We start from the raw sequence: 57,671 nt of genomic DNA, 5'->3' as shown, positions 1-57,671 counted from the left end.
ATTAGCATCTATAAAGAACTTCTGTGGCAATACTTTCTCTCCTATCAATGCGATAAGAATTGACAATAAAAAAAGAAGTATAAATGTTAACTTATTTTTTTGTAGAGTAACTCTCATTTCAATTGATATAAATTTTTATTTTATCCTTTTGGTAAATATATATAACAGCACATAAGTTCCAAAAAAGAATTGTTAAAACATACGTTATAGACGCTCCTATTATTCCAAATTTAGGAATCAAAATTAAATTCAAGGAAAGATTAATTAGCAAAGCAATCAATAGAAAACTACGAAAAACTTTTGGTCTTCCTGTCATATTCAAGTAAGCAGCCGAACTTCCTAAACTTGAAATTAAAATTTGTCCAATAACAAGAATTAATAAAGCTGTTTTCGCTGCAATATATTCTGCTCCAAATATTGGTAAAATGTAATCAGAAAATAAAATAATTATTAAGCCTATTGTTACACTTAACAGAAAAATAAATCGACTCGAATGTCTTAAAACCTTCTTTAACTCGTCTAACTCATTCTTCAAATAAAGTTCAGCTATCTGTGGCGAAAGATTAACATTGATGCTTAAAATTACCATACTCAAAATTGCCATTATTTTTATTCCCAAAGCGTATAAAGCCACATCTGAACTCGAAAAATAGTTTCTCAAAATAATAATATCAATTGTAGAAAATAAATAAACTGCAAAGCTACTTATTCCCATTGGCAAAGAATAATCTATTATTTCGCGATAAGTTATTGATGAATAATTATGTTTTGATTTCGGAATTTTACTCAAAAGGACTAATACAAAAACTGAAGTAATAAGACCTAGAATTACAAAACCTAAAATATAATAAAAGACAATACTTTCCTCTTTTTCACTTCCATATAAAATGATTGCGCCAAAGATAACAGGAAAGAACTTGAATGTATTTCGAAATAATTCAGACCAAACAATTTGGTCAAGAGCTCTCAAAACCTCCGTATTAAAAAGAGTCCAAACATTAAAAAATAAAAACAATATACTATAAGATGTTATTTTATATGAGTTTTCCGAACCAAAAAAAGAATTAATAAAAGTTGAATCAAAAAAAATAAAAAAAATAAGTCCTATTATTAAACAAAAAAGAAAACTTAGAATTGATATTTTATAATACAATTTTTTTAGTTCATAAAATCTTTCTTCGCTTTTCAATCTTCCTGCGAAATATAAAATAGAGATATCTGTGCCGAACAAACAAATACTTCCTGATACGAGTAAAAACATACGAGTAAACTCGTAATCGCCCACCACAGAAGAATCAAAATTTCGATTAAAAAAAATAGTAAAACCAAATAACGTCAATACACCAATTCCTCTTAAAAAAAGTGTGATTAAACCTTGTTTAATTTCCTTGTTTTTGATAATATTTTTGCTCTTTTCAAGCATTTGTAATTTTTGTCTTTTGGTATAGATTATTGTACTTCGCATACAAATATTTGATATAAGACAAAAACAAGTAGAAACCAATCAAAAAAAGTGGTAAAATAACTACCATTTTTTCATATATCTTTTGGTGTATTTTATTGTTAAAAGATGTATTAACAGGATAAATAGTAGATTTATACTCAATTAACTTAGTATTAATATCAACTAATTTTTTCATATAATAATCTTTCATCTCAATTACATTAGATAATTGATCATAACTATTAATATTCAAATCTTTACCAACAACAGAAACACTTCCATTTCCTAAATTTTCTAGAATCTTATTAATTTGTTCAATACTCTTTTCTGCTTGTTGTTTAGCATTAGTTTGATTTTTAATTGCGAAAGCAGACCTTTGTTTATAATATGGTTTAGAATTAATAGTATTTAATAAAAAATCAATGATTTTTTGAGAATTCACCGATGAATTTGTTTTCAACGTGATTAAATGATATTTATAATTCTTTTTAAACTCTTCATTTTTCAAAATTTTAGATAAATCTTGTCCATTTGATGTTAATACTTTAAAAATTTCCAAATTATCCTTATCTGTAAGAATACTATTTATATTTTCTATAGATTCTATTCTTAAATCTACAACATCATTCAAAAAGTCATATTTAGATTTGTTCGAATTTAAGTTCGATTTAAAATTTTCTACTTCTGCATAAAGTAAATCAACACTTTCAAAATTAGGAACAACAACAACTTCTGTTTTAAAATTATTTTTTGATTTTTTATCAAAATAAACCCCAAGAGATATACCTAAAATGAACAAGATAATTACTATTATTTTGTTTCGAATAATAAAGTTGATTAATCGTAGGATTAAAAAACCTATTGATAGAAAAAAACCTTTAATTTTCTTCGCTAAAAAAACCAAATCAATTTCTTGATTATTATTTTCTTGTTGAGTTTCCATAAAATAAATAAGTGTTGTTGTTATAACATTAAAGTTTAGAACGCATTTATTTAACTTTTCTTATATCTCTATCTTCATTTAATTTTTTACTTCATTCAACTAATTTATTCCGTAAATTTGTTCTCATATTTTAATCTAAATTATTTGAACTATGTTCCTCGAAAATACCTTTAATCATAACAAAAAAAGTGGATGGATAGAAGTCATCTGTGGCTCAATGTTTTCTGGTAAAACCGAAGAACTTATACGCCGTCTAAAACGTGCCGAATTTGCCAAACAACGTGTCGAAATCTTCAAACCTACGATAGATACGCGTTATGCGGACCGCGAAGTCGTTTCACACAATCAAAATTCTATTACATCAACGCCAGTTGAGTATTCTTCAGCAATTTTATTATTGGCTGATGATTGCGATGTGGTAGGGATTGATGAAGCACAATTTTTTGATGAAGGAATTGTAGACGTAGCCAATCAATTGGCAAACGAAGGCAAACGCGTTATTGTTGCTGGTTTGGATATGGATTTCAAAGGTCGTCCTTTTGGTCCAATGCCCAATTTAATGGCGACTGCCGAGTATGTAACAAAAGTGCATGCAATCTGCGTTCGTACAGGAAATTTAGCCAATTATTCGCACCGAAAAATTGACAGTGATCGTCTTGTAGAACTTGGCGAAGTACTAGAATATGAACCATTAAGCCGAGTTGCTTTCTGGGAAGAACATAACAAACATAAAGTTGAAAACTTATAATCTAAATCAAATTGCAAGTATCATCAACGGTACTTTGATTGGAAATGGAGACGAAATCATCAATCAAATTTTCTTTGATTCGCGCATGATTGTCAATCCAATTCACGGAATTTTCTTTGCTTTTCACGGAAACCAAAAAGACGGACATTTGTTTTTGCAAGATGCTTATCAAAGAGGAATTCGAAATTTTGTCGTAGAAAAAGCGTTGACAAATTTGCCTCATGCAAATTTTATCGAGGTTGAAAATCCGCTACTTGCTTTGCAAAATTGGGCAAAAATTCATCGCAAACAATTTCATTTTCCTGTGATCGGAATTACCGGTTCCAATGGAAAAACGATTGTCAAAGAGTGGTTGAATCAATTGTTATGGAAAAAATTCTCGATTGTTCGTAGTCCAAAAAGTTACAATTCTCAATTTGGAGCAGCACTTTCTGTTTTGCAAATGGAAGAGAAAAACGATTTGGGTATTTTCGAAGCTGGAATTTCGATGCCAAATGAAATGCAAAATCTCGAAGAAATTATTCAACCAACAATAGGTGTGTTGACAAAAATCGGAGAAGCGCATTTAGAGAATTTTAAAAATCAAGATGAATTGATTCAGGAAAAACTGAAACTATTTTCTCATGTTGATAAATTAGTTTTCAATATCGAAAACGAAAAAGTTCATCAAGCTATTCTTGAAAACGCTCATTTAGCAAAAACAGATAAATATACTTACGGTTACTCCAATTCTGCCACTGTACAGATCAAGCAAATACAAAGTAATCAGACTAATACGCAAATTTCTATTTTACATAATCAACAAGAATTCACCTATTCGATTCCTTTTATCGATGATGCTTCGATTAAAAATAGTTTAATTTGCTTAACGACTTTAATTAGTTTAAATATTGATTATAAACAACTTAAAAACGAATTTAGTCAACTTCTACCAATCGAAATGCGTTTGGAAATTAAAGAAGCGATTAATCATTCAATTTTAATTAATGATACCTTCAATTCTGATCTAAATTCATTAAAAATTGGACTAAATGTGCTAAATCAACAACCGCGCGACAAAAAATCGTTGGTGTTGACGGATATTTTACAAAGTAACTTATCTGACCACGATTTATATCAACAAGCAGCCGATTTAGTCAACCTTTATCATTTTGATGAGATAGTGTTGATCGGAGAAAAAATTTCTCAGTTCAAACATTTATTTGAATCCTATGTTCGTTCATTCAACTCGACTGAAGAATTCTTAGAGCAGTTCAAACATCAACATGTCGACAACGAAGCTATTTTATTAAAAGGTGCTCGTCCGTTCAAATTAGAAAAAATTTCGAATGAATTAGAAACACGTTCCAACGATTCTGTTCTTGAAATTAATTTGCAACACCTGATCGAAAATATAAATGTGTACCGCTCATTGCTAAAATCTACCACAAAATTGATGTGCATGGTGAAAGCGAATAGTTATGGAACAGGAAGTTTTGAGGTAGCAAATACCTTACAAAATAACGGTGTCGATTTCTTAGGCGTGGCGATTGCAGATGAAGGAAAAGAATTGCGCGAGGCTGGAATTACCATTCCAATTATCGTCATGAACCCGGAACAAAGTAGTTACTCTACGGTTATCGATTATCAATTGGAACCAGAGATCTATAGTTTACGTGTTTTGAAATTATTCATTCAGAAACTACAAGAAAAACAAATTTCTTCACCTTATCCAATTCACCTAAAAATGGAAACAGGTATGAATCGTCTTGGTTTTCACGAAGATGATTTCGAAGAATTAATTGCAATTCTAAAAGATAATTCACATGTTTATGTTCGCTCAATTTTCACGCATTTAGCAACTGCCGATATGCCAGAGCAGGAAGATTATGCGAAATATCAATTAGAACGTTTTGATAATAGTTATGCGGCAATTACAACTGCTTTAAACATAAAACCAATCAAACATGCGTTAAATTCTCCTGGAATTGTAGCGTATGGAGAACATCAATATGACATGGTTCGTTTAGGAATCGGAATGTATGGCTACTCTGAATATACCGATTTTATGGAGAAATATTTGAAACCTGTTGTGCGTTTCAAAACGGTAATTTCTCAGATTTCAGAGATTGAAAAAGGCGAAACTGTAAGCTATGGTCGTCGTTTTACAGCGGAGCGTCATACCAAAATTGCAACCTTGCCTGTTGGTTATGCAGACGGAATTCGTCGTTCACTTGGTTACGGAAAAGGAAAAGTAGGTATCAACGGGCATTTGGCTACAATTACCGGAACCATTTGTATGGATATGATGATGGTTGATGTTACCGATATTCCATGTAAAGAAGGTGACGAAGTGACTATTTTTGGAAACTCGCCAACTTTAGCTAACGTTACCGAATGGTTAGGAACAATTCCTTATGAAGTCTTAACTTCGGTTTCCCAACGTATAAAACGCGTTTATTACAAAGAATAATATACTAAAAGAGTTACTGAAAAGTAGCTCTTTTTTTGTAACTTAATCGTATGAAATTTCTTTTGTACATATTTCTCTTTGTCTCATTAACTCCAATATTCTTTTTAGGAATTGTATATGCTCTTGCATTTATTTCATCAACTTTCGGAACAGAAAGTATGGGAAGTTTCATCATTTTAATATCAATAATAGTTCTTTTAATACTTTACTATTCCATCAAAAGTCAAAAATTAAAAAATAACTAAGCATTAAAATCTTTATCTTTATTCCTCAATTTAGATCAATTTATGCGCAGTCTTTTTGCTTTCATTTTCATTATTTCTACCATGACCTTTGCACAAGAAACAAAGAACGATTCAACGCGTCTAAAAGTGGGTGTGGTATTGAGTGGTGGTGGCGCAAAAGGTTATGCACATGTTGGCGCTTTGAAGAAGATTGAAGAAGCAGGTATCAAAATTGATTACATCGGAGGTACAAGTATGGGCGCTATTATCGGTGGATTATATGCGGCTGGATATACGCCTGATGAACTGGAGAAAATTATGCATCAATTAGATATTTCTTCGCTGATTACGCAAAATAAAGATCGTGCAGAAATTCCTTTCTTCGAGAAAGCATACAAAGAAAAATATATCTTAGAATTACCTTTTGATAAGTTCAAATTAACGATTCCTAATGCCATTTCAAAAGGACAAGGTCCACTTGATTTGTTGACTTATTTATTGCGTCCAGTTCATGATATTGATGATTTCAATAAACTTCCGACGCCTTTTGTTTGTATCGGAACCGATCTCGAAACTGGAGAAGAAAAAGTCTTTCGTTCGGGATTTTTACCTCGCGTTATTTTGGCTTCTGGTGCTTATCCAACGATGTTAGATCCTGTCACAATTGATGGTAAAATATATGTTGATGGTGGCGTTGTCAACAATTTCCCTGTGAAAGAAGTGAAAGATATGGGTGCTGATATTATTATCGGTGTTGAGTTGGGTGATGGTTTACAAAAACGAGACGATCTAAATTCTGCTATTGATATTTTGAGTCAAATTATGACGATGAGTATCGTTAAAAAAACAGATGAGCAGAAAAAATTAGTTGATTTATTGATTAAACCAGAGCTAAAAGAATATGCTGTGACAAGTTTTGACGAAGTCGATTCTATTTACAATCGCGGACTTATTGCTTCGGAAAAAGTATATGATCAACTCAAAGAAATTGCAAAAAAACAGCATGCTTCAAACAAAAATCGAAACGAAATTAAACTTGATGATTATGTTTTGGTGAAAGAAATTGAAGTAGAAGGATTGAAGAATTTCAACACAAATTACATCGAAGGTAAGCTAGGGATTCGTACTCCTGAAATTATAAAATATGATGATTTAAAAGCTGGAATTTCAAAATTGTATGCTTCTGGAAACTTCAATAATATCACGTATAAAATCTCAGAAATTAACGATGAAGAGAATTTATTGACGTTAAAAGTTCAAGAAAATAAGACCAAACAATCAATCCGTTTTGGATTACATTACGATGATTTATTCAAAACAGGATTACTTTTAAACTTCACTTCAAAGAATTTATTTGTCAAAAACTCGGTGCTATCTGCTGATGTTGTGGTTGGAGATTATGCGCGATATAACATCAATTTTTTCATTGATAATGGTTATTTACCAAGTATTGGTTTCAACTCTTTTTCGCATTATTTTGACAAAGAAATTGATTTAAGAAACTTCTTTGGCCAGGATAATATTTACAAAAAAGTAAATTATAACTTTAGAGAATACATCAATCAAATTTACATTCAATCCACGATTAAAGAAAAATTTGCGATAGGAATTGGATTAGAGCATCAATACACAAAAGTTTTCACAAATAATTTTATTGCTTCTAATGAAGAATTTCCAGCAAAATCCGAAGGTTATTATTGGAAAGCGTATGGATATATCAAAGCAGATAATCGAAATAATGCAAATTTTGCGCGTAGTGGTTTAAAATTTGATGGAAGCTTTAAGTATTTGTTTGATTCTAATGTAACTGGATTCGAAAATAACTATTTGTTAGAATCGAGTTTAGAGGCAAATTTTCCGTTAAATAATTTCCTAAGTTACAGATTTACTGCTAACTTTGGAACCTTTTTCAACGATAATGTAACAATGCCTCAGAAGTTTTATCTCGGAGGTTATGTTGAACAAGATTTTTTCAATTATACCAAGTTTTATGGGCTTCCTTTTGGCTCTGCGATTGGCGACAATCAATTGCTTTTTGGCTCTCATATCCAAGCTCGAATTTTGAAAAATCATTATGCAAGTCTATTTATGAATATAGCAAATATCACAGATAGATTTGAGCAATTAAGTTTAACAGATTACAAATATCTTGGGTATGGCGTTACCTATGGCTACGATAGTCCTTTAGGACCTTTAAATTTTATTTGGAGTTATTCGCCTTACACAAAAAAAGGATTATTTAATTTAAGTTTAGGTTACTGGTTTTAGAACAATGATAGAATTATTTTACGAAACAGATTTTGAGCTAAAAGATGCTCAAACTTGGATAGATTGGATCGTAGAGAGTATGAAGAATGAAGGAAAAACAATAGAAGATTTAAACTATATTTTCTGTGATGATGAATACTTACTTCAAATTAATCGACAATATTTAGACCACGATTATTACACAGATGTTATCGGTTTCGATAATTCTATTGAAGACGAATTGATGGGTGATATTTTTATTAGCGTCGAACGAATCAAAGATAATGCAGAGCAAAATGGTGTTTCTTTTGAAAACGAATTGGCTCGCGTTGTTATCCATGGGATATTACATTTTGCTGGTTATATGGACAAAGAACCAGATGACAAAGAATTAATGACTGCTAAAGAAAATCAATATTTAGAAACGTTTAGTAGCTATCTAAATCAATAATGTTCCACGTGGAACATTTATTATTTTAACAAGAAAAATAAGTTTACAAATCAAATGATATTTCAATCAGAATATGATGTAATTGTAGTTGGTGGTGGTCACGCAGGTGCAGAAGCAACAGCGGCAGCAGCCAATTTAGGAGCAAAAACGCTTCTTGTTACAATGAACTTACAAACAATCGGACAAATGTCTTGTAATCCTGCTATGGGTGGAATTGCGAAAGGGCAAATTGTTCGCGAGATTGACGCTTTAGGCGGATACTCAGGTATTATTACCGACAAAACTGCGATTCAATTCAAAATGTTGAATCAATCAAAAGGTCCAGCGATGTGGTCGCCACGTGCGCAATCAGACCGTATGCGTTTTGCAGAAGAATGGCGTTTATCTTTAGAGAGAACAGAGAATGTTGACTTCTTTCAAGATATGGTAAAAAATTTAATCATCGAAAATGGTAAAGTTTGCGGAGTAATTACAGCCATGGGAATGAAAATTCGTTCTAAGTCTGTTGTACTTACAAATGGTACTTTTTTGAATGGTTTAATTCATATTGGAGAAAAACAATTTGGAGGTGGACGCATGGGAGAATCTGCTGCTTTCGGAATTACGGAACAATTAGTTGATTTAGGTTTCGAAGCTGGACGAATGAAAACAGGAACTCCTCCACGTGTAGATGGTCGTTCTATCGATTATACGAAAATGGTTGAGCAACCAGGTGATGAAAATCCTTCAAAATTCTCATATACAAATACACAAAAATTAACGAAACAACGTTCTTGTTGGATTACTTATACCAATCAAGAAGTTCATGATTTATTGCGTGAAGGCTTTGATCGTTCTCCAATGTTTAACGGAACAATTAAATCGACAGGACCAAGATATTGTCCATCTATCGAAGATAAAATTAATCGTTTTGCAGACAAAGATCGTCATCAGATTTTTGCTGAACCGGAAGGTTGGCACACGATGGAATTCTACATAAATGGATTCTCAACATCTTTGCCAGATGATATTCAAGCAAGAGCTTTACGTTCTGTTCCTGGTTTTGAAAATGCAAAAATTTTACGTCCAGGTTACGCCATCGAATACGATTATTTTCCACCAACACAGTTAAAACATACGCTAGAAACTAAGTTAATTGATAACTTATATTGCGCTGGTCAAATTAACGGAACAACAGGTTATGAAGAAGCTGCTTCTCAAGGTTTGATGGCGGGTATAAATGCTGTGTTAAAAATTCAAGGAAAAGATCCATTTATCTTAAATCGTAACGAAGCTTATATAGGAGTTTTAATCGACGATTTGATTACAAAAGGTACAGAAGAACCTTATCGTATGTTTACGTCTCGTGCAGAATATCGTATCTTATTGAGACAAGATAATGCGGATGAACGTTTGACAAGAAAAAGTTTTGAACTTGGTTTAGCTTCAGAAGATCGTTTGAGAAGAATGGAAGAAAAATTTGACAAAGCTGAAAAACTTGTTAATTATTTCGAAGAAAATTCCATCAAGCCACAAGAAATAAATGATGTAATTGAAGAGCGCGAAGGAACACCTTTGAAACAACCAAACAAAATGATTTCGGTTATTTCTCGTCCTGAGTTAAAACTTTCTGATTTTACGAAATTAGATCGTGTAAAAGAATTTATTGAAACAAATGAATACGATCAAGAAGAATTAGAACAAACAGAAATTCAGATCAAATACAAAGGTTATATTAAGAAAGAACAACAGAATGCAGATAAATTGCATCGTTTGGAAAATCTAAAAATTCCGGCTGACATCGATTATCATGTCTTTGGTTCGATGTCGATAGAAGCTCGTCAAAAATTAACAAAAATAAAACCTGCAACGGTAGCACAAGCATCAAGAATTAGTGGTGTATCACCAGCAGATATTAGCGTATTATTAATTTACATGGGAAGATAATATGGAAAATGTTCCACGTGAAACATCTCAAGAAAATCCTTCAAAAGAAGGATTTTCTGGTATTAAGAAATTAGATTTAAAAGATTATTTTTTAACAAAAGAAAAGTTCGAAATTTACGAAGATTCAGAAACTGAAGTTTTGTATACTCTCCCCCAACCTATCGAAAATTTGGGAAAGTATTACGAAAGTAAAAATTACATTTCCCATACCGATGGAAAGAAATCTATTTTCGAACGTTTTTATCAAATGGCAAAATCAATCAATCTAAATAATAAATTAGAATTGATTAATAAAATTGGCAATGGTAAAAAGATTCTAGATTATGGTTGCGGCGTTGGAGATTTTTTAGAGCATCTACAAAAAAATGGTTACGATGTTTTGGGAATGGAGCCAAATGATTCGGCAAGACGAATTGCTCAATCAAAAGTAGGAATCGAAAAAGTTACTTCTACAGAATTAGAACAGAATACAGAAAAGTATGATGTGATTACCTTGTGGCATGTTTTAGAACACATTCCTAATCTTAAAGAAATAATTACAGAACTAAAGAAACATTTAACAAAAAGTGGTATCTTAGTAATAGCTGTTCCAAACCACCAATCGTATGATGCTAAATATTATGGTGAACATTGGGCAGCTTATGATGTACCTCGTCATTTATGGCATTTCACAGAAACCAGCATGCGAAAGTTATTTAGCAACTTTGGTATGAAAATTGAATCTATCCACCCGATGAAATTAGATTCATTTTATGTGAGTCTACTATCTGAAAAATATAAAGGTAATAAGTTAGGTTTTATCAATGCACTTAGAATTGGTTTGAAGTCTAATACTCAAGCTAAAAAAACAGGTCAATATTCTTCTTTAATCTATATTATTAAAGCTGAAAATTAAAATAAGCGTTTTTAAAGAATGATTATCTAATCAGATGTATTAGAAGTCGTTTTTTTTCTAAAACTTTATTAAATCTAATTTATAGAAGCCGTTTTTTAAGATTAATAATAGATAAAATAAATAGCTATGAAAAAAAGTATTTTATTATTTGGGATATGCGCTTCAGCATTTTTAACTTCTTGTGCATCTACAACCGTTGCAAAACAAGAAATACAAACAGGTAAAGAAGTGAGAGGTGCATGGACTTTGACAAATGTAGACTACCAAGGTTTAACAACAAACGAGGTACAAGGTAATGTAAAAGTTACTGATGCAGTTGCGAAAGTTTTTGACACAGCAAACCCAGAATGTTATGAAGGTTCTACATGGAACTTAGTTCAAAACAACAAAAAAGGAACATATACATTTAATAACGCTGGCGGAGATTGCCCTTCAGGAACAACAAATATTATTTGGGATTTACAACAAGATGGTTCTACAACTTACTTTATCTTCAAAGATGTTACAGGAATCAAAGCGAAACAAAATACAGCAGGATATAAAATGCGTGTAGATTATGTTGATGCAAATTCGATGAAATTGGTACAAGATATCAATGCAAATGGAAAAATTGCACAAGTGATTTATAACTTCGTACGTTAATCAACAATTTAAAAAACTTAGAAATTATGAAAAAAATAAATACTAAAATAGCTGCAATTGTATTAGGAGGATCATTTATTATGTCTTCTTGTACAGCTGTACAAAATGCAAACAATACACAAAAAGGTGCTGGTATTGGTGCTGTTGCTGGTGGTGTTATTGGAGGAATCTTAGGTAATAATATCGGTAAAGGTGGTAACACTGCTTTAGGTGCTGTAATTGGAGCTGCTGTAGGTGGAGCTGCTGGTGGTGTTATTGGTAACAATATGGATAAACAAGCGCAAAAAATTGAGCAAGTTTTACCAGGTGCAGAAGTCGTAAGAACTGAAGAAGGGATTAACTTAATTTTAGATGAAAACTCTAAAGTTACTTTTGATTATAACAAAGCTTCTTTAACTGCTGTTGCTAAATCTAACTTAGATAAATTAGTAGAAGTTTTCAACGAATATCCTGATACAGATTTATTAATTGTTGGCCATACTGATAACGTAGGTTCTCAAAATTATAACTTACCATTATCTCAAAAACGCGCACAGTCTGTAAAAGATTATTTAGTTTCTAAAGGTATTGCTTCTTCTCGTTTAACATCGAAAGGAAAAGGTTTAGAGGAACCAATTGCTGATAATACAACTGCAGAAGGACGTGCTCAAAACCGTCGTGTAGAGATTGCAATTACTGCAAACGCAAAAATGAAAGCGGACGCTGCTAAAGAAGCAAACGGACAATAATTCATTTCAATATAAAACAAGAAAAGCGTTCAGATTTTGAACGCTTTTTTTATGTTTAATACGTTTACGATTATTTAAAATTAACCACAAACCATTTATTATTAATCTTTTCTAAAGTCACTTGATATGTCTTAGAAGATTGGTCTTTTAAATTTGCATTCACTTCAACTAATGCAACTTTTTCGTCTGCATCTAACACTTTTGCATCATTAATTGTTGCTTGCTCTAAATTCTTAATTGATTCATCAGAAGAAAATTTTTGGAAAGTATTCCATTCACCACTTCTTGTCAACGCAAAAGCACCAGAATAATTTTTCTTTGATAAATTTGTCATAAAACGATTCGAAAGAGATTTTACCATTCCAGCTTCTTTACTTACATGTGCAGGCGTACTTTCAACCAAAAGAGAATCTACAACCTCAGCAGCACCAACTAAATTCAACGGAACTTTTACCGCTTTACGATTCGTTAAATATCGTTCAGAATTCGGAATTCGAACCAAAATATCTAATCGATCACTCTTAATTTTAGAAGCATCTAATGACGAATATTTAATATTAATTGTATTTTTTCTGTACAAATCATCCATAGAATTTGGATCAATTGTAGAACGAAATGTGTACACAATACTACCGGAATTAAACACTTCTATCGTTGCCGTTACAGCTTTATCCAACTGAATTTCCTCTCCTTGCGCATTGTAGAAAAAAGGAGAAATTGAGATTCCACTATCATCTTGTTTTAAACTAAAATCGAAACGTTGTACATTAGAAGTCGGTTCAGCAGGCGTTTCTACAGTTTCAATTGCACCTGATTTTGGAATTCCATTCACCAAAGGAACTTGATTTCTATTCCATGTAAATTTATTTTGTAACGCGACTTTTTCAGCAATATCAAAAACCTCATCTACTGTTTTTCCATCTAACAACGTACGCACAATTCCCCAACGCGATTCATTATCCATTGATTGACTTGTGTTATACTCGAAAATAATCTGTAAAGCTTCCTTAAATTTATCTTGTTGCATAACAGGCAAAGCCTTCGAAATTTTGTCTACCGTTTCACTAAAAGTTTGCGCAGATGTAGAATCAATTTCAATGTTATCATTTTTACAACTGATAATCATTAAAGCGAAAGAAGCAATGATGAATAAACGTTTCATATAGTATAGATTAATACGTTTTGAGTTAAAGTTTTATAAGCAGTAAATATACTAAATACTTGTGTTGATAATGGTATTTTTTTAACAAAAAAAAAGCAAATTCCATTTCTGAAATCTGCTCTATATATAAAACAACTAAAACTTGAAAAAAATTCTAAATAACCATAGGAACTTCGATTAACATCAAGCGAGAATCTTTTGCTACATTAAACGAAAACTCGTTTGTATCTTTAATCTCGATGACATCTCTTCGTCCTAATTTGTTTCCATCAAATTCAACTTCTCCTTCCACAACCATAAAGAAAACACCATTTCCTTCTTTTTGTACTTTGTATGTTTCTTGTTTATCTTCTGTATAATTTCCTAAAAAAATCCATGCATCTTGATGAATCCAAACTCCTTGATCATCTGCATTTGGAGAAAGAACTTGATATAATTCATTTTCTTTTGCTACTTCACGAACAGAAATTTGTTGATAACGAGGCTCAACATTCATTTTATTTGGAATAATCCAAATCTGAAAAAAATGTCCTTCTTGGTTTTCATAAGCATTCATTTCACTATGAAAAACTCCCGTACCAGCGCTCATTACTTGTACATCCCCAGACTCAATTACAGAACCAGTTCCCATTGAATCTTCGTGAGAAATTCCTCCTTTTGTAGGAATTGTAATAATCTCCATATTATCATGAGGATGTTTTCCAAATCCCATTCCTCCGGTAATTATATCATCATTTACGACACGCAAAGCTCCAAAATGAATACGAGCTGGATCGTAATAATTTGCAAAACTGTAAGAATGTTTAGAGTCTAACCACCCATGATTTCCTCCACCTCTTGATTCTGATTTAAATATTTGGTAATTCATAGTAATTTATTTTTATACAAATTTAGGGTGCAAAAAAAACTTATCTATTGACATGTGATAAGTTATCAATTAACACACCTAGAAGATGAATAAAACTTTTTTTAAATTATTAACAAAATGTTAAAAATAATTTATATTTTAGCATTCAGTTAACACATGAGACATATATATGCTATCAATTTCAGGCGAATCAACATTTAATGTTATACTTTGGATTCTACTCCAAATCGTTCTTGTTATTATAGTAGCAGTTATTTTGTATAAAGTTTACAAAAAACTTACAAAATGAAAAAAGGTTCCGAAGTTTCGGAACCTTTTTAGTTTATATCAATTAATCATTACTGATTATTCTTCCAATCAATTATTTTATCACGAATAAACTCTGCTAATTTCACTTTACTTTGATGCGTCCAACCTGCAATATGTGGCGCCAAAACAACATTATCCGCTTGGATTAAATACTGAAATTCTTCTGGTAAATCAGATGCAACTAATTTCTCAAAACTCGATTTTTCAAATTCTAAAACATCTAAAGCTACTCCTAAAATTTTTCCTGTTTTCATTGCTTCAACCAAATCTTTTGTCACAACAGATTTACCACGCGCTGTATTCACAAAATAAAATGTTTTTTTAAAGTTAGAAATAAATTCTGCATTAATCATTTGCATCGTTTCTGGTGTTTGCGGCGTATGTAAACTTACAACATCAGCTTGTTCAAAAATTTCTTCTAACGAAACTTGCTTCGCAAATTCATTTCCTTTATTTGGCAAAATATCATAACAAATCACATTAACTTCAAAACCCTGCAAACGTCTCGCAAAAGCATTTCCCATATTTCCATAACCAATAATTCCAACCGTTTTTCCCTTCAATTCATCACCACGATTTTCTTCACGTTTCCAAATTCCATTACGAACTTCGTTATCAGCTCTGCGCAAATGATGCATCAACATCAACAACATACCAATCGCATGTTCACCAACAGAATCTCGGTTTCCTTCGGGAGAATTGAATAAAACAATGTTATGATCAGCTGCAAACTCTTCGTCAATATTCTCCAAGCCTGCCCCTACTCTACCAATAAACTTTAAATTCGTTGCTTTTGCTAAAAAATCTTTATCAATTGGAAATCTACTCCTTACAATCATTCCATCATATTCATTGATCTTTTGTTCGATGATTTCTTTGGGTGAAGTGTAATCTTCATCAACAATAAACCCTGCTTCACGAAGTCCATTATTTAGACATTCGTGATTAGAATCAATTGCTAAAATTTTATAAGGCGTATTCATTGCAAAAATTTTAATCAAAGTTACAACGAATGCAAGTATTATTATAAAATTGAAGATAAAATTGGTTACAAACAAATCGTTTATAACTACGTTAATAATATTTTAATTTATTGAAAATGTATAATTTATATTGCTAATTAAATAATAATTGAAGTTTAAAAAATGATTTTTAAAGCATTTGGTATGACCTTAACTTTTACTTGAAGTGAATCGGTATTATGAATCTCTCCATCAAGCTGATACGTAATAGGATTGTTATCTAAACTTTCAATCTTGAACTTTTTCACTTTTCGATACTTTGCTTTGTCCAACAAATCAATCTTTTTGGCTAAAACCAGTACAGAAAAATAAAATTGCTCGAAAACATCCAAATCTTCTATCATCAATAAATCCAATTCACCATCAGACAAATCAGCTTTCGGTGTAAAAGAGATTCCATAACCAGCAATGTTAGAATTAGAGCAGAATAGATAATAAAAATTTTTCTCAATAATTACATCATCTATATAAAGACGAAACAATTTCGATTTATAATTCAACAACGTTTTCACAGATGCATCAAAATATCCAGTAATCGTACGCTTTTGATTTTCTTCATATGTTTTTATAACTTCTGCATCAATCCCAAAACCTAAATTGCTAAAAAAATACTTGTCCTCTACTCTGCCAACATCAATCGTATGAACTGCATTTGATTTGATAATTTCAATCGCTTTGTTAGCATCTTTCGGAATATTAAGATTTGTTGCCAAACCATTTCCAGATCCAGCAGAAATTATTCCTAACGGAATATTTTTTTTCACCAAAGCACTCGCCACTTCATTGATTGTCCCATCACCACCGCATGCAACAATAACATCCGAATTTTCTGCAATCGCCTCCTTCACCAATTCTTTTGCATGAAATTGATAAGCTGTTTCTTTCAAAACGATTTCGTCTGAAGAATCAAATTTTGATTGTAAAAAATCGAGCGAAATATCGTGTTTTGCGTTTCCTGAATTAGGATTAACAATGAAAGTGTACTTCATTTTTTGGGAATTGAAATTTATCAAAACACAAAAATAAGAAATCTAAAAGAATCAAGCTATTTAACGTCTTTTTTTGAGGAAAAACTATCAAAAACTTTCTAACTTTGTCATATGAAAATTAAAGAAATTCAAAACGAAATAGTAGACGAATTCTCATTTTTTGATGATTGGGAACAACGCTACGAATATTTGATCGAGTTAGGAAAAAGCTTAAATAATTTACCAGAAGAAGCAAAAACAGATGATAAAATCATAAAAGGTTGTCAATCTTCTGTTTGGTTAGATGCAGAATTGGATGGTAATACAATCGAATTTAAAGCTGATTCTAATGCTATTTTACCAAAAGGAATTGCCGCACTATTGGTGAGAATGTATAATCATCAAACGCCAAAAGATATTTTAGAATCGGATACAGATTTTATCAACGAAATTGGTTTATCAGAATTTTTATCACCAACTCGTGCAAATGGATTATTAGCGATGATAAAACAATTCAAATTTTATGCGATTGCATTTCAATCAAAACAAAATAATAGTTAGACACATCATCTAATCAACCTTATAAAATAATGAACGACTTTTTAGGCCAAGCATTTATTTTTCTATTTTCCGCTGTAATCTGCGTTCCTATTTCCAAAAAATTAGGAATGGGTTCGGTTTTGGGATATTTAATTGCCGGAGTTTTAATTGGACCTTATCTGCTGAAATTTGTTGGCAATGACGGTACAGACATTATGCACGCCACAGAATTTGGTGTAGTTATGATGCTTTTTTTGGTCGGATTAGAACTTGATCCAAAGGAATTCTGGAAGATGAAAAATAAAATCATCAACCTTGGTGGAATGCAAGTTTTGGGAACAATAATTATTGCAACTTTAGTCGGAATATTTGCCTTGAAAATGGATTTTTCTTTGGCTCTTTCTATAGCTTTTGCAATAACCATGTCTTCAACAGCCATTATTATGCAAACACTTAGCGAAAAAGGATTGACCAAAACAAACATAGGTAAATCAACTTTTTCAGTTTTGTTGTTTCAAGATATTATGGTAATTCCAATCTTAGCAATTATTCCACTTTTAGTTGGAGATTCCTTGATTCAGTCCATTGGAGATGATTCTAAAAGTTTGTTAGTTGGTGGACCAGCGTTCATGAAAACCTTGGTTATTCTTGGTGCAATTACATTTATTTATGTGATTGCAAAATACATTATTACACCTTATTTCAAGTATGTTGGACAATTACAAGTTCGAGAAATTTACACCGCTTCTGCCCTACTTTTAGTCATTGGAGTTTCAATTTTGATGCAAAAAGTTGGAATTTCTCCTGCCTTGGGAGCATTTATTGCTGGTGTTGTTTTGGCGAATAACGAATATAAACATCAATTAGAAAGTGACATTGAGCCATTCAAATCATTATTATTAGGAATCTTTTTTATTGCTGTTGGATCAACGATTAACTTCAAATTAATTGCAGATAAACCTTTTATGATTCTTGGATTAACATTTGGAATAATGTTAATAAAATCATTGGTTTTATGGTTTATTGGAATCAAACATAAATTTGATTTTGATCAAAAATGGTTGTTCATTTTGCTTTTATCACAAGTCGGAGAATTTGCTTTCGTTATCTTATCATTGACTCGAAATTTAGATATTCTAAACAAAGAATGGTACGATTTGATGTTAGCTACAACAGCGATAACAATGGTAATAACACCATTACTTTTAGTCTTAAATGAAAAATTAATTCTAAAATATTTTGGTGTAAAAACAAAAGTAAAAACAATCATTGAAAACGATAAAATAAATCCACATTCAGCAGAAGGTGAAATAATTATTGCTGGTTTTGGTGATTTTGGAAACACAATTAGTCGTGTCTTGAAAAGCACTGGAATAAAATCGATTGTTTTGGTTAATGATAGTGAGCGTGTAGAGAAAATGCGCAAGCAGGGTTTTAATGTTTTTTATGGCGATGCAACAAATGTTAACTTACTAAAATCGGCTGGTGCTGAACATGCAAAATATTTTGTAGCTGCTTTGGATCCGCCAGAAATTAATCAAAAATTAGTTTATATTGTTCGTAAAAACTTTCCGAATTTAGAAATTATTGTTCGTGCAAAAAATCGTAGTTATGCGTATAATTATTTGAAAGATGGTATAGACGAAGTTTATCGAGAAAACTTTTTCTCATCTGTTTACGTTGGTAGACAAATCCTTATAAAATATGGTTTTTCACCTGAAGAAGCGTCTAAAATTGGGGAAATTTTCATAAAAAGTGACCGAAAATCGTTGCGTAAAATTGCAAAACATGCCGAAAATTCTGATCAATATTTTGAAGCATCTAAGCAAGAATTTGAAAAGCAAATGAAAATGGTTGCAAAAGAAATTAACAATAGGAATAATGGAGAAAACGAATCATAAAAAACTATTAGTTTTACGTTTTTCTGCTTTGGGGGATGTTACAATGATTGCTCCTGTTTTACAAGAGTTTATTGAACAAAATCCTAACATCGAAGTTTATGTTGCTTCGCGCCCTTTTATGGGAAATATTTTCAAGCAATTTCCTCAAATCAAATTTATTTCGGTTGATTTGAACAAAGACTACAAAAGCTTTTTTAGCTTGTTCAAATTATACAAAGAATTAAAACAATATAATTTTGATTATGTAGCTGATTTTCACAACGTAATCCGATCAAAAGTAATTACAACTCTATTCAAACTTAACGGAACAGAAACGGCTACTTTAGATAAAGGTCGTGAGGAGAAAAAAGCTTTAGTCAATCAAAAAAATCGCGTTTTTAAGCAATTAAAATTAACAACTGAGCGCTATGCTGATGTTTTGCGTCAACTTGGTTTTAATATTGATTTAAAGCATAAAATCGAACCAAAATCGATTAAAGAATCTAAATCAATTGGAATTGCGCCTTTTGCAGCCTTTACAAGTAAAATGTATCCAATCGAAAAGATGAAAATCGTTGCGAAGAAATTAGCTGAAAATGGGTACAAAATTTATTTATTTGGCGGTGGAAAAACTGAAATTGATGAATTAAAAACGTGGGAAAGTTTTAATCCAAACATCAAATCTTTAGCTGGAACAATCTCTTTTGAAGAAGAATTACAAGCAATTGCTAAATTAGAAGTAATGATTTCTATGGATAGCGCAAATATGCATTTAGCTTCGTTGATGGGAACACGCACAATTTCTATTTGGGGTGGAACGCATCCATTTGCTGGATTTTTAGGTTATGGACAATCTATGAATGATGTGATACAAGACGAAACGATGAAAATTCGTCCAACTTCTATCTTTGGAAAAGATCCAAAAAAGTTTCAAAATTATGATTATTTTCAAAATTTGAGTGCCGAAGATGTTTATCAACAAATCGTCAATAAATTAGAAAAATAATACTTTTAAAAGCATCATATCGATGCTTTTCCTATTTTTATAAGAAATTATAATCACATGAAGTATACATTTCTTATTCTTGCCTTATTCTCAAATTTTTTATTTGCTCAAGAACCGAAAGTTATTTTGGTTACGCTGGATGGTGTTCGTTGGAAAGAAGTTTTCCGAGGAGTTGAAAAATCAATTTTAAATGATAAAAAATACAACTCACTTATTGTTCAAACTAATGAAAAATATTGGACAGAAGATTCTATAAAACGTCGCGAATTATTGATGCCATTTACGTGGAAAACGATTAAAGACAAAGGAGTTATTTTAGGAAATCGTGATGAACAAAACTTTGTTAATTTGACCAACAAAAGATTATGGTCTTATCCTGGATACAACGAAATTATTACAGGAAAAGCTGATGATGAGCGAATTAAAAATAACAAAGATATTCCGAATCCTAATGTTTCAGTTTTTGAAATTGCAAATCAACAAAAGAATTTAAACAATAAGGTAATGGCTTTTGGAAGCTGGAGAATGTATACAAATATTTTCAATCAAGAACGTTCTAAATTGTTTGTAAATGCTGGATATCAAGATAGTTTTAATCAAAACAAATCTGAACGAGAATTGCTTATCGAACGTTTTCAATTAGAAACACCAAAACAATGGTGGGCAACTAGATTTGATATTTTTACGCACGAATTTGCGTTAGAAGCGATGAAAAATCAAAAGCCAAAATTACTTTTTATTGGTTATGGAGAAGCTGATGATTACGGACATGATGAAGATTACGATCAATATATTACTTCAATAAATCGCAATGATAGAATGATTGAGGAATTATGGAATTATGTACAAAGCGATCCATTCTATAAAGATCAAACAACTATTATTGTAACAACTGATCACGGACGTGGAAATGGAAGACAATGGCCAGAACATTATGATGAAATTCCTGGATCAGACGAAGGTTTTATTTTGATGATTGGAAATGGGATTAATCCTAAAAAATTCAAACAGAAACAAACTTATCTCAATCAAATTGCCTCTACAATTGCTGATTTGATGAAAGTAAAAACATGGAATTATAAGGATTCTGGGAAGTCGTTATTGAAGTAAGATTTGTCTGCTTTGGATATGCAGTTTAAAACGATAAAATATGCCTTTCAGAGCATTCCTAACTGTAAAATTATTTATTCAAAACTTCACTCTCACAATATCAATAATTTAACCTAAAAAAATATGAACAATCTTTATACAAAATCGGGAGGTCTTATAATAGGCTCTATTAGAATGTCAAGTTTACTTGCTCAAATAAATATTTATGAAGATAAGTTAATAATAAATTATTTGTTTTTCTTTAAAATAATCCTTTTAAAAAAAGATATTATAGATATAATTCCATCTAACGATTTTTTTGAAAAAGGAATTAAAATTCTTCATAAAAATCCTAAATATGATTCAAAAATAATTTTCAGAGTTTCTAATCCTGATAAATTGATAGAAGAAATAAAAAAAACAGGTTTTATGAATTGTAATTAATGCTAAAATACATATTTTATTACATCATTATCAACCTTATTTTGTACTTAATTATTTATTTTATTTTTCATGATATCAATAATCAATTAGATTATTTTTATAAAGTAGAAATAAAAAAACTCCCATCAAAAAATTTGATGGGAGTTTATATTTCTAACTTGTTTGTTCTTGATTAATGAGCTGATTCTCTATTTTTTGATCGATTTCTTTAAAGAATCCGAAACCTTTTAAGATAATGATTAATCCAAAGACTAAAAGACAAATACCAACTCCTTTTCGCACCATAAATACTTTTTGATCGGTAAAACGTTTCTGTAGCTTCCCTGCCAAAAATATTTTACCCAAATCTATTACAAAATAGGTCGTCAAAACAACGCCCATATACAGCATAAAATCGCTTGGATTTGGATATTGAATCATAATTGAAGAAACAATTACAAACCAAAAAACAATGACACCGATATTCAACAAATTCATAATAAATCCATTGATAAACGTTCTCAAATAATTGTTGCTTACAAATCCCGCTTCGCCTTCTATATGTAGCTTTGGTTTAGAGAAATACATGAAAATTCCGTAAATCAACACAAAGAAACCTGCAATGATATAAATGCGGTAAAACTTTGGATGATTGGTCACATAATCTGTAAAATCTTTACTTCCATAATAGGCTGCTGCAATACATAAAATATCAGCTGCAATAACCCCTAAATCTAGGACTACAGCGGTTTTCCAACTTCTACGCAAACTGGTTTCAATAAGTAAGAAAAATACAGGTCCAATAAGAATTGTACTTAACAAAAAACCTATTAGTATGGCCGAAAATATTATTTCCATAACATAATTAAGGTCTGCAAGATAAGTCTAAAATATGAAACTTAAGCATCAACTAATTCAAAATCTAATTGCTTCTTGATTAAATCAGCATTTAAAACTTTGATTCTAACCGGACTTCCTAACTGATATTTAACACGTGTGCGTTTACCTATTAAAGCATGATTTTTTTCGTCAAAAACAAAATGATCACCTTTCATAGCACGAGAACGAATCAAACCTTCGCAACGCGTTTCTGGGATTTCAACAAAGATTCCATAATCTTGTACACCTGTAATAAAAGCATCAAAAGTTTCGCCAACAAATTGCTCCATGTATTTTACTTGCATATATTTTATTGACTCTCTTTCTGCTTCTGCAGCAATTTTTTCGCGAGAAGAACAATGTTTTGCTTTATCTTCGTAAACAGCTGCTGCAGGAGATTTTTTATCATCTAAATAATCTTGCAACAATCGGTGCGCCATCATATCTGGATAACGACGAATTGGCGATGTAAAATGCGTGTAATAATCGAACGCTAAACCGTAATGTCCTATATTCTCTGTTGTATATTTTGCTTTCGCCATTGTTCGCATTGCCAAAGTTTCAACCATATTTTCTTCTGGTTTTCCTTTCACTTCTGCTAACAACTTATTCATAGAATTGATAGTTGTTTTACGATCTCCAATCTCTAATTCATACCCAAATTGACGAATAAAATTTTTTAAGTCTAATAGTTTATCTGGATTTGGATCATCGTGAACTCGATAAATATAAGTGTTCGCATTCTCTTTTCCATGTTTATCTAAACTAATGAATTCTGAAACTTTTTTGTTACATAATAACATGAATTCTTCAATCAATTTATTCGAATCTTTCGAAATTTTGAAGAAAATTCCTTGTGGATTATGCGCTTGATCTAAATCGAATTTTACTTCAACTTTATCAAAATTAACCGCTCCATATTTCATACGTTTTTGGCGCATTGTTTTGGCTAAACGATCTAAAGTCAAGATTTCATCTTTAAAATCGCCATCTTTTCCTTCGATAATTTCTTGTGCTTCTTCATATGTAAAACGTCTATCCGAATGTGTAACAGTACGACCAAACCATGTTTTTACAATCTTCGCATTATCATCCATTTCGAAAACTCCCGAAAACGTATATTTATCTTCGTTTGGACGCAAAGAACACGCAACATTCGACAACACTTCTGGCAACATTGGCACTACTCTATCCACCAAATAAACAGAAGTTGCACGCTTATATGCTTCTTGCTCGATCAACGAACCTGGACGAACATAATGTGTAACATCGGCAATGTGAACACCAATTTCCCAGTTTCCATTCTCTAATTTTCGTATTGATAAAGCATCATCAAAATCTTTTGCATCTTTCGGGTCGATTGTAAATGTCGTTACATTTCGCATATCTCTACGACGAGCAGCTTCAGCTTCATCTATCGAAGTATCCAACTGATTTGCTTCTTCTTCAACTTCCTCTGGAAATTGAGCTGGCAAATCATATTCTAACAAAATTGCATGAATTTCTACATCCGTATCGTCTGGACTACCCAAAACTTGCGTGATTTCACCAAATGGTGAATTAGAACCTTCTGGCCAATTTGTTAATCGAACCACAACTTTTTCTCCTGGTTGAGCATTTTTAATTTTCTCTTTCGGAATAAAGAAATCGTGGTTACCATTTTGCATCGTTACAAAACCAAAATTTCCGTTCTTTCCTAACTCGAAAATACCTGTAAATTCAGTTTTATTACGCTCGATAATTTCTACAATTTCTCCTTCTGCTCTCGATTGATTGGCATGTTTTTTTGGATAAACATATACGCGAACCGTATCGCCCATTAAGGCATTTCGCGTTTTTCCTTTTTGTACAAAGACATCTTGTTCAAGACCATCAATCATAATATAAGCGCTTCCCGAAGAAGTCAAATCCGCAATCCCAACCATATAATCATTGGTTGCATTGATTTTGTATTTTCCTCTTTCTACTTCAGAAATCTTTTTGTCAGCTAATAAAACATTCAAATTCTTAATCAATAATTCTGTATCAATTCGATTTGTTAGGTTTAAAGCTGCTGCAATTTGTTTATAATTTAAAGGTTTATTCGGATTTTGAAATAAAACTTCGATGATAGACTTCGTAAACTTTGTTATGTTTTTGTCTTTTTTCGCCTTTGTATTTTTAAAATTTCTTCTTGGCATAATTTGTTTTCTGTCAAATCTCTTCTTTTTTTTTCGAGATTTATTTTAAAATAGTTAATAAATAAACATCTTAATTATTTGATTATCAAATCATTTTTAATAACTATTGATAAGATGTTAATAAACAACATAACCACTGCAAAGGTAATATATCCTTTTTCTAAAATAACAATTTACAGCCAATTCTATGTTACGGAAAGGATAAGATTACTTGTAACGTTTTGATTTATTGCGAAAATTGAGCCAAAAAAGCTATTTTTGCATTGATAATTAATTGAATGAAAACTAAACCATTATATCAAACTTACTTGATTAACCTTGATAGAGCTACGGATCGGCTTGAATTGATGCAAAAAGAATTCGAAAAATGTGAGATTACTTACGAAAGAATTTCTGCTGTAGATGCCAAAACTTTGGATTCGTCAACCTATAAAATAAAAAATAAATATGACCGCGATTTAGTTCCTGGAGAAATTGGTTGTTATTTGAGTCATGTGAAAACGCTAGAAACTTTTTTGGCTTCTGAAAATGATTTTGCTTTGATTATAGAAGATGATGCAATTTTGGTTGATGATTTTAAATCTGCTGTAGAACATGCTCTTTCTAATTATGAAGAACTTTCTAACAAGCATAAATGGGATGTTTTGAAGCTATTTAACGGAAAAAGAAAACATATAAAAATTGCTGATGTGAATAATAAATACATTATTGGTGCTTGTGGAACGAGTATTCCAATCACAACAATTGCAGCCATTTGGACAAGAAAGGCCGCAGAAAAATTTTTGAATAAAATTAAAACGCCACTACCTATGATTCAACGTCCAATTGATTGTGATTTGCAGCATGCTTGGGAATTTGATTTAAGAATTTACAACCTTCTTCCATCGCTTGTTAAACCAGCTCCAGTAGAAACGCAAATTCAGATTAATCGCAGTTTAAGAAAGTCTAAATTTCCAAAACAAATTCAATACGAATTGAATCGATTATTTCCTAAATATTTCTATTTGATTAATCATCATGGTTTCAAAAAATTCTATGATAGTTTTATTGTGAAGAAAAATGAAAGAATTTCTTAATCAACAATTATTACACTTATTAAGTTACTGAATTAAAATAAATTAACAACCTTTATCAACAGTTATAAACATTGTTAATTTCGATATAAAATACAAAAAAAGCAGTTTCAAGACTTTGAAACTGCTTTTTCATTTATAATAATTCGATGCTTTCTTCTTTTAATTTTTCTTTTACTTTTCCGTCCCAAATACTCGCTTGTACTTCGCCAATATGTCGAGATTTCAACATAAACATACACATACGAGATTGTCCAATTCCACCTCCAATTGATTCTGTTAACTGATCATCTAACAACATCGAGTGAAATAATAAATTTTTACGATCCGAAAAATCTCTAATTTCTAATTGTTTGGTCAAAGCTTCTTTATCTACACGAATTCCCATCGAGGATAACTCGAAAGCAGATTCTAAAACAGGGTTCCAAACTAAAATATCACCATTAAGACCTCTAAAACCAGCACTGTTTTCTGTACTCCAATCGTCATAATCAGCGGCACGTGCATCGTGTAATTCTCCATTACTCAATTCTCCTCCAATTCCGTAAATAAAAACAGCTCCAAATTCTTTACAAATTGCATTTTCACGTTGTTTCGGCGTAAATGTTGGATACTTTTGTAGTAAATCTTCAGAAGAAATAAATGTAATTTGTTCTGGTAAAACAGCTTTCAATTGTGGATATTTCGCCTCTACATTTTGCTCCGTTTTTTTAATAACTTTATAAATCGATTTTACTGTCGAAAAAAGATAATCCAATTGACGATCTTGTGGAACAATTACTTTTTCCCAATCCCATTGATCCACATAAATAGAGTGAATTGGCGAATAATCTTCGTCTGGACGCAAAGCGCGCATGTCTGTTATAATTCCTTCGCCTGGCTCAATTTCTAATTCTTTCAAACGAATACGTTTCCATTTTGCCAAAGAATGTACAACTACCGCATTTTTATCATTCAAAGATTTTATAGGGAATTTTACAGGTCTTTCGATACTATTCAAATCATCATTAATACCTGTTCCGTCCAAAACTACCAATGGTCCAGAAACTGGAATAATGTTTAATTCTTTTTGTAATCCTTTCGAAAATTCTTCTTTTACAAAAGAGATTGCTTGTTCTCTACGTAATAATGCTCTGCTCATCTTTTTAATCTTTAAATGATTTGTTTTTTTAACTGATGTAAAAGTAGAACAGCTAAAATCAATAAATATACTATTGACTTAAATTGGTTTAAAAATATTTAATTTTAAATATAAAATATTATTTATACTTAACTATTTAAACTTTATAATAGTTTTAAATTTAATTTTTAAAATAAAAATCGGTCAACTCTAACGAATTGACCGATTTTATATCTTATAATAGATGTATAAAATTATCCGTTGTATGAACAAGCAATTTTATCTACGCGTCCTTGGTGACGACCACCTTCAAATTCTGTTGCTAAAAATGTATTCACAATTTCTTCTGCATAGTCATACGCAATAAAGCGTGCAGGTAATGTTAACACATTTGCGTTATTGTGTTGACGAGCTAACTTGGCAATATCCGTCATCCAACATAATGCAGCACGAATTCCTTGGTGTTTATTTGCAGTCATTGTAACGCCTTGCGCACTACCACAAATCAAAATTCCGAAATCTGCTTTTCCATCTTCTACAGCTTGTGCCGTTGGGTGTGCAAAATCAGGGTAATCAACACTCGCTGTTGAGAACGTACCAAAATCCTCAACCTCAAATCCTTGACTTGTTAAAAAGGGTACTAATTTCTCCTTATAATCGAACCCAGCATGGTCCGCTCCGATTGCAATTTTCATTTAATTAACAGGTGTTTTTGTTGTTTTTGTTTAAATAATTGTAAATCAAATGTTAAGTAAAAGTAACAACTTGTTAAAAGATGATTGAATAAAACTAATAACTTTTCGAGAGAAAAATTTGGAAATCTGATTCAAAAAATCAATTAGAAATAAATCAATACAAGTCAAGTAAAAGTTTTCATTTTGGCATAAAAGATTTACACACCGTTATGAATAGTTTTCACAAAACTTCTTTTTAACAAAAGTTGTTTATCAACCAAAATGATAAATTGTTGATAGAATATCTAACTCTTTCATTACAAAACAAAATTACAAATAATAGCTTGTTAATTGCTATTAAATAAAATTTATCTCACTTTAGTTATCCACATATTAACAGTGCTAATAATAGTAACATATTTTTCTTTTTTTAAAATTTAAAAATTAATTAAACTATATATATTATTATGAATTGTTAATAGTTGAAAATTGTATTGAATGATTTTAAGTCTCAAAATGAAAGTTTGATTACTTTTGTGTAGTTCAAAATTTCAAATCAAAATATGAAAACAATCAACGACTACAATTTCGAAAACAAGAAAGCATTGATTCGTGTTGACTTCAATGTTCCGCAAGACGAAAATTTAAATGTGACAGATGATACACGTATTAGAGCTGCAAAACCAACGATCGACAAAATATTGAAAGATGGTGGCGCTGTTGTATTAATGAGTCATTTGGGACGTCCTAAAGGCGAATTCAATGATAAATATTCATTAAAACATATTGCATCAAAAGTTTCAGAAATTCTTGGTGTTGATGTGATCGTTGCGAATGATGTTATTGGCGATGATGCGAAACAAAAAGTTAGTAATCTAAAACCAGGCCAAGTTTTATTATTGGAGAATGTTCGTTTCCATAATGAGGAAGAAGCTGGAGATAAAGACTTTGCAAAATCATTGGCTCAATTTGGAGATATTTATGTGAATGACGCTTTCGGAACAGCACACCGCGCACATGCTTCGACTGCAATTATTGCTGAATTTTTCCCGGGAAATAAATGTTTTGGTTTGTTAATGGAACAAGAATTAACAGCTATTAACAAAGTGTTATCAGACGGAGAAAAACCTGTAACAGCGGTACTTGGAGGAGCTAAAGTATCTTCTAAAATTACGATTATCAACAATATTTTACCCGTTATTGATAACTTGATTATTGGTGGTGGAATGACGTATACATTTGTAAAAGCAAATGGCGGAAATATTGGAAATTCGTTGGTAGAAGATGATAAATTAGATTTAGCGAAAGAAATTTTGGCTGAATGTGAAAAACATAATGTAAAAGTTTATTTACCAGTTGACAATGTAATCGCTGATAATTTCAGTAACGATGCAAATACACAAACAGTTCCTTCAGATGAAATTCCTGATGGATGGATGGGAATGGATGTTGGTGTAGAATCTTCAAAAGTTTTTGCAGATGTAATTAACAATTCGAAAACAATTCTTTGGAATGGTCCTTTAGGTGTTTTTGAAATGTCAAATTTTGCAAAAGGAACTATTGCTTTAGGTGATGCAATTGCTGAAGCTACTGCAAACGGCGCTTTCTCGCTTGTTGGTGGTGGAGATTCTGTTGCGTTCGTAAAACAATTTGGTTATGATGATAAAGTTAGCTACGTTTCTACAGGAGGTGGAGCAATGTTAGAATCGTTGGAAGGTAAAGAATTACCAGGAGTTGCTGCAATTTTAAAATAAGACAACAATTTTTCAAGATAAATGAAGCTGAGCATTTGCTCGGCTTTTTTTGTGACTTTTTAAGTCATCCTGAACTCGTTTCAGGATCACACCTTATGAGAAACTGAGTTTATTTCATTTTGATAATTGTTAATAGTAATTGGTTGTTATTTAATAAATTAACTATTTTTCAACTGAGTTATAAAAAGAATGTTTATAGCCTGATTAATTACTCAAATTGTTAATATTAAACTATTCAAAATAAATGAATTAAAAAGTTATGAATAAACTTTATTAAAACTTGTGAATAATGATGATTTTAGAACTAAATTGATTTAAGACAGTTAAAATTGTTAATTATAAAATATTGCTAAACAATAAATTAAAAAGTAATTAAGATAGTTTATCAAAAATTGTTGAAACTGAAATCTCCCTACAATTAGCCATTTTATTTATAGAAAAGGATTGTTATATTCGTAATGATTTAATAATCAATCTATGAATGAATTTAACCAACGACTAAACGAAGTAGAAAATCATTTGCAACACAATGATCTTGATTTGGGTTATCGCCGATTAATTGATTGTGTGTTGGATTTGGGTGAGAAATCTTTTTACAAAGAGATTATCTCCTATTCGGATCTTTATTACAACGAAAATTCTACGAACGAAAATAAAACAACGCAAGCTTTACAATTGGTGGAAAAATTGAAACAAGCTTCTCCTCCGCCCTTTCAGAAAGAAGAAACGTTGATATCAACCAATAATGTTGAAAAAGCTTATCATCGTCGAAATTTTAAACTTCATCCGATCACTTTTGATTTGAAATCACGAGAAGTTGTTGGATTAGTTGGAGAAAATGGAAATGGAAAAACAACTTTATTACGTTTGATTTGTGGTGAATTGAAACCAACTTCTGGCGAAATAAATTATCATTTTTCTAAAGCAAAACCGTTTAGTTTCGAGCTGAAAACAAAATTGGTTTATGTGCCACAACGAATTGAGGTTTTATATGGTTCGTTGATGGAAAATCTACAATTTACCTTGACATGTTATGATATTTACAGCGAAGAAAATTGGTTGTTGGCGAATGTTATGTTGGCGCGTTTGGGGCTTTGGCCGTACAAGGATTTGCAATGGCGACAATTGTCGTCTGGTTATAAAATGCGATTCGAGTTGGCGCGAACGTTATTGCGTCGCCCAAAAGTATTGTTGCTAGATGAACCTTTGGCGAATTTGGATATTTTGGCGCAACAAATTATTCTCGAAGATTTGAAATTTTTATCACAATCTATTCGCAATCCTTTTGGTGTTATTTTGAGTTCTCAACAATTATACGAAGTTGAAAAAGTATCGACAGAAGTTCTCTTTTTGGAGCAAGGAAAGCTTAAAATACAAGGAGATACAAATGATTTGGAAGGTGATTTTACGATTGTTGAAATTGATGTTGAAAACACAAAAGAAGAGTTATTAACAGCTTTATCCAACATCGAAATTAAGCAAATAAAATTCAATGGAGGATCGTATATCGCGTATTTTGATAATAGAATTTCGATGAATATGATTTTATCCGAAATCGGAAAATCATCATTGAAAGTAAAATACATTCGAGATATTTCGAAATCAAGTCGTCGCTTTTTTGTCAATTAAAACTAACCAACTATGTTCAAAAAAATAAATCAAACTTTAATTACCAAATATCCATTGATTTGGAATCTGAAATTTATTTGGATTTTGTTGACGGTTTTAGTTTTCAACTTGATTGCATTTATCAATGGTTTTTTGTTTTTTACTAAAAAATCTCAACTGCAAGAAACTGGATTTTATGAAGTGTTTTTCAACTCAGGAATTGCAATTTATTATCTATTAATTGGTGTCATTATCGGCGTTATTTGGTTGTATTTCTATATAAAAAATAATCGTTTCAAATCAAATTACCCTACCTCAAGAAATTATTTGTTCAAAGAATTTTTAGCCGTTTTCGTCATTATATTTTTGATGTTTTATGTACCAAATTCGTTCAAAACTGGTCTTAAATTACGTGTTTCAAATTATATGAGCGAAGAACAATATTTGAAAGATATCGATATTATCAATAGAACGCAAGGTTTTACGTTGCAACCAAATTTTGGATACGATAATTATTCGAGAAATTTGTCTGTTCCAGCTTTTGATTCGTTGGTTTTGGAAAAAGAAACAAGAGAATTATATGAAAAAAATAAGAGAGAATATTTAAGAAAAAATCCAACATACTCATATGATGCTTTTTTGGATCCGTATTTCAGAAATCCTGAATTTGAAACCTTATTAAGAGATTATTTTCCGGAGCGATTTAGTTATTCTAAAATTAATTTTAATCAAACGTATCAACCTCTAAAAAAGAATAATTCATCTACAGATTCATTTCAAGAAGAAATGGACTATCCTACTACAGCAGCTGTAGATTCAACTTATGCTGTTGTCGATTCTGCTGCAGTATCATTAAATTCTGCTGGAAAACCAGATGTTTATTACAACTTAGCAAGTTTGTATAATTATAGTTTTTTGGTTTTTAACAATCCGAAAGATTCTACTTTAAATCATCAATTTTATGATGAACAATGGATTGCTTTGTTGCAAAAAAATGATCGAAAAGTAATTGAAAATTTATTGAATAATTATACCGATTTATTAAAAAAGCAAGAAATTGGTTATCAGTTCAAACATAAAAATTGGATTGATTATTTGCCTCAATATCCATATTATTTCATTGATCATAAATTGAATTATATTGATCCTTATCAAACTGTAGATAAAAAACTGAATGATTATATCAACCAATCAAGTTTAAACAAAGTGTATGAAAATATTGAGTTTTCGAAATATAGTTCCACTTGGTTAGAACATATTCAGTATTATTTACTAATCGCTTTAGTTATTACCGTTCTTATCATTACATTCAGATTTAGTTCGTTCAAAGTTTGGTTAATTTCATTAATTGGCGCAGGAATTTTGGCAATTTTAGGAAGCGTTTTCGGAATTTCTATCGATGCGAGTATTGGTTATACACAATTCACACCTTATATTATTTTATTTGTTTTTTACATTGCATTTATAGTGATTACACTAATTGGCTTACGTTCCAAAAAATATAAAGTTTTGACAGGTGTTAATCTTAATTGGTTTGTTGCGACCAATATTTTTATTGGAATTGTGATGCTTAGTTTTTACACAGATTTGCGTGAAGAAATGTTATATGAAGCAAATAAACATATGAATATTTATGAGTTTAGACAAACAAATAAAGAATTATTGATGTTACAAGAATTTGCAAAAATTTTTCTTTACATCAATCCAATTTTATATTTAATAAGTTTTTATTTCATCATTAATCTTTATAAAAAATGGCAAGCAATGCCAGAAGAATAAAAAAAGAAAAGCGAGCCGATTTAGCTCGCTTTTCACTTGATAATTGAATGAAAATGAATTTTAAAAACTACTTTAAAAAAACTTACTTATGAAATAAAATAACACATTGTGCTATTCAATAATAATTTTAAAACTCATACAAATTTTAAAATATTCTTTCAAAATTTAAATTAATAGAGGTTAACCATCAAAATTTATAGGTTAACCCTATTTTTTATGATTTTATGCACATTTAGACGAATGTCTATTTCCTTTTGCATCACGTTTTTTGTGCATACTAAATTTATCAGATTTCATACGTTTTTCACGATCTTGTTTGTATTGATTGAACTGATTTTTGTCTAAAATTTTCTCTAATTTAATATCAAAATCGTTTGTACCTTTTTCTGGTCGAGAACCTCTTTCTCCTTTTTGAGTAGAATTTTTGTCTCTGTTCGCAAATTCTTTTTTCATGTCAGAATCTCTACTTTCTAACAACGATTTTACTTTTTTCTTTTGAGTAGAACTCAAATTATATTGATCAAATTTTTTTAATTGTTGATCTACAGTTGGGCGTTCTCTTTGCTCTTTTCTATTTCCAGATCGTTCACCTTGTTGTGGTCTTTCTTGTGCGGATAATGTCATTACCATCATCATGCTTGCTAATAAAAATACTTTTTTCATAATCTATGTTTTTTATAACTAAATGTTAGAATTATATTCTTTTCATTTTTCTTGAAACAAAGTTGCAACACAAAAAAAAAGACGTCAAAAATATTGAGGTAAACGAGTGTTAAGTAGCGGTGAAATAAAAGATTTATTAAAATTTTTAACAAAATTGTCAAATTTATTGAATAAAAAAATCCATTCGATAAAGAATGGATTTTGATGTATTTTTTTTTGAAAAATTATTTCAATTCTTTTCCTAATAATTTTCCAGTTGATTCGTAAGCAGAAGCAATTCGACCGTATTCCATAACAAAATCATTTTTACCCGAAGTTCCTTTTACTTTATCCGATTTTATAGAAAGTAAAATGTTAGAAAGATTTGCAGTTTCAACAAAATTTAAAGTTGTGCTTAGTTTTGCTGGTTCAATAGCTATACCAGCATGATAACCAGGATAAATCCATTCAGAATTGATAATCAAAGTATATTTTGCAGCTGGATTTTTTACAAAATTTAATTTTTTAGATTTAGTAGTTCCTTTTATAAATTTATCCAAAAAAGTAACATTTCTATTTTCATTCCAATCTGCAAGCCATTGTTTCCAATAATTTTCTCCTCTTTTCGGATTATTTAAAACATCTTTTTCACGTTTCTCTAAATATTCAGTTTCAGTTTTATTTTCATCATAAAATTTAACATCATCAAATAATAGTTGAACATTAATTTCTTTTTGATCTTTTAAAAAATCAGTGTTTCCAGATACAACCTGAATCTTTTGAGCAAAAGTTAAAATGCTTGTTATAAAGCAAATCATCAGTAAATAATTCTTCATACAGTATTGTTTTTCAGTAAAAATATAAATATTCTTTAAATAGTTATTGTATAATCATTTAAAGAAATATTATTTGGAAACGTTTATTGTTTATAAATAGTTTGTAAGTCTTGGAAAAATTTTACTGAAAATAATAATCAAAACGTTTGGTACACTACTTTTGTCTTAACAAAGTTTAACAATATTGTATGAAAGTTTTAATTTCTAAATCAATTGTATTTGTTAATTTTAGAGGAAATTTGAATCAATAATATAAACATTAATTTCAACGAAATTTTGGATATACAACAACTAAACCAACAAATAGAAGCAAAAAGCGAAAGCATTGCAAGGTTGACATCGGAAATAAATAAAGCGATTATTGGACAAGAAAAAATGATTGAAAGTCTATTAATCGGATTACTTGGAAATGGACACGTTTTATTAGAAGGTGTTCCTGGATTAGCAAAAACATTAGCTATTAAAACATTATCTGATGCTGTTGATGGATCTTTTTCTCGTATACAATTTACACCAGATTTGTTACCTGCCGATGTTGTGGGGACACTTATTTATAATGTAAAAGAAAACGATTTTAGAATCAAAAAAGGACCAATATTCGCCAATTTTGTTTTAGCTGATGAGATTAACCGTTCGCCTGCAAAAGTACAATCTGCCTTGTTAGAAGCAATGCAAGAGCGTCAAGTAACAATTGGTGACGAAACGTATCTGTTACAAAAACCTTTCTTGGTTTTGGCGACTCAAAATCCGGTGGAACAAGAAGGAACTTATCCTTTGCCAGAAGCACAAGTTGACCGTTTTATGTTGAAAACGGTCATTACTTATCCAGAATTTGAAGCAGAACGTTTGATTTTAAGAAATTCGATTAATCAATCTTTTCCAAAAATTGAGAAAGTAATCTCTATTCAAGAATTGTTGGATGCGCGCGAAATGGTGAAACAAGTTTATATGGACGAAAAAATTGAAAAATATATTTTGGATATTATTTTCGCGACTCGTTTTCCAGAAAAAGTTGGATTAGAAAAATTGGTTCCAATGATTTCGTTTGGTTCTTCGCCTCGTGGATCGATCAATTTGGCACAAGCTTCAAAAGTGTATGCATTTTTACGCAAACGCGCTTATGTTATTCCAGACGATGTACGTGCAATGGCAAAAGATGTGTTGCGTCACCGTATCGGAATTAGCTACGAAGCAGAAGCAGAAAATGTTACGCCAGAAGAAATTATAGACAATATTCTTAATGTTGTTCCAGTTCCTTAAACCACTATTCAAAATCATTTAAACTTTGGATGCAAAAGAAATCATCAAACGTGTAAAACGTATTGAGCTAAAAAGCAAGCGTAAAGCGAGCAACCTTTTTATGGGTGAATATCACAGTTCATTCAAAGGAAGAGGTATGATTTTTAGTGAAATTCGTCCTTATCAATATGGTGATGACGTTCGTAATATCGATTGGAATAAAACGGCTCGGTATAGCGAACCTTATGTAAAAGTTTTTGAAGAAGAACGAGAATTAACCATGTTTTTATTGGTTGATGTTTCGAATTCTGAAAACTTTGGAACACGAAAACAAATTAAAATGGAAACGATTGCTGAATTGAGCGCTACATTGGCTTTTTCGGCAATTACCTATAATGATAAAGTTGGTTTGATATTATATTCGGATCAAGTGGAGAAATTTATTCCACCCAAAAAAGGAAAACAACATGTGTTGCGTTTGGTAAGAGAAATTGTTTCTTACGAACCAAAAAGCAAGAAAACTGATTTGGCAGCGACGTTGGAAACATTTATAAATTTGGTTCGCCGAAAATCAAATGTTTTTATTCTTTCAGATTTTATTGATTCTTCTGATTATGAAAAAGCATTGCGAATCGTGGCAAAAAAACATGATGTGACTGGAATTAGAGTTTATGACGAAAAAGAGCAATCTTTTCCAGATGTCGGTTTGGTTCATGTGCAAGATAACGAAACAGGCGAAATTCGCTTGATAGATACTTCATCGAAGAAATTGCGTCAACAATATGCGCAATATTATCGCGATTTAGATCAACGTTATCAATCTATTTTCAAGAAAAATCATTCAGGCGCAATCAGTATTCGTACCGACGAAGATTATGTTCGCCCATTGTTAAACTACTTTAAAAGTCATAAAGCCTAATGAAGAATTTATTGCTTTTAGTAAGTTTTTTTATCTTTCAATTTTCGTTTGCGCAAGAAATTACACCAAAATTGGATCACACGACAATCAAAATTGGCGAGATAATCCAATATGAAGTAAAAATTGATTACAAAGAAGGAGATAAAGTTGTTTTTCCTACGATTTCAGATTCAATTAATCATCATATCGAAGTTTTAGGTCAAAAAATTGACACTATAAAAACGGATGGAAAATCTGAAATTGTTCAACATTTAGAACTGACTGGATATGATGCAGGTAAATTTAATATTCCGTCATTTATCATTCAGAAAAATGGAAAAGATTTAACAACAAAACAACTTGAAATTGATATTCAAGATATTGCAGTTGATACAACGAAAAATGCAATTTTCCCGATAAAACCTGTAATGGAAGAAGAATATTCTATTGGAGATTATTGGAATAAATATTGGTTGTACGGCATTATTGCCTTGATTTTATTTATCATTGGAATTGTTTTGGTTGTATTATATGTTCGCGCAAAATCGAAATTATCTGGCAAAGATTCGTACAAAACGCCTTATGACGAAGCGAAAGCAAGTTTGAAAGCCTTGGATGCCAAGAAATATTTGAAACGTGGTGAACAAAAAGAATATTATACACAATTATCATTTATTGTAAGACGATATTTAGGACGTATTTACAACTTTTCGGCATTAGAAATTCTGTCGGATGATTTGGTAAAATATGTTGCAACAAAACCAGATGTTTTACCAGAAGATGTACAAAAATTTAAACAATTTTTGTTCGATGCTGATTTGGTAAAATTCGCCAAACAAGAGTTTGATGAACCGACAAATACTTCGCACCGAAATTGGGTAGATGAATTTGTAGATCGTGTAAAACCATTAGAAATTCCAGAGAATGAAGATTTGAAAAAAGACCAAGTGACGGGAGAAAAATATAAACAGTTTAATAACAATTAGGAATGCTAAATTTTGAGTTTCAAAATCCTTGGATCTTACTCTTATTGCTTGCTTTGCCTTTCTTTATTTTCAGAGAAATTCGCAAAACGAGCCAGAAAAAAGCATCCTTAAAATTACCTTCGCTCAAAGCATTTGGAGGTGCAAAAAGTTCGTTAGCGACGTACAAACCACTTTTATTTTTGATGCGAATTATCGCAATGGCTTTGTGCATTGTTGCTTTAGCTCGTCCACGTTATGTAGATGTTACGACAAAAGTAAAATCGGACGAAGGAGTTGATATTTTATTGACTGTAGATACGTCATTGAGTATGTTAGCGCGCGATTTGAAACCAGATCGTTTAACAGCGTTAAAAGAAGTTGCAAAAGACTTTTCACTTGGAAGAAAAACGGACAGAGTTGGTTTGGTCGAATATTCTGGAGAAGCTTTGACACGTGTTCCATTAACAACAGATCGTGATGTTTTGATACAAGAAATCGAAATGTTACATTCTGGTAGTTTAGCTGATGGAACAGCAATTGGAGTTGGTTTGGCAACAGCTGTTAATCATCTTAAAAATAGTAAAGCAAAATCTAAAGTAGTTATTTTGATTACAGATGGTGTTGAAAGTGTAAATCCTTCTGGAGATTTGATGTATGTTTCACCGAGACAAGCCGCTGATATTGCAGCAGAGAAAGGGATAAAAGTATATACAATTGGTATTGGAACAAACGGAATGGCGCCTATGCCTGTTGGTTACGATATGTTAGGTGATTACGTTTTTGAGATGCGTCCTGTACAAATTGACGAAAAACTGTTAGAAGAAGTTGCAGATAAAACTGGAGGTTTATATTTCCGTGCAACAAACAATGAAAGTTTGAAAAACATTTATAACGAAATTGATAAACTTGAAAAAACAGAGATTAACGAAGTCAAATATTATAATTATACCGAATTGTTTGCACGATTCTTATTGCCTGCATTCATTATTTTGGTATTAGAAGCCATTTTACGAAGAACCGTTTTTAAAGAATTAATCTAATGCAGTGGGGAGAATTACATAATATTTGGTTGATGATTTTATTGTTTGTCGTTATTTTTCTATCGATAACAGTATTTCAATGGCGCGAACGTGTAAAGAAAACATTTGCAGATAAAGAACTGTTTCCATTTGTTTTTCCAATCACTTCTTCAAAGCGTTATGGTTTCAAAATCATTGCATTTTGTGTGGCTTTATTTTTAATGGTAATTGCATTGATGGATCCACTTTATGGTGAACGAGATGTGCAAGTAAAGCGCGAAGGAATTGATATGGTTTTCTTGTTAGATTTATCAAGTTCGATGAATGCACAAGATGTTGCTCCTTCGCGATTAGAAAAAGCAACAAAATTAATTACAGAAACATTACATCAATTAGGAGGAGATAGAGCTTCTTTGGTTGCGTTTGCAGCGAATGCTTACACGATTTCTCCATTGACAAATGATTATGCTGCAATCGAAAGTTATTTGCAAAATGTTAATACTGAGTTAATTTCGAGCCAAGGGACAAATTACTTAAATGCGATTCAGGAAGCTGCAAAAACATTCAAAGGATCGGCGAATACAAGTAAATTAATTGTACTAATTTCGGATGGAGAAGACAACGAAAATACAGTTAATCAAGCTTCTAAAATAGCAAAAGATAACGGAATTCATATTGTATCAGTTGGTGTTGGAACAGATAAAGGAGCTCCAATTCCGATGTATTACAATGGCTACGCCGAAGACTATAAAAAGGACGAAACAGGTTCTATAGTTATTACAAAATTAGAAGATAAAAATCTTCGCAAATTGGCACAAGATACAAACGGAACTTACATTCATTTGGATAATACGCAAGATGCATTATCCGCATTATCAATGTATAAAGCCCGATTAGATAAAAACGAAATTGCTAACTCTACAACAAGAGATATGAATCATATTTATCAGTGGTTTTTAGCGGTTGCGGTTTGTTTACTTTTTGTGGAATTATTAACATCTGAATATAAGATTTTTAACAAAAAGAAATAGTAAGTTTGTATGGTAAAATGATGTACTTTTTAAAACAAATAGGATTTTTAGGAATAATGCTTTTATCCGTTTTTGGTTATAGTCAATCGAAAGCGAAAAGCTACATTATTGAAGGAAACGAGTATTATCAAAAAGGAAAATTTGATAATGCAGAAGTTGCCTACAAGAAAGCTACCATGGAAGATCCAACTTCTGTCAAAGCAAATTACAATTTAGGAAATGCTTTATTTCAACAAAAACGTTACAAAGAAAGTATAGCGCATTACAAACGTTCTGCTGAAGTATCTAAAACGAATAATGATAAACATTTGGCTTATCACAATTTAGGAAATGCTTTTATGCAGGAAAAAGATTATCAAAATGCTGTTGATAATTACAAACAAGCCTTACGAAATGATCCAAAAGATGATGCAACACGTTACAACTATGCATTAGCAAAAAAAATGTTAGAAAAAGAACGTGAGAAACAAAAAGATCAAAATAATAAGGATAATAAAGATCAAAACAAACAAGATCAAAATAATCAGCAAAAACAACAACAGCAGCAAAATAAACAGAATCAACAAAACCAAAATAACCAAAAGCAAAATCAGAATCAGAATCAATCTCAACAACAACAATCTGATCAGCAGAAACAGCAAAATCAAGGAGGAAACCCGAAAGCTGGTGGTGAAAATGGAAACAATAAAGGACAAGGAAATAATCAATCTCCAGAAATCAAACAAGGAAATAATGGAGACGGAAAAGAACAAGATAATGCAAAGAATAATTTGGGAGACGGTTTGCTAAAAGCATTGCAAAATCAGGAAGCCAAAACCCAACGAAAAATTATTCAACAAAAAGCAGAAAAACAACGAACAACAACATCTAAGGATTGGTAATGACAACGACAAGCGTTTTAAATAGCTTTTTAGTGTTTGCCTTAACGTCTATCACAGCGTTAGCACAACAAATTTCTTTTAAATCTGATGCAGATAAAACACAGGTCAGTTTAGGAGAAGCATTTAGCGTGGGCTTTTTTATCGAATCTAATACAGATAGTTATTCGATTGATCAACCAATGAAATATCCTCCACATAATGGATTACAAATTGTAGGTGAACAACGCTCGCAAAATGTTTCTTATGTGAATGGAAAAGGAGTGATAGAAGAAGGAATTATCCTTGCTTTTGTTGCTGAAAAAGAAGGTAAATATCGAATTGGAGCTGCTAAAATTGTGATTAATGGAAAAACCTATACATCGAAACCTGTCGATGTTGTAGTGAAAGGAACGGGGTTGACGCACAACAATTTTAGAAGTAATACTTCGCAGCCTGTTTTTCTACAAAGTAAAGTTTCGAAAACGAATCCTTATGTGAACGAACAAGTTGGTTTATCAGTAAAATTATACGTAAAAGATTTATCTTATCTTAATCGTAAACAAAACTTTCGTCAAGGAAATTTAGACGGATTAAGCCCAAAAATTGTAAAAAGCTCTCCCGAAAATATCAAGCAAGAAATTGTTGGAGGAAAACAATATTTCTCCGAAGAAATTGCACGTTATTATGTTTTTCCTCAAAAACCAGGAAAGATAGAAATCGATCCGTTTTCGGTAGATGTGGTGTTGCCAACAACGTATGGAACGGAGCCTGTAGAAGTGCGTAGTAATCCAGTTGTGATTAATGCAAAAGCACTTCCAGAAGAAGGAAAGCCAAAGAATTTTAGCGGTGCAGTTGGTCAATTTAAAATGAACGCTTCGGTTGATAAAAAAGAAGTTGCAACCAATGAAAGTGTAAATTTTGATGTTGAAATTATTGGAACAGGAAACTTTAATACGATTAATTTACCTGAAATTACGACGCCAAAAAATTTAGAAAAATTCGCACCGAAAAAACGCGATGCATATAAAACCTATGATACAGGAATGAAAGGAAAAGTTGCTGAGCAAACAGTTCTTGTCCCAAATTTTGGAGGAGAATATACGATTTCGCCTGTAGAATTTTGTTATTTCGATCCTGTTAAAGAGAAATATGTAACCTTGAAATCAGATTCGATTAATTTGTCTGTTTCAGGTTCTAAAACTTCTTCTGCAACGGCTGTGGCTTCTAATTCACCAGATTCGACAATTTCTGATAAAATAGAAGAAATGACGAACGATGTGAAAGAAGGAAAAAGCGGTTGGTTGTGGTTAACTGGTGGTGTAATTGCATTGAGTGCTGGAAGTTTATTTTTGATGAGAAAGAAAAATAACCCGACACAAAAACAAAAAATTGAACCAAAAATAAAACCTCTTAACGAGCAAAATAATTTTGAATCATACCAACCAAAAACAGAAACCCAAAAGTTTACTTTGGTTGAAAAACCAACGATAAATTCGAGTCAAATTTCTGCTGAATTAGATGAATTGAAGCAAAAAATAAACGTTGAAGACCAAAAAGATTTTTATCAATTACAAGAAAATATTTTGTGTAATGCCGCGCTATTAAAAACGAATACAGATTTAGCTCATTTTTCTGACGAGGTGATTGCAAATAAATTGATTGAAAATGGTGTGAGTGAATTAGCCGTAGAACAATGGAAATTGTTGCTGAACAACGCACGACAAGCTAAATATGCCTTTGGTGGTTTGCATCAAAATTTAGAAGAAGTTTTCGAAGCTACGCAAAATATTTCCGAAGAATTATTACGAAAATAAATTTCAAGTTTTTTAGATAGTAAAAGGGACAATCTCAGTTTTGAGTTGTCCCTTTTATTTTTGCTCTTACAACTCATCCTCAAAAATTGACAATTCGGTAACATATAATTTCAAACGAAAAGTGTTTGTAAGAACTTTGACTCAACAAATAAAAAAACACAAATGATGAAAACAATTTTCTTAACAATCGCAATTTTATTCACTGTATCAACTTTTGCACAAAAGAATTTTGAATCAGATATGAATAAAACTTTAACGGAATGGAACAAAGGAAATCATTCTTCTGAAGCTAATTTTAAGCAATTAATAAATGATTATCCAAATGAATGGTTACCAAAATATTACTTGACTTTTTCTGAAGTTTTGAAAACGTTCGAATCAAAAGATATTACTAAAAATGAAAAAATTCTTTTGAATGTAAAAACTCAAATCGATGATTTAGTCAGAAATAATCCATTAAATGTAGAAATTCTCAATTTGAAAGCCTTGTATTTAACAGCAGAAATTGTGCAGAATCCAATGCAAAATGGAGCAATTTATTATCCAGAAGTAGTACAAATCTATCAAAAATCGTTGATGTTAAATCCAACTAATCCGCGTTCTGTTTTAGGTTTGGCTGAGTTTAATATCAATGCTGCAAAATATAGAGGAATGGATATTACACAAGATTGTAAAAATGTAAAAAAATCTTTAGCTTTATTTAATGCTGAAAAGCCAAAAAATAATGAACCGATATGGGGAAAAAATCGTGCCGAAGCCTTGTTGAATAACGAATGTAAAAACGTACTATAATGATAGCTTTAGTTGCACAATTTATTCACGAAATTATTTTTTGGTTAATTAATTTGATTGCTTGATATGGATAAGTATTATAAAGGATATTTGAGATTATTTTCATTTGTATTTTCATTTGCAATTTTAGTATATGTATTTGATTTTAGTACAATTAATTTTCAAAATAATTCAAATTTTGATTTAGGTGTAGAAGTAGGCTTGTTAACAGGAAACTTTCTAAAATTTGTTGCTTTAGGGTTGGTCTTTTTAAAATTCTTAGAAGGAATTATTGTTTCTGACAAAAAGTTAATTGTTCGTAATATTTTGATTCTATTTGTAATCAATGTTTTGATTTATAGCGTGATATTTTTTACATCTCCAAATGTATCATTCAATCAATTTTTTCATCCAGAAGCTATCAAATATTTTATCGGATATTTTTCGTTCAGTGTTGCAGCATCTTTTGTGAATACAAGCATTTTTAATGAATATAGAATAGATGTACCAGATTCGCCTAAACCAGAAAAAGTTTTAAGAAAGTATTTTTTACGTTCTATTATTTATACGTTGGTATTGTATTATGTATTCGTGGAGTTTGCGAATCTCCTTTTGCAGAAATATATTTTTTACGATCAATCGATCAATTATCTTTTAGTTGCAGTTATCACGGTTTTCTTTTTGTTTTTATTCTTTATTATCGATCGAAAGAAAAATAAATTAGAACGTAAAATTGTTATCGAATCAACAAAAGCAGAAACAGCAACTGCACAATTCGAAACCTTAAAAAGTCAATTAGACCCACATTTTTTATTCAATAGTTTGAATGTTTTAACTGGTTTGATTGAAGAAAATCCAGATAATGCGATAGATTTTACAACATCGCTTTCTAAGATTTATCGATATGTTTTAGAACAAAAAGACAAAGAAGTTGTGTCGATTCAAGAAGAAATAAATTTTGCAAAAACCTATGTCAACCTTCTAAAATTAAGATTTGAAAATAGCATCGATTTCGAAATTGAACAAATAACTTTCTCTGAAACCGAATTTATTGTGCCACTTTCTTTGCAGATTTTATTAGAAAATACAATCAAACACAATATTGTATCTGATCAAAAACCTTTGAAAATTAAAATTTATAAAAAAGATAATTATTTGATAATTGAAAATTCTTTCCAACCAAAAGAAACCATTAAAGATTCGACAGGAATTGGGCTGAAAAATATTATTAATCGTTATCAATTAATTTCTAACCGAGAAGTGAACATCGAAAAAAATGAACAACTATTTCGTGTAGAACTTCCCATATTAACACAAAAAAATACAACTATGAATACACAAAATTTTGACGAACAACAAGCTTATTTACGTGCAATAGAGCGTGCAAAAGAATTGAAAAAGTTTTATGCGCATTTAGGAACTTATGTTGTAATGAGTTTATTCTTTTTTATTCTGAATTTAGTTACAAATAATGGACATTGGTGGTTTTATTGGCCAGTTTTAGGTTGGGGATTGGGCGTTGCACTAAATGCTGTAAAAGTTTTTGCGTATGGTTCTGGTTGGGAAGAGAATAAAGCCAAAGAAATCTTGGAAAAAGAGCAAAATAAAAAGTGGCAATAAATGAATTTTATAAATCAAATAAAGCAAACAAATTGTGTTAGAATAATTATTTTTTATGGATTGATATTAATCGGAACTTTTCTGATTCGTAAATGTCCTAATTTTTTACAATTGATTTTTGGAGGTTTAGTCGATTTTCAACTGCCTTGGAATATGAATCATGGGTTGATTATTTTTCTAATTAGTTTACTTTTCTATAAATTCTCTAAAGTTAAAAAAGAAGTCTCTCTTCTAGGAAAAGAAGGTTTCAAAACATTGATTTTTCCATTTATATTACTCGTTGGTTATTCAATTTATGGGATAAATAACGATTACGGAATTAATAAACATTTGTGGGCAGCGATTTTTATTTCTGTTACGTTGCTTTATGATATTATGGAAGAATATACGTGGCGAGGTTATTTGAATGATGCTTTAGGCAATATATTTTGGATAATAAAAAGCATTATAACGGGAATATTTTGGGCAGTTTGGCACTTATTTATTTTTAAAGATTTCGATCAGTTTGGAGGTTTTGGAATTTTTATGTTATTGTGCATTGTTTTTTCTTTTGTATTAACTTTTTCAACAATTCGAACAAAATCGATTATCGTTCCAGCTACAATTCACGCTTTAATGGCTAAGACAAATCTTGCAACATTGATCATTTTTGTCATTATACTTGCTTTATTATTTGTTTGGAACAAAATTTTTGAAAGAAAACCGATTCGTGAATTAACTTAAAAAAAACTATGAAAATACTAATTATAGAAGATGAAAAGCCTGCAGCGCGTTTATTAAAGCGACGTGTAGAAAAATTGGGTTATCAAATACACGAAATGTTGCACTCTGTAGAAGAAAGTGTAGCGTGGTTGAAAACGAATCCAAATCCTGATTTAATTTTTCTGGATATTCAGTTATCAGATGGGTTATCATTTGAGATTTTTAATCAAGTAGATGTTTCGTCTGCGATTATTTTTACGACTGCTTATGACGAATATGTATTGAAAGCGTTTAAACTAAACTCGGTTGATTATTTGTTGAAACCTGTTGATGAAGAGGAATTGAAGTTTGCTATTGAAAAATTTGAAAGACAATTTCAGCAAGCATCTTCAAGTTTCAATCTAAATGAATTGAAAAGTCTTTTTTCGAATAATCAAACAGAAAAATTTAAAGAACGTTTTTCGATTAAAATAGGAACATCAATCAAAATTATAGAAATCGATAATATCGAATGTTTTTTTAGCGAAAACAAAGCAACGTATATTCATACAAAAGAAAACCGAAATTATTTGGTAGATTTTTCGTTGGATAAAGTGGAAGAACAAATCGACCCGAAAAAGTTTTTTAGAATTAATCGTAGTCAAATCATCCAAATCGATTCGATTAAAGAAATTACAATGTATTCTAATTCAAGATTAAAAATAATTTTGAATACTTACAATGAACAAGATATGATTGTGAGTCGCGAAAAAGTGGCAGATTTTAAGAATTGGTTGGATTAAGAATTGATTTATTGCTTTTTTATGAAAAATTGTTCATAAAAACTTCTATTTTTGCATCAACCAATTAATTATAACTAAATACGAATGGAAAATATAATATCATTTTTTCAGAAATTCTCTTTCAATCAAATCGGAACAACTTTCGCCGTACTTTTTGCAGTTATCGATATTTTAGGAAGTATTCCAATTATTGTAGGAATTCGGAGCAAAGTTGGACATATTCAGTCCGAAAAAGCCTCGATTGCAGCAGGAATTATGATGATTTCGTTTTTGTTTTTCGGAACAAAAATTTTGAAATTAGTTGGTGTTGATGTTCAGTCATTTGCTGTGGCTGGTGCATTTGTGATTTTTATCATCGCTATTGAAATGATTTTAGGAATTGAGATCCAGAAAGGAGTCGAATCTAACTCTGCATCCATCGTTCCTATTGCGTTTCCGTTAGTTGCGGGTGCGGGATCGTTGACAACTGTACTTTCGCTTCGTTCGCAGTTTGCAGATATTAACATTGTGATAGCGATTATATTAAATATGTTAATCGTATATTTGGTGCTGAAATTCGCAGGAAAACTCGAAAAATGGATGGGACCTGGCGTTTTATCGGTACTGAAAAAAGTATTTGGAGTAATTTTATTGTCAATCGCAATCAAATTATTTACGTCAAATATCGGTGCATTGTTTATGAATGAAATTAAAATTTAAAAATTCATTATCTAATGAAAACATATATTTATATCGCGACAATCGTTTTGTTGATAGGTTTAGGTTACAACCTATATGAGATGGATTATAAAGCTGGTTTTATGGCTGAAGAAAACTTTCGTAGCGTTTTAGGAATTGGAGCATCAGTTTGTGGATTAATTTTAGTATCTGTATACTTTAGTTTTTTCAGATTGCAAGCAAATCTTAAGAAATAAACAGTTTTACAACTTATAATAAATGAAAAAGATTAATCCTAGGATTAATCTTTTTTTGTTTGTATCGCTTCGTTTAATTTTTCTAATAAAGTTTTGACAGATTGTTCTATCACCTCAAAAGGTTGATGTTTTGTAGAAGTATAAATCATCACCAAATCAACCGAATAATTTTCATTAGGTTCAAGTAACAATTTATTCAATCTGTAAGCTTCTTTAGCACGACGTTTCAATAAATTTCGATCAACCGCGTGTTTGAATTTTTTCTTTCCAACACTTACTCCTACTCTTATATTGTAATCCGCTTTCGGTTTGATTTTGTAGACAAATCTAATCGGATGAGAAACAAATGTTTTTCCATCAGAAAACAATTCATCGAATGCTTTTCTGCTTTTAAGTTTCTCATTCTTACCAAAAGTCAATTTCATATTGCTAAATTCTACGTAAATTTGTAACTGCAAAAGTAAGTATTCTAAAAAGTTTTAGAATTATGTAACTTTGAAAATAATTTATTTTTATTTAAAACAAAAAAAGAACAATATGTATCCAGCAGAAATAGTAATGCCGATGAAGGCTCAGTTGACTTCTAATGGTTTTGAAGATTTAACTACTCCAGAACAAGTAGAAGCAGCAATCAAACAAGAAGGAACAACTTTGGTAATGGTAAATAGTGTTTGTGGTTGTGCTGCAGGTGCTGCAAGACCAGGAGTTGTAATGTCATTAGATAATGATAAAGTTCCTACACATTTAACAACAGTTTTCGCAGGATTTGATAAAGATGCTGTAGCAAAAGCACGTGAGTTTTTTGCTCCATTTCCTCCAAGTTCTCCAGCTGTTGCTTTATTCAAAGATGGTGAATTAGTACATATGTTAGAGCGTCACCACATCGAAGGACACTCTGCAGCAGCTATCGCAGAAAATTTAAAAGCAGCTTACAACGAGTTTGCTTAAGACTAAATTTGAAGGTTATTTCAAAAATATTTTAAAAAGTGGAGCAATTTGTTCCACTTTTTTTGTGTTCAAAATTCTTATAAAAAAGAGTTTTATAAATTTTAATTCGAGGAAAAGTTTAAAAACCTGAATTAACATCATAACATAAAATATATCATATCAAATTGATTGCTAAACCTATGAAATAGAGAAAAATGTATCAAAATAATCTGTAAATTAGCAATTCGAAATTTTTTAATATATTATTTAATAAACAAATGAGAATAGCAGTCGTAGGCGCTACCGGAATGGTCGGCAGAGTTATGCTCCAAGTTTTGGAAGAAAGAAATTTTCCAATCACTGAAATTATACCAGTAGCATCAGAAAGATCAATAGGAAAAACTATTGAATACAAAGGAAAAGAATACAAAATTGTATCAATGCAGGATGCTGTAGAAATGCGAGCTGATATCGCAATCTTTTCAGCAGGTGGAGAAACTTCCAAACAGTGGGCGCCTAAGTTTGCAGAAGTCGGAACAACTGTAATTGACAATTCATCGGCTTGGAGAATGGATCCAGATCGTCCGTTGATTGTACCAGAAATCAATGCAGATATTTTAACAACAAATGATAAAATTATCGCAAATCCTAACTGTTCAACGATTCAATTGGTAATGGTTCTTAATCCTTTACACAAAAAATACGGAATTAAACGTGTAGTTGTTTCTACTTATCAATCAGTTACGGGAACAGGTAAAGATGCTGTGGAGCAATTGAATGGAGAAATTGAAGGACGTGATGTAGCGAAAGTTTATCCATACCAAATTTTCAAAAATGCATTGCCTCATTGTGATGTGTTTGATGAAGAAACAGGTTATACAAAAGAAGAATTGAAATTGACTCGTGAGCCTCGTAAAATTATGCGTGTGGATGAAATGAATATTACAGCTACTGCGGTTCGTGTTCCTGTGCAAGGAGGACATTCGGAGTCGGTGAATATTGAATTTGAGAATGATTTTGATTTAGCCGAAGTTCGCAAATTATTAGCAGAACAGGAAGGTGTAACAGTACAAGATAATCCAGACACAAATACTTATCCAATGGCTTTCTATTCAGAAGGGAAAGACGATGTTTTTGTAGGTCGTATTCGTCGTGATTTATCTCAACCAAATGCATTAAATTGTTGGATTGTTGCGGATAATTTACGCAAAGGAGCAGCTACAAATGCGGTTCAAATTGCAGAATATCTAGTAAAACTCAATTTAGTTGGATAATATTTTCAATTAAAAACTTATATAAAGTCGCTCTTGTAGCGACTTTTTTATGTTTAATGAATAAGTTTTCAGAACTTTAACAAATATTTTACGCTATCAAAGCAACCATAAGCGTAATTTTCGCATCTAAATAATAAGAAAGAAAAAGTATTTTGGACGAAAAACAACTCATAAAAGCTTGTATCAGCAATGATTCGAAAGCACAGCGGCTGCTTTATGAAAAATATGATGCGCGATTTTTTGCGGTTTGTAAACGTTATTTTACCGATATACAACAAGCGGAAGATGCGTTGGTAAAAGGATTCTTGAAAATTTTTCAGAATCTTGAGAATTATTCGTTCGAAGGAAGTTTTGAAGGATGGATGCGAAGAATTATGATTAATGAATGTTTGATGGAGTTGCGGAAAAATAAAATTTTTCATCTCAATGTTGACGATTACTCCTCTTCCATTTCATCTAACCAAGAAGCTTCACAACAAATCGAAGAAGATGATGTGATGAAACTCCTCGATTATTTACCCGAAGGCTGTCGTCTCGTGTTTACCCTCTACGTTATTGAGGGGTATAAACACAAAGAAATTGCCGAAAGCTTGGGCATTACAGAAGGAACATCGAAATCGCAACTTAATTTAGCGAAGACGAAATTGAAGGAAATGTTAAGTAAGAATGAAAATATAAAATCAAGTTTATCGTGAACACAAACGATCCAATAGAAGATTTATTTCGATCAAGAAGTAACGAAACTGTCGGCGAAAAGCCGAGAGATTTGGTGTGGAAACGTATTGAATCTGGTTTGCAGAACGAGGAAAAGAAAAAGAAACCTATTCGCGAATTTGTTTCAAGTGTATGGTTTTCTGCTGCAGTTTTCGCGTTGATTGCGATTCCTTACTTTGTACTTTTTATCGAGAATATTAATACTGAAAATAGAGAAAATTCACTTGAAATTGTCAAAACAAATGTCCCAGTTATCGAGCAATCGCCTGCTGAACAAGAAGAAATAGTGGTTTTGGAATCGAAAGATAAAGATTTGGAAAAACCTCTAGAAATAGTAAAGAATGATAAAGTTACAAAAGAGCCTGTTTATAAAGTAATTGAAGGACATTCTGCTGGTACAATTGATGATGAAGGATATTTTCCTCAATTATCTAAAGCGTCTGCACCAAATGCTCCGGTTGCTTTATCAGCACCGCAAGCGATGGAAGTTCGTTCTAAGGTTTTAGATTCCATAGAAAAAGAAGGTCAATATGCTAAAGCAAATAGTCAAAATTTTGGTTCTATAAAAGATTCAGTTATTTCGGATAAGTTAGCAGGGAAAGCTTCTGGTGTTGTAGTCGCAAATGGTGTAAGTAGACAAAATGCTAAATTAAAAGATACTTCTGATGTGATGAAAATGACGGTTGTTGCAGAAGAACGTGCTGCGAATACATCATTAGAAACAGCTTCGGTGATGGAAGTTTCGCCAAAAAAATCTGTAATTGACAAATCTGCAATTGTTTATAAACCTTTAAAGTTTACAGTAAAATCGGATATTTTACGTACTAATTTTAAATTACAAAAGAAATTAAAAAATAAAATTTCGTTTGAAAGTACAACCAATAATCTTGTCATTACATTCGAAAAAGTAAATGATAAAATTGTTTTAACAACAAACGAACCAAAGGTTGATGCGACGCTTTTGGGAGTTTTGGAAAAAAATAAAAAAGAAATATTTAAATATTATAATAAATAGAGATTAAAAAAAGGTTCGCTAAAAGCGAACCTTTTTTTAATTATTTCCATATAAATTTATTGCATTTTCTTTGTCTTGATTCATCGCGATGATTAAATCATCTAACGAATCAAATTTCTTTTCATCTCGCAAATGTCCTAAAAATTCAAGGCGAATTGTTTCTCCATAAATATCTCGATCAAAATCCAAAATATTCACTTCTACTCGATGTTCACGAGAATTGGTAACCGTTTCTCTAAATCCGATGCTTAATAAACCTAAATATTTCTGATCATCCACAAAAACATCAACCGCATAAACGCCATCTTTTGGAATTAATTTATTGGGATCAACTTGTAAATTAGCTGTAGGAAAACCAAGTGTACGACCAATTTTGTCACCATGAACAACTTCTCCAGAAAGCGGATATTGATAGTTCAACGCTTTATTCGCATACGCGATATTTCCTTCGATAAGTGCATTTCTAATTTTTGTAGAACTCACCGCCACATCATTTTCTTCGACAGCTTGCAATTGAATCAAATTGAAACCATATTTTTTCGAAAGAACTTGTAATTGTTCAAAATTTCCTTCTCTATTTTTCCCGAAATGATGATCGTAGCCAATCACTAGCGTATCAATATTAATTTTATCAACCAATAAATTCTTGACAAATTCGACAGAAGTTACTTGCGAAAAATCTGTTGTAAACGCTTGAATAATCAAATGTTCTAACCCAAATTGACGCAAAACATTTTCTTTTTCCTCTAAAGTGTTCAAAAATTTAAGATCACAATTTGGTTGTAAAACCATTCGAGGATGTGGATTAAAAGTAATCAAAACACTTTTTCCATCAATTTCTTTTGCAATTGTATTGAGTTGTTTTAGAATAGATTGGTGTCCAATGTGCACACCATCAAACATGCCCAAAGTAAGGACAGGACGTTTGATTGGTTTGATTTCTTCTAAGGATTGATAAACGTTCACTAAAAATGATTTTGCACAAAATTAAGGCTTTCAAATCGAACTTCAAATCTATTTTTAATTTCCTTTGATTGTAATATTCTGATTACTAATCAAAATATTATGACAAAAATCTTAAAAAGTATATAAATTATACAATGTTTTTAACTTACCTTTGCACCCAAATAAAATAAACTAAATCATTTCATATAATGGCAAATCAAAAGAAAGGTAAGATTGCACAGGTTATTGGACCTGTAATTGACGTTATTTTTGATAACGCAGAAGGCCTTCCAAATATTTATGATGCATTAGAGGTTCCTCGTCAAGGAAAAGAAACATTAATTCTTGAAGTTGAGCAACACATCGGTGAAGATACTGTACGTTGTATCGCAATGGATAGTTCTGATGGTTTACAAAGAGGTCAAGAAGTTATCGCTTTAGGAAAACCAATTATGGTTCCTATCGGAGAAAACATCAAAGGACGTGTATTTAATGTAGTTGGAGATGCTATTGATGGTTTAGGGAATTTAGACAAAGAAAATGGTTTACCTATTCACCGTCCAGCTCCAAAATTCGAAGAATTATCAACATCTGCAGAAGTTTTATTTACAGGTATTAAAGTAATTGACTTAGTAGAGCCATACGTAAAAGGTGGTAAAATTGGTTTATTTGGTGGTGCCGGAGTAGGTAAAACAGTATTAATTCAGGAGTTGATGAACAACATCGCAAAAGGACACGGAGGTTTATCTGTATTCGCTGGTGTTGGTGAGCGTACTCGTGAAGGTAATGACTTAATGCGTGAGATGATTGAAGCTGGATTAATTAATTACGGTGAAGATTTCATGCACTCTATGGAAGGTGGATCTTGGGATTTATCTAAAGTAAACAGTGAAAACATGAAAGAGTCTAAAGCAGCTTTCGTTTTCGGACAAATGAATGAACCTCCAGGTGCACGTGCTCGTGTTGCTTTAACAGGTTTAACATTAGCTGAATATTTCCGTGATGGAGATGGACAAGGTCAAGGACGTGACGTATTATTCTTCGTAGATAATATCTTCCGTTTTACACAAGCAGGTTCTGAGGTTTCTGCCCTATTAGGACGTATGCCATCAGCCGTAGGTTATCAGCCAACATTAGCAACTGAAATGGGTGCTATGCAAGAGCGTATTACATCTACTAAAAACGGATCTATTACTTCTGTACAAGCGGTATATGTACCTGCCGATGATTTAACTGACCCTGCGCCAGCTACGACTTTCGCGCACTTAGATGCTACAACGGTATTAGATCGTAAAATTGCTTCATTAGGTATTTACCCAGCGGTAGATCCATTGAACTCTACATCTCGTATCTTATCACCAGCAATTATTGGTAAAGAACATTACGAAACAGCACAACGTGTAAAAGAAATCTTACAACGTTACAATGCTTTACAAGATATTATCGCGATTTTAGGTATGGAAGAGTTATCAGAAGAGGATAAATTAGTTGTACACCGTGCACGTCGTATCCAACGTTTCTTATCTCAACCATTCCACGTTGCAGAACAGTTTACAGGTATCCCAGGTGTTTTAGTAGATATCAAAGATACAATCAAAGGATTCAACATGATCTTAGATGGTGAAGTTGACCAATATCCTGAGGCTGCATTCAACTTACGTGGTACAATCGAAGAAGCGATTGAAGCTGGAGAAAAAATGTTAGCAGAAGCTAAATAATATAATTTAACCATATAAAGAGTGCTTACGTTTCTTTTCTTTTTGAAAGTTGCTAAGTACTCTTTTTTTTAAAAACAATAGGATTATGCACTTACAAATTATTACGCCAGAATTCGTAGTTTTCGATGCAGAAGTAGATGCTGTTACTTTACCAGGTAAAGATGGTGAATTTCAGTTATTAAATAACCACGCTCCTATCGTTGCAACTTTAGGTGAAGGAACAATTAAAATTAAAGTTCACACAAAAACTTTCGAAGATTTCGATAATCAATCTGGTAAAGTTTACAGTTCTCCATCTAATGAATCTACATTATTGTTAGATATCAAAGGAGGAACAATAGAAATGAACAATAATAAAGTAATAGTTTTAGCAAACTAATTACTTTTTTATCATAAAACTTAAAAGGAGATCAATTTTGATCTCCTTTTTTTATATTTTCTACTTAATATTCTCTTTTTTACTTCAAATTTTATTCTGTTTAAATCCTTTTTATAGATTTCGAAAGAAATATTTTTAGCTTTTTGGTGTAAATATTCTTTGTAAATTAATTTTATAGATTTATTTTCTAAAAACTGATTATAAATTTTATTATTTAGAAAATTATTCTAATTTCACATCTAATATAAAACTACAAAGTGTAGTTAGAAATGAATAATTTTTTTAAAGATGAAGTACAATTCTAAAAAACATTCTTTTGGACACGGCGTCCTGCTTCACAGCATCTATAATTGTATCAATAGTAAAATTCGAATGTACAGCTGCTAATTTCAGCTAACTAACCTACCCTACTATTTATTAATCGTAGTCACATTCAAAACAATTTTATTATGTCAACAGAAAAACAATTACATTTCGATACTTTACAAGTGCACGCAGGTCAAGAAGTAGACCCAACAACAGGCTCTCGCGCTGTTCCAATTTATCAAACATCCTCTTATGTATTTAATGATGCCGAACACGGAGCAAATTTATTTGCTTTGAAAGAATTTGGTAACATTTACACAAGAATTCAGAATCCAACAACTGACGTTTTCGAAAAACGTATTGCTGCGCTCGAAGGTGGTGTTGCGGCATTAGCTGTTTCATCGGGACAAGCGGCACAATTTATTGCTTTAAATAATATTTTAGAATCAGGTGATAATTTTGTTTCAGCTTCTAATCTTTATGGCGGAACATATAATCAATTCAAAGTTGGTTTTAAGCGTTTAGGTGTTGATGTTCGCTTTGCCGAAGATGCAGATCCAGCTAAAATTGAATCATTAATTGATGAAAATACAAAAGCGATTTATGCAGAAACGATAGGAAATCCGAGTTTTAATGTTCCAGATTTTGAAGCAATCGCTGCAATTGCGCAGAAACATAATATTCCATTTATTGTGGATAACACATTTGGTGCGGGCGGTTATATTTTCAAACCTTTAGAACATGGAGCAAATGTTGTCGTTGAATCTGCAACAAAATGGATCGGTGGACATGGAACTTCGATCGGTGGAGTTATCGTGGATGGCGGAAATTATGATTGGGGTAATGGTAAATTTCCACAATTTTCTGAACCATCAGAAGGTTATCATGGTTTAGTTTTTTCCAATGTCTTCGGGGTGAATGGACCTTTTGGGAATATTCAGTTTATTATTCGTGCTCGTGTCGAAGGTTTGCGCGATTTTGGTCCAGCAATTTCACCTTTCAATTCTTTCCTATTGTTACAAGGTTTAGAAACGTTGTCGTTAAGAGTTCAGAAACATTTGGATAATACGTTAGAAATTGCGCGTTGGTTAGAACTTCATCCGCAAGTAGAAAAAGTGAATTATCCTGGATTAATTACCTCTCCAAGTCATCATTTGGCGAAAAAATATTTGAAAAATGGTTTCGGAGCTGTTTTATCATTCCAAATTAAAGGTGATGCAGACAAAGCGAATCAATTTATTGATAGTTTAGAATTGATTAGTCACTTGGCAAATGTTGGTGATGCAAAATCATTAATTATTCATCCTTCTGCAACAACTCATCAACAATTGAGCGATGATGAACAAAAATCTGCTGGAGTTTTTCCAGGATTATTGCGTCTTTCTGTCGGAATCGAATATATTGATGATATCAAAAATGATCTTCAGCAAGCTTTTGATAAAATTAAGTAAACAAAGTATTTTAGCTATAAATTAATTCAGTGAATTTTCATCAATATAATTATACAAAGCCATTTCAATTAGAAAATGGTCAAATTCTCGAAAATTTAACCATTGCTTATCATACAGCGGGAACATTGAATCCCGAAAAAAACAATATCATCTGGGTTTGTCATGCTTTAACGGCAAACTCGGATGTTTTCGATTGGTGGGCTGGTCTTTTTGGAGAAAATGAATTGTTCAATCCAAAAGACCATTTTATTATTTGTGCCAATGTGATTGGTTCTAATTACGGAACAACAAATCCGTTGTCTACAAATCCTGAAACAAATTCGCCTTATTATCGAGATTTTCCTACAATTACGATAAAAGATATGGCAAATGCGCATCAATTGTTAGCAGATCATTTAGGAATTTCAACTATTCATTTATTAATTGGTGGTTCACTCGGTGGTCAACAAGCGTTAGAATTTACGTTGCTGAATCAAGTTAAAGTGGATAATTTAGTTTTGTTGGCGACAAACGCGATACATTCTCCTTGGGGAATTGCGTTCAACGAATCGCAGCGTTTAGCTATCGAAGCCGATTCAACTTTTAATGATAAAACTGAGAATGGAGGAAGAAATGGATTGATTGCAGCACGTACAATTGCGATGTTGTCTTACCGTACCTATATTATATATGAACAGAAGCAAAAAGACGAGGATTCTGTTTACAACGATTTCAAAGCGTCTTCTTATCAAAAATATCAAGGTGAAAAATTAGCAAATCGATTCAATGCACATTCTTATTGGACACTTTCGAAAGCGATGGATTCACAAAACTTGGCTCGAAATAGAGAATCTTTAGAGAAATCTTTGGCTCAGATTTCTTCGAATACTTTAGTGATTGGAATTTCTTCGGATATTTTATTTCCCCCAAAGGAACAAAAATTTATAGCGAATCATATTCCAAATGCAAAATTTATCGAAATAGATTCTATTTTTGGACACGATGGTTTCTTGGTCGAATTACAAGAATTAAATACAATTTTGGAACATCTCGTATAATATTATGAAATGAATAATTATCTGAAGCTCGATTTATTCGAGCTTTTTTTATTTATAAATAGATTCTACGAAGTAGAATTTTCCCCGAGTCGATAACCATAAAGTATCCATTTTGCTTTTCTTTTTTGGAAGAAAAGTAAAACGTCAAATCATTTTCTGCGGTAAAAACGAAGTTTTAGAATCTAAAATCTAATATCTCACTTCTCACATCTAAAAAAAACAAAAAATATTTCCCATCGTACCAGCAACTTAAGAGAAGAATGTAAAATAAATGTAAAATTGGTTTGGAAAAGCGGAAAAATGGTGCGTATATTTGCAACCTCAATACGAAAGACTAGTAGTATTGTAGTTGACATAAGGACTTATATATCGCTAAAAATTATTCAAAAATAAATTTGCGAGTTTAGAAATAAGTTTTACCTTTGCAAACCGACTCCGAAAGGAGTTTGAAAGTGAGAGTAAATTTGACTTGTTGAAATAAAAACTTTAAAATTTATCAAAATAAATTTTGTTAGTTAAAAAATAAGTTTTACCTTTGCAACCGCAAATACCGAGAGGGTTTGCTAAGATGAGAAGTTCATTTGAAATTATAAAATATACAGAAGAAAAAATAGCCGAATAAAACGAAGTCAATCCTTTAATAATGGAGCTATAGGAAATTCGAAGTTGTAAAAACATAGGTAGCAATACCAAACGAAATTATTTACAATGGAGAGTTTGATCCTGGCTCAGGATGAACGCTAGCGGGAGGCTTAACACATGCAAGCCGAGGGGTATA

Annotated in this window: 54 protein-coding genes and 1 rRNA gene (1 of these 55 running past the window's edge); 39 read left to right on the top strand and 16 right to left on the bottom strand. The window is 31.4% G+C overall.

Features of this window, described 5'->3' with window-relative positions; all coding sequences use genetic code 11:
- The 3 genes from HXZ69_RS08695 to HXZ69_RS08685 all read right to left on the bottom strand — a co-directional run.
- Window positions 1–48 carry the start of a hypothetical protein gene (locus HXZ69_RS08695; protein WP_148097316.1) on the bottom strand. 945 nt of this gene lie to the left of the window's left edge, so the window shows 48 of its 993 coding nt (coding positions 1–48); it begins with the start codon at window positions 46–48; the stop codon falls past the left edge of the window.
- A gap of 70 nt (window positions 49–118) precedes the next feature.
- Entirely contained in the window at window positions 119–1,423 is a 1,305-nt protein-coding gene (locus HXZ69_RS08690; RefSeq protein ID WP_280035022.1) for an MATE family efflux transporter, read from the bottom strand.
- Complete coding sequence (locus tag HXZ69_RS08685) at window positions 1,416–2,387, bottom strand: hypothetical protein (RefSeq protein ID WP_125349122.1); 972 nt, start codon at window positions 2,385–2,387, stop codon at window positions 1,416–1,418. The genes HXZ69_RS08690 and HXZ69_RS08685 overlap by 8 nt, the downstream gene beginning before the upstream one ends.
- Before the next feature lie 151 nt (window positions 2,388–2,538).
- Between HXZ69_RS08685 and HXZ69_RS08680 the strand changes: the two genes are divergently transcribed.
- Together HXZ69_RS08680 and HXZ69_RS08675 are read left to right on the top strand one after the other, a co-directional pair.
- A complete protein-coding gene (locus HXZ69_RS08680; protein ID WP_038336222.1) occupies window positions 2,539–3,135 on the top strand; it encodes a thymidine kinase in 597 nt (198 codons plus the stop codon).
- A complete protein-coding gene (locus HXZ69_RS08675) occupies window positions 3,122–5,587 on the top strand; it encodes a bifunctional UDP-N-acetylmuramoyl-tripeptide:D-alanyl-D-alanine ligase/alanine racemase (RefSeq protein ID WP_286495680.1) in 2,466 nt (821 codons plus the stop codon). The genes HXZ69_RS08680 and HXZ69_RS08675 overlap by 14 nt, the downstream gene beginning before the upstream one ends.
- A 13-nt stretch (window positions 5,588–5,600) precedes the next feature.
- Here the strand turns inward: HXZ69_RS08675 and HXZ69_RS08670 are convergent, their stop codons facing one another.
- Window positions 5,601–5,759 (bottom strand): hypothetical protein, encoded by a 159-nt coding sequence (locus tag HXZ69_RS08670; protein WP_286476306.1) that lies wholly within the window; start codon window positions 5,757–5,759, stop codon window positions 5,601–5,603.
- Between the two features lie 115 nt (window positions 5,760–5,874).
- Between HXZ69_RS08670 and HXZ69_RS08665 the strand changes: the two genes are divergently transcribed.
- From HXZ69_RS08665 to HXZ69_RS08640, 6 genes are all read left to right on the top strand, one after another.
- Window positions 5,875–8,079, top strand: a complete 2,205-nt coding sequence (locus HXZ69_RS08665) for a patatin-like phospholipase family protein (RefSeq protein WP_286495678.1) — start codon at window positions 5,875–5,877, stop codon at window positions 8,077–8,079.
- 4 nt (window positions 8,080–8,083) lie between these two features.
- Window positions 8,084–8,509 carry an rRNA maturation RNase YbeY gene (gene ybeY / locus HXZ69_RS08660; protein ID WP_221854019.1) on the top strand — a complete coding sequence of 142 codons (426 nt, stop codon included), beginning with the start codon at window positions 8,084–8,086 and terminating at the stop codon, window positions 8,507–8,509.
- A gap of 54 nt (window positions 8,510–8,563) precedes the next feature.
- Complete coding sequence (mnmG, locus tag HXZ69_RS08655; RefSeq protein ID WP_286495677.1) at window positions 8,564–10,435, top strand: tRNA uridine-5-carboxymethylaminomethyl(34) synthesis enzyme MnmG; 1,872 nt, start codon at window positions 8,564–8,566, stop codon at window positions 10,433–10,435.
- Window position 10,436: 1 nt separating this feature from the next.
- Window positions 10,437–11,330 (top strand): class I SAM-dependent methyltransferase, encoded by an 894-nt coding sequence (locus HXZ69_RS08650; protein WP_125349119.1) that lies wholly within the window; start codon window positions 10,437–10,439, stop codon window positions 11,328–11,330.
- Between the two features lie 126 nt (window positions 11,331–11,456).
- On the top strand, window positions 11,457–11,972 hold the full coding sequence (locus tag HXZ69_RS08645) for a lipocalin family protein (protein WP_286495675.1): 516 nt from the start codon (window positions 11,457–11,459) through the stop codon (window positions 11,970–11,972).
- Between the two features lie 26 nt (window positions 11,973–11,998).
- Window positions 11,999–12,700: a YiaD family glycine zipper/OmpA-like lipoprotein gene (locus HXZ69_RS08640; protein WP_221854015.1), complete on the top strand. Its 702-nt coding sequence runs from the start codon at window positions 11,999–12,001 to the stop codon at window positions 12,698–12,700.
- Between the two features lie 70 nt (window positions 12,701–12,770).
- Here the strand turns inward: HXZ69_RS08640 and HXZ69_RS08635 are convergent, their stop codons facing one another.
- The 4 genes from HXZ69_RS08635 to HXZ69_RS08620 form a co-directional block, all read right to left on the bottom strand.
- Complete coding sequence (locus HXZ69_RS08635) at window positions 12,771–13,862, bottom strand: hypothetical protein (RefSeq protein ID WP_221854014.1); 1,092 nt, start codon at window positions 13,860–13,862, stop codon at window positions 12,771–12,773.
- A gap of 154 nt (window positions 13,863–14,016) precedes the next feature.
- Window positions 14,017–14,730 (bottom strand): pirin family protein, encoded by a 714-nt coding sequence (locus tag HXZ69_RS08630; RefSeq protein ID WP_286495674.1) that lies wholly within the window; start codon window positions 14,728–14,730, stop codon window positions 14,017–14,019.
- Window positions 14,731–15,068: 338 nt separating this feature from the next.
- Window positions 15,069–16,022, bottom strand: a complete 954-nt coding sequence (locus HXZ69_RS08625) for a 2-hydroxyacid dehydrogenase (RefSeq protein WP_286495673.1) — start codon at window positions 16,020–16,022, stop codon at window positions 15,069–15,071.
- Window positions 16,023–16,177: 155 nt separating this feature from the next.
- Window positions 16,178–17,050, bottom strand: a complete 873-nt coding sequence (locus HXZ69_RS08620) for a diacylglycerol/lipid kinase family protein (RefSeq protein WP_286495672.1) — start codon at window positions 17,048–17,050, stop codon at window positions 16,178–16,180.
- Between the two features lie 111 nt (window positions 17,051–17,161).
- Between HXZ69_RS08620 and HXZ69_RS08615 the strand changes: the two genes are divergently transcribed.
- From HXZ69_RS08615 to HXZ69_RS08595, 5 genes are all read left to right on the top strand, one after another.
- Entirely contained in the window at window positions 17,162–17,590 is a 429-nt protein-coding gene (locus HXZ69_RS08615) for a SufE family protein (RefSeq protein WP_219034091.1), read from the top strand.
- Between the two features lie 29 nt (window positions 17,591–17,619).
- Window positions 17,620–19,470, top strand: a complete 1,851-nt coding sequence (locus tag HXZ69_RS08610) for a monovalent cation:proton antiporter-2 (CPA2) family protein (protein WP_286495670.1) — start codon at window positions 17,620–17,622, stop codon at window positions 19,468–19,470.
- Window positions 19,451–20,455, top strand: coding sequence for a glycosyltransferase family 9 protein (locus HXZ69_RS08605; RefSeq protein WP_286495669.1), 1,005 nt, complete (start codon window positions 19,451–19,453; stop codon window positions 20,453–20,455). Before HXZ69_RS08610 ends, HXZ69_RS08605 begins: the two co-directional genes overlap by 20 nt.
- Window positions 20,456–20,512: 57 nt before the next feature.
- Window positions 20,513–21,565: an alkaline phosphatase family protein gene (locus tag HXZ69_RS08600; RefSeq protein ID WP_219034089.1), complete on the top strand. Its 1,053-nt coding sequence runs from the start codon at window positions 20,513–20,515 to the stop codon at window positions 21,563–21,565.
- 123 nt (window positions 21,566–21,688) lie between these two features.
- Window positions 21,689–21,988, top strand: a complete 300-nt coding sequence (locus HXZ69_RS08595) for a hypothetical protein (RefSeq protein ID WP_219034088.1) — start codon at window positions 21,689–21,691, stop codon at window positions 21,986–21,988.
- A 153-nt stretch (window positions 21,989–22,141) separates the two neighbouring features.
- Here HXZ69_RS08595 and HXZ69_RS08590 read toward each other — a convergent pair whose 3' ends face one another.
- Window positions 22,142–22,825 carry a LysE family translocator gene (locus tag HXZ69_RS08590; protein WP_125349109.1) on the bottom strand — a complete coding sequence of 228 codons (684 nt, stop codon included), beginning with the start codon at window positions 22,823–22,825 and terminating at the stop codon, window positions 22,142–22,144.
- A gap of 41 nt (window positions 22,826–22,866) precedes the next feature.
- Window positions 22,867–25,026, bottom strand: coding sequence for a ribonuclease R (rnr, locus tag HXZ69_RS08585; RefSeq protein ID WP_286495668.1), 2,160 nt, complete (start codon window positions 25,024–25,026; stop codon window positions 22,867–22,869).
- Between the two features lie 278 nt (window positions 25,027–25,304).
- Here rnr and HXZ69_RS08580 point away from each other — a divergent pair, with 278 nt between their 5' ends.
- Window positions 25,305–26,102 carry a glycosyltransferase family 25 protein gene (locus tag HXZ69_RS08580; protein WP_286495666.1) on the top strand — a complete coding sequence of 266 codons (798 nt, stop codon included), beginning with the start codon at window positions 25,305–25,307 and terminating at the stop codon, window positions 26,100–26,102.
- A 133-nt stretch (window positions 26,103–26,235) separates the two neighbouring features.
- On the opposite strand, the gene asnA is transcribed toward HXZ69_RS08580, so the two are convergent.
- Together asnA and rpiB are read right to left on the bottom strand one after the other, a co-directional pair.
- Window positions 26,236–27,240 (bottom strand): aspartate--ammonia ligase, encoded by a 1,005-nt coding sequence (gene asnA, locus HXZ69_RS08575; protein WP_286495665.1) that lies wholly within the window; start codon window positions 27,238–27,240, stop codon window positions 26,236–26,238.
- 233 nt (window positions 27,241–27,473) lie between these two features.
- Window positions 27,474–27,914: a ribose 5-phosphate isomerase B gene (rpiB, locus tag HXZ69_RS08570; RefSeq protein ID WP_286495664.1), complete on the bottom strand. Its 441-nt coding sequence runs from the start codon at window positions 27,912–27,914 to the stop codon at window positions 27,474–27,476.
- Window positions 27,915–28,456: 542 nt separating this feature from the next.
- Between rpiB and HXZ69_RS08565 the strand changes: the two genes are divergently transcribed.
- The 3 genes from HXZ69_RS08565 to HXZ69_RS08555 all read left to right on the top strand — a co-directional run bounded on the left by HXZ69_RS08565 (window position 28,457) and on the right by HXZ69_RS08555 (window position 33,034).
- A complete protein-coding gene (locus tag HXZ69_RS08565) occupies window positions 28,457–29,647 on the top strand; it encodes a phosphoglycerate kinase (protein ID WP_286495663.1) in 1,191 nt (396 codons plus the stop codon).
- A gap of 477 nt (window positions 29,648–30,124) precedes the next feature.
- On the top strand, window positions 30,125–31,276 hold the full coding sequence (locus HXZ69_RS08560) for an ABC transporter ATP-binding protein (RefSeq protein WP_286495662.1): 1,152 nt from the start codon (window positions 30,125–30,127) through the stop codon (window positions 31,274–31,276).
- A 12-nt stretch (window positions 31,277–31,288) separates the two neighbouring features.
- Window positions 31,289–33,034, top strand: coding sequence for a hypothetical protein (locus HXZ69_RS08555; RefSeq protein WP_125350801.1), 1,746 nt, complete (start codon window positions 31,289–31,291; stop codon window positions 33,032–33,034).
- A 222-nt stretch (window positions 33,035–33,256) separates the two neighbouring features.
- Here the strand turns inward: HXZ69_RS08555 and HXZ69_RS08550 are convergent, their stop codons facing one another.
- On the bottom strand, window positions 33,257–33,697 hold the full coding sequence (locus HXZ69_RS08550; RefSeq protein WP_286495661.1) for a hypothetical protein: 441 nt from the start codon (window positions 33,695–33,697) through the stop codon (window positions 33,257–33,259).
- A 224-nt stretch (window positions 33,698–33,921) separates the two neighbouring features.
- Window positions 33,922–34,512, bottom strand: coding sequence for a hypothetical protein (locus tag HXZ69_RS08545; RefSeq protein WP_286495660.1), 591 nt, complete (start codon window positions 34,510–34,512; stop codon window positions 33,922–33,924).
- A 258-nt stretch (window positions 34,513–34,770) separates the two neighbouring features.
- Here HXZ69_RS08545 and HXZ69_RS08540 point away from each other — a divergent pair, with 258 nt between their 5' ends.
- The 13 genes from HXZ69_RS08540 to HXZ69_RS08480 all read left to right on the top strand — a co-directional run bounded on the left by HXZ69_RS08540 (window position 34,771) and on the right by HXZ69_RS08480 (window position 47,127).
- Window positions 34,771–35,772: an AAA family ATPase gene (locus HXZ69_RS08540; protein WP_407932366.1), complete on the top strand. Its 1,002-nt coding sequence runs from the start codon at window positions 34,771–34,773 to the stop codon at window positions 35,770–35,772.
- 25 nt (window positions 35,773–35,797) lie between these two features.
- Complete coding sequence (locus HXZ69_RS08535) at window positions 35,798–36,670, top strand: DUF58 domain-containing protein (RefSeq protein WP_286495658.1); 873 nt, start codon at window positions 35,798–35,800, stop codon at window positions 36,668–36,670.
- Window positions 36,670–37,635: a BatD family protein gene (locus tag HXZ69_RS08530; protein ID WP_286495657.1), complete on the top strand. Its 966-nt coding sequence runs from the start codon at window positions 36,670–36,672 to the stop codon at window positions 37,633–37,635. Before HXZ69_RS08535 ends, HXZ69_RS08530 begins: the two co-directional genes overlap by 1 nt.
- Window positions 37,636–37,637: 2 nt before the next feature.
- Window positions 37,638–38,654 carry a vWA domain-containing protein gene (locus HXZ69_RS08525; protein WP_286495656.1) on the top strand — a complete coding sequence of 339 codons (1,017 nt, stop codon included), beginning with the start codon at window positions 37,638–37,640 and terminating at the stop codon, window positions 38,652–38,654.
- Entirely contained in the window at window positions 38,654–39,664 is a 1,011-nt protein-coding gene (locus HXZ69_RS08520) for a vWA domain-containing protein (RefSeq protein ID WP_125350569.1), read from the top strand. Before HXZ69_RS08525 ends, HXZ69_RS08520 begins: the two co-directional genes overlap by 1 nt.
- Before the next feature lie 17 nt (window positions 39,665–39,681).
- Window positions 39,682–40,545 carry a tetratricopeptide repeat protein gene (locus HXZ69_RS08515; protein WP_114998633.1) on the top strand — a complete coding sequence of 288 codons (864 nt, stop codon included), beginning with the start codon at window positions 39,682–39,684 and terminating at the stop codon, window positions 40,543–40,545.
- Window positions 40,545–42,338 carry a BatD family protein gene (locus HXZ69_RS08510; RefSeq protein WP_286495655.1) on the top strand — a complete coding sequence of 598 codons (1,794 nt, stop codon included), beginning with the start codon at window positions 40,545–40,547 and terminating at the stop codon, window positions 42,336–42,338. Before HXZ69_RS08515 ends, HXZ69_RS08510 begins: the two co-directional genes overlap by 1 nt.
- Window positions 42,339–42,503: 165 nt before the next feature.
- On the top strand, window positions 42,504–43,130 hold the full coding sequence (locus tag HXZ69_RS08505) for a hypothetical protein (protein WP_286495653.1): 627 nt from the start codon (window positions 42,504–42,506) through the stop codon (window positions 43,128–43,130).
- 66 nt (window positions 43,131–43,196) lie between these two features.
- The gene (locus tag HXZ69_RS08500; RefSeq protein WP_180905517.1) at window positions 43,197–44,729 is read left to right on the top strand and encodes a histidine kinase; all 1,533 of its coding nucleotides are present in this window, start codon (window positions 43,197–43,199) and stop codon (window positions 44,727–44,729) included.
- Entirely contained in the window at window positions 44,730–45,452 is a 723-nt protein-coding gene (locus HXZ69_RS08495) for a CPBP family intramembrane glutamic endopeptidase (RefSeq protein ID WP_286495652.1), read from the top strand. It begins immediately after the preceding gene.
- An 8-nt stretch (window positions 45,453–45,460) separates the two neighbouring features.
- Window positions 45,461–46,213, top strand: a complete 753-nt coding sequence (locus HXZ69_RS08490) for a LytR/AlgR family response regulator transcription factor (protein ID WP_219034073.1) — start codon at window positions 45,461–45,463, stop codon at window positions 46,211–46,213.
- A gap of 84 nt (window positions 46,214–46,297) precedes the next feature.
- The gene (locus tag HXZ69_RS08485) at window positions 46,298–46,912 is read left to right on the top strand and encodes a MarC family protein (protein ID WP_125350575.1); all 615 of its coding nucleotides are present in this window, start codon (window positions 46,298–46,300) and stop codon (window positions 46,910–46,912) included.
- Window positions 46,913–46,926: 14 nt separating this feature from the next.
- Window positions 46,927–47,127: a hypothetical protein gene (locus HXZ69_RS08480; protein ID WP_125350576.1), complete on the top strand. Its 201-nt coding sequence runs from the start codon at window positions 46,927–46,929 to the stop codon at window positions 47,125–47,127.
- 44 nt (window positions 47,128–47,171) lie between these two features.
- Here the strand turns inward: HXZ69_RS08480 and rnpA are convergent, their stop codons facing one another.
- The gene (gene rnpA / locus HXZ69_RS08475) at window positions 47,172–47,552 is read right to left on the bottom strand and encodes a ribonuclease P protein component (protein ID WP_125350577.1); all 381 of its coding nucleotides are present in this window, start codon (window positions 47,550–47,552) and stop codon (window positions 47,172–47,174) included.
- Between the two features lie 112 nt (window positions 47,553–47,664).
- Here rnpA and HXZ69_RS08470 point away from each other — a divergent pair, with 112 nt between their 5' ends.
- The 4 genes from HXZ69_RS08470 to HXZ69_RS08455 all read left to right on the top strand — a co-directional run bounded on the left by HXZ69_RS08470 (window position 47,665) and on the right by HXZ69_RS08455 (window position 51,057).
- Entirely contained in the window at window positions 47,665–48,075 is a 411-nt protein-coding gene (locus HXZ69_RS08470) for a BrxA/BrxB family bacilliredoxin (protein ID WP_038336154.1), read from the top strand.
- Window positions 48,076–48,332: 257 nt separating this feature from the next.
- Window positions 48,333–49,328, top strand: coding sequence for an aspartate-semialdehyde dehydrogenase (locus HXZ69_RS08465; protein ID WP_286495651.1), 996 nt, complete (start codon window positions 48,333–48,335; stop codon window positions 49,326–49,328).
- Between the two features lie 152 nt (window positions 49,329–49,480).
- Window positions 49,481–50,023, top strand: a complete 543-nt coding sequence (locus HXZ69_RS08460) for an RNA polymerase sigma factor (protein WP_038336150.1) — start codon at window positions 49,481–49,483, stop codon at window positions 50,021–50,023.
- The gene (locus tag HXZ69_RS08455; protein WP_286495650.1) at window positions 50,020–51,057 is read left to right on the top strand and encodes a hypothetical protein; all 1,038 of its coding nucleotides are present in this window, start codon (window positions 50,020–50,022) and stop codon (window positions 51,055–51,057) included. The genes HXZ69_RS08460 and HXZ69_RS08455 overlap by 4 nt, the downstream gene beginning before the upstream one ends.
- Window positions 51,058–51,093: 36 nt before the next feature.
- On the opposite strand, the gene HXZ69_RS08450 is transcribed toward HXZ69_RS08455, so the two are convergent.
- The gene (locus HXZ69_RS08450; protein WP_286495649.1) at window positions 51,094–52,023 is read right to left on the bottom strand and encodes a bifunctional riboflavin kinase/FAD synthetase; all 930 of its coding nucleotides are present in this window, start codon (window positions 52,021–52,023) and stop codon (window positions 51,094–51,096) included.
- Window positions 52,024–52,211: 188 nt separating this feature from the next.
- On the opposite strand from HXZ69_RS08450, the gene atpD reads away from it, so the two are divergent.
- From atpD to HXZ69_RS08425, 5 genes are all read left to right on the top strand, one after another.
- The gene (gene atpD / locus HXZ69_RS08445) at window positions 52,212–53,720 is read left to right on the top strand and encodes a F0F1 ATP synthase subunit beta (RefSeq protein WP_114998651.1); all 1,509 of its coding nucleotides are present in this window, start codon (window positions 52,212–52,214) and stop codon (window positions 53,718–53,720) included.
- Window positions 53,721–53,805: 85 nt separating this feature from the next.
- Complete coding sequence (locus HXZ69_RS08440) at window positions 53,806–54,099, top strand: F0F1 ATP synthase subunit delta/epsilon (RefSeq protein ID WP_038336143.1); 294 nt, start codon at window positions 53,806–53,808, stop codon at window positions 54,097–54,099.
- Window positions 54,100–54,548: 449 nt separating this feature from the next.
- Window positions 54,549–55,856, top strand: a complete 1,308-nt coding sequence (locus tag HXZ69_RS08435; protein ID WP_286495648.1) for an O-acetylhomoserine aminocarboxypropyltransferase/cysteine synthase family protein — start codon at window positions 54,549–54,551, stop codon at window positions 55,854–55,856.
- Window positions 55,857–55,885: 29 nt separating this feature from the next.
- Window positions 55,886–56,893 (top strand): homoserine O-acetyltransferase family protein, encoded by a 1,008-nt coding sequence (locus HXZ69_RS08430; RefSeq protein WP_286495647.1) that lies wholly within the window; start codon window positions 55,886–55,888, stop codon window positions 56,891–56,893.
- Between the two features lie 705 nt (window positions 56,894–57,598).
- A 16S ribosomal RNA gene (locus HXZ69_RS08425) occupies window positions 57,599–57,671 on the top strand; the annotation flags it as partial.

The sequence above is a fragment of the Empedobacter sp. R132-2 genome (genome assembly GCF_030324375.1).
In the GTDB taxonomy this organism is placed as follows: domain Bacteria; phylum Bacteroidota; class Bacteroidia; order Flavobacteriales; family Weeksellaceae; genus Empedobacter; species Empedobacter falsenii_B.
The sequence above is the reverse complement of the archived record's forward strand: the minus strand, read 5'-3'. Positions and strand labels throughout refer to the sequence as shown.

Coding starts and splice junctions, on each gene's coding strand:
- HXZ69_RS08555 (WP_125350801.1), top strand. CDS start 31,289: ATGTTCAAAAAAATAAATCAAACTTTAATTACCAAATATCCATTGATT.
- HXZ69_RS08545 (WP_286495660.1), bottom strand. CDS start 34,512: ATGAAGAATTATTTACTGATGATTTGCTTTATAACAAGCATTTTAACT.
- HXZ69_RS08650 (WP_125349119.1), top strand. CDS start 10,437: ATGGAAAATGTTCCACGTGAAACATCTCAAGAAAATCCTTCAAAAGAA.
- HXZ69_RS08505 (WP_286495653.1), top strand. CDS start 42,504: ATGAAAACAATTTTCTTAACAATCGCAATTTTATTCACTGTATCAACT.
- HXZ69_RS08595 (WP_219034088.1), top strand. CDS start 21,689: ATGAACAATCTTTATACAAAATCGGGAGGTCTTATAATAGGCTCTATT.
- rnpA (WP_125350577.1), bottom strand. CDS start 47,552: ATGAAATTGACTTTTGGTAAGAATGAGAAACTTAAAAGCAGAAAAGCA.
- HXZ69_RS08600 (WP_219034089.1), top strand. CDS start 20,513: ATGAAGTATACATTTCTTATTCTTGCCTTATTCTCAAATTTTTTATTT.
- HXZ69_RS08520 (WP_125350569.1), top strand. CDS start 38,654: ATGCAGTGGGGAGAATTACATAATATTTGGTTGATGATTTTATTGTTT.
- asnA (WP_286495665.1), bottom strand. CDS start 27,240: ATGAGCAGAGCATTATTACGTAGAGAACAAGCAATCTCTTTTGTAAAA.
- HXZ69_RS08590 (WP_125349109.1), bottom strand. CDS start 22,825: ATGGAAATAATATTTTCGGCCATACTAATAGGTTTTTTGTTAAGTACA.
- HXZ69_RS08480 (WP_125350576.1), top strand. CDS start 46,927: ATGAAAACATATATTTATATCGCGACAATCGTTTTGTTGATAGGTTTA.
- HXZ69_RS08605 (WP_286495669.1), top strand. CDS start 19,451: ATGGAGAAAACGAATCATAAAAAACTATTAGTTTTACGTTTTTCTGCT.
- HXZ69_RS08490 (WP_219034073.1), top strand. CDS start 45,461: ATGAAAATACTAATTATAGAAGATGAAAAGCCTGCAGCGCGTTTATTA.
- HXZ69_RS08495 (WP_286495652.1), top strand. CDS start 44,730: ATGAATTTTATAAATCAAATAAAGCAAACAAATTGTGTTAGAATAATT.
- rpiB (WP_286495664.1), bottom strand. CDS start 27,914: ATGAAAATTGCAATCGGAGCGGACCATGCTGGGTTCGATTATAAGGAG.
- HXZ69_RS08685 (WP_125349122.1), bottom strand. CDS start 2,387: ATGGAAACTCAACAAGAAAATAATAATCAAGAAATTGATTTGGTTTTT.
- HXZ69_RS08465 (WP_286495651.1), top strand. CDS start 48,333: ATGAGAATAGCAGTCGTAGGCGCTACCGGAATGGTCGGCAGAGTTATG.
- HXZ69_RS08680 (WP_038336222.1), top strand. CDS start 2,539: ATGTTCCTCGAAAATACCTTTAATCATAACAAAAAAAGTGGATGGATA.
- rnr (WP_286495668.1), bottom strand. CDS start 25,026: ATGCCAAGAAGAAATTTTAAAAATACAAAGGCGAAAAAAGACAAAAAC.
- HXZ69_RS08435 (WP_286495648.1), top strand. CDS start 54,549: ATGTCAACAGAAAAACAATTACATTTCGATACTTTACAAGTGCACGCA.
- HXZ69_RS08560 (WP_286495662.1), top strand. CDS start 30,125: ATGAATGAATTTAACCAACGACTAAACGAAGTAGAAAATCATTTGCAA.
- HXZ69_RS08525 (WP_286495656.1), top strand. CDS start 37,638: ATGCTAAATTTTGAGTTTCAAAATCCTTGGATCTTACTCTTATTGCTT.
- HXZ69_RS08530 (WP_286495657.1), top strand. CDS start 36,670: ATGAAGAATTTATTGCTTTTAGTAAGTTTTTTTATCTTTCAATTTTCG.
- HXZ69_RS08635 (WP_221854014.1), bottom strand. CDS start 13,862: ATGAAACGTTTATTCATCATTGCTTCTTTCGCTTTAATGATTATCAGT.
- HXZ69_RS08485 (WP_125350575.1), top strand. CDS start 46,298: ATGGAAAATATAATATCATTTTTTCAGAAATTCTCTTTCAATCAAATC.
- HXZ69_RS08640 (WP_221854015.1), top strand. CDS start 11,999: ATGAAAAAAATAAATACTAAAATAGCTGCAATTGTATTAGGAGGATCA.
- HXZ69_RS08610 (WP_286495670.1), top strand. CDS start 17,620: ATGAACGACTTTTTAGGCCAAGCATTTATTTTTCTATTTTCCGCTGTA.
- HXZ69_RS08625 (WP_286495673.1), bottom strand. CDS start 16,022: ATGAATACGCCTTATAAAATTTTAGCAATTGATTCTAATCACGAATGT.
- HXZ69_RS08670 (WP_286476306.1), bottom strand. CDS start 5,759: ATGAAACTTCCCATACTTTCTGTTCCGAAAGTTGATGAAATAAATGCA.
- HXZ69_RS08580 (WP_286495666.1), top strand. CDS start 25,305: ATGAAAACTAAACCATTATATCAAACTTACTTGATTAACCTTGATAGA.
- HXZ69_RS08500 (WP_180905517.1), top strand. CDS start 43,197: ATGGATAAGTATTATAAAGGATATTTGAGATTATTTTCATTTGTATTT.
- HXZ69_RS08620 (WP_286495672.1), bottom strand. CDS start 17,050: ATGAAGTACACTTTCATTGTTAATCCTAATTCAGGAAACGCAAAACAC.
- HXZ69_RS08510 (WP_286495655.1), top strand. CDS start 40,545: ATGACAACGACAAGCGTTTTAAATAGCTTTTTAGTGTTTGCCTTAACG.
- HXZ69_RS08565 (WP_286495663.1), top strand. CDS start 28,457: ATGAAAACAATCAACGACTACAATTTCGAAAACAAGAAAGCATTGATT.
- HXZ69_RS08645 (WP_286495675.1), top strand. CDS start 11,457: ATGAAAAAAAGTATTTTATTATTTGGGATATGCGCTTCAGCATTTTTA.
- HXZ69_RS08550 (WP_286495661.1), bottom strand. CDS start 33,697: ATGAAAAAAGTATTTTTATTAGCAAGCATGATGATGGTAATGACATTA.
- mnmG (WP_286495677.1), top strand. CDS start 8,564: ATGATATTTCAATCAGAATATGATGTAATTGTAGTTGGTGGTGGTCAC.
- HXZ69_RS08470 (WP_038336154.1), top strand. CDS start 47,665: ATGTATCCAGCAGAAATAGTAATGCCGATGAAGGCTCAGTTGACTTCT.
- HXZ69_RS08690 (WP_280035022.1), bottom strand. CDS start 1,423: ATGCTTGAAAAGAGCAAAAATATTATCAAAAACAAGGAAATTAAACAA.
- HXZ69_RS08515 (WP_114998633.1), top strand. CDS start 39,682: ATGATGTACTTTTTAAAACAAATAGGATTTTTAGGAATAATGCTTTTA.
- HXZ69_RS08440 (WP_038336143.1), top strand. CDS start 53,806: ATGCACTTACAAATTATTACGCCAGAATTCGTAGTTTTCGATGCAGAA.
- atpD (WP_114998651.1), top strand. CDS start 52,212: ATGGCAAATCAAAAGAAAGGTAAGATTGCACAGGTTATTGGACCTGTA.
- HXZ69_RS08665 (WP_286495678.1), top strand. CDS start 5,875: ATGCGCAGTCTTTTTGCTTTCATTTTCATTATTTCTACCATGACCTTT.
- HXZ69_RS08615 (WP_219034091.1), top strand. CDS start 17,162: ATGAAAATTAAAGAAATTCAAAACGAAATAGTAGACGAATTCTCATTT.
- ybeY (WP_221854019.1), top strand. CDS start 8,084: ATGATAGAATTATTTTACGAAACAGATTTTGAGCTAAAAGATGCTCAA.
- HXZ69_RS08630 (WP_286495674.1), bottom strand. CDS start 14,730: ATGAATTACCAAATATTTAAATCAGAATCAAGAGGTGGAGGAAATCAT.